Annotated in this window: 51 protein-coding genes and 2 pseudogenes (1 of these 53 running past the window's edge); 36 read left to right on the plus strand and 17 right to left on the minus strand. The window is 52.6% G+C overall.

The genetic code is table 11. The features are described from left to right. Positions 1-101: 101 nt before the first annotated feature. Together EHN13_RS24080 and EHN13_RS03940 are read right to left on the minus strand one after the other, a co-directional pair. A pseudogene (locus EHN13_RS24080) lies at positions 102-203 on the minus strand (integrase); the annotation flags it as partial. Further along, positions 201-562, minus strand: a pseudogene (locus EHN13_RS03940) (transposase); the annotation flags it as partial. The pseudogenes EHN13_RS03940 and EHN13_RS24080, both read right to left, overlap by 3 nt. A gap of 199 nt (positions 563-761) precedes the next feature. Between EHN13_RS03940 and EHN13_RS03945 the strand changes: the two are divergent. The 17 genes from EHN13_RS03945 to EHN13_RS04025 all read left to right on the plus strand — a co-directional run bounded on the left by EHN13_RS03945 (position 762) and on the right by EHN13_RS04025 (position 23,316). Beyond that, positions 762-1,292: a Csu type fimbrial protein gene (locus EHN13_RS03945; protein ID WP_048211446.1), complete on the plus strand. Its 531-nt coding sequence runs from the start codon at positions 762-764 to the stop codon at positions 1,290-1,292. A 14-nt stretch (positions 1,293-1,306) separates the two neighbouring features. Next, positions 1,307-2,029 carry a fimbrial biogenesis chaperone gene (locus tag EHN13_RS03950; RefSeq protein WP_048211445.1) on the plus strand — a complete coding sequence of 241 codons (723 nt, stop codon included), beginning with the start codon at positions 1,307-1,309 and terminating at the stop codon, positions 2,027-2,029. Positions 2,030-2,084: 55 nt separating this feature from the next. After that, a complete protein-coding gene (locus EHN13_RS03955; protein ID WP_124020927.1) occupies positions 2,085-4,370 on the plus strand; it encodes a fimbria/pilus outer membrane usher protein in 2,286 nt (761 codons plus the stop codon). 13 nt (positions 4,371-4,383) lie between these two features. After that, positions 4,384-5,352 carry a Csu type fimbrial protein gene (locus EHN13_RS03960; RefSeq protein ID WP_124020928.1) on the plus strand — a complete coding sequence of 323 codons (969 nt, stop codon included), beginning with the start codon at positions 4,384-4,386 and terminating at the stop codon, positions 5,350-5,352. Between the two features lie 322 nt (positions 5,353-5,674). After that, the gene (locus EHN13_RS03965) at positions 5,675-6,949 is read left to right on the plus strand and encodes a Glu/Leu/Phe/Val family dehydrogenase (RefSeq protein ID WP_005122303.1); all 1,275 of its coding nucleotides are present in this window, start codon (positions 5,675-5,677) and stop codon (positions 6,947-6,949) included. A 395-nt stretch (positions 6,950-7,344) separates the two neighbouring features. Next, on the plus strand, positions 7,345-9,204 hold the full coding sequence (locus EHN13_RS03970) for an STY4199 family HEPN domain-containing protein (protein ID WP_124020929.1): 1,860 nt from the start codon (positions 7,345-7,347) through the stop codon (positions 9,202-9,204). Positions 9,205-9,242: 38 nt separating this feature from the next. Then, positions 9,243-11,354, plus strand: coding sequence for a hypothetical protein (locus tag EHN13_RS03975; RefSeq protein ID WP_124020930.1), 2,112 nt, complete (start codon positions 9,243-9,245; stop codon positions 11,352-11,354). 276 nt (positions 11,355-11,630) lie between these two features. Next, the gene (dhaK, locus tag EHN13_RS03980; RefSeq protein ID WP_048211439.1) at positions 11,631-12,701 is read left to right on the plus strand and encodes a dihydroxyacetone kinase subunit DhaK; all 1,071 of its coding nucleotides are present in this window, start codon (positions 11,631-11,633) and stop codon (positions 12,699-12,701) included. Positions 12,702-12,712: 11 nt separating this feature from the next. Next, a complete protein-coding gene (gene dhaL, locus EHN13_RS03985) occupies positions 12,713-13,345 on the plus strand; it encodes a dihydroxyacetone kinase subunit DhaL (RefSeq protein WP_005122292.1) in 633 nt (210 codons plus the stop codon). A 10-nt stretch (positions 13,346-13,355) separates the two neighbouring features. Beyond that, positions 13,356-14,786: a dihydroxyacetone kinase phosphoryl donor subunit DhaM gene (gene dhaM, locus EHN13_RS03990; protein WP_124020931.1), complete on the plus strand. Its 1,431-nt coding sequence runs from the start codon at positions 13,356-13,358 to the stop codon at positions 14,784-14,786. A gap of 172 nt (positions 14,787-14,958) precedes the next feature. Then, positions 14,959-16,671: an alpha,alpha-trehalase gene (locus EHN13_RS03995; RefSeq protein WP_124020932.1), complete on the plus strand. Its 1,713-nt coding sequence runs from the start codon at positions 14,959-14,961 to the stop codon at positions 16,669-16,671. Positions 16,672-16,879: 208 nt separating this feature from the next. Beyond that, entirely contained in the window at positions 16,880-17,902 is a 1,023-nt protein-coding gene (locus tag EHN13_RS04000; RefSeq protein WP_124020933.1) for an ABC transporter substrate-binding protein, read from the plus strand. A 5-nt stretch (positions 17,903-17,907) separates the two neighbouring features. Then, a complete protein-coding gene (locus EHN13_RS04005) occupies positions 17,908-18,888 on the plus strand; it encodes a FecCD family ABC transporter permease (protein ID WP_370529599.1) in 981 nt (326 codons plus the stop codon). Beyond that, on the plus strand, positions 18,885-19,646 hold the full coding sequence (locus tag EHN13_RS04010; RefSeq protein ID WP_124020934.1) for an ABC transporter ATP-binding protein: 762 nt from the start codon (positions 18,885-18,887) through the stop codon (positions 19,644-19,646). The genes EHN13_RS04005 and EHN13_RS04010 overlap by 4 nt, the downstream gene beginning before the upstream one ends. 9 nt (positions 19,647-19,655) lie before the next feature. Beyond that, positions 19,656-20,468, plus strand: a complete 813-nt coding sequence (locus EHN13_RS04015; RefSeq protein WP_124020935.1) for a class I SAM-dependent methyltransferase — start codon at positions 19,656-19,658, stop codon at positions 20,466-20,468. Continuing rightward, positions 20,465-21,322, plus strand: a complete 858-nt coding sequence (gene modD / locus EHN13_RS04020; RefSeq protein ID WP_124020936.1) for a ModD protein — start codon at positions 20,465-20,467, stop codon at positions 21,320-21,322. The genes EHN13_RS04015 and modD overlap by 4 nt, the downstream gene beginning before the upstream one ends. A gap of 23 nt (positions 21,323-21,345) precedes the next feature. Beyond that, positions 21,346-23,316 (plus strand): TonB-dependent receptor plug domain-containing protein, encoded by a 1,971-nt coding sequence (locus EHN13_RS04025; protein WP_061068046.1) that lies wholly within the window; start codon positions 21,346-21,348, stop codon positions 23,314-23,316. Positions 23,317-23,357: 41 nt separating this feature from the next. Here EHN13_RS04025 and EHN13_RS04030 read toward each other — a convergent pair whose 3' ends face one another. Then, positions 23,358-23,612: a GlsB/YeaQ/YmgE family stress response membrane protein gene (locus tag EHN13_RS04030; protein WP_048212573.1), complete on the minus strand. Its 255-nt coding sequence runs from the start codon at positions 23,610-23,612 to the stop codon at positions 23,358-23,360. 201 nt (positions 23,613-23,813) lie between these two features. On the opposite strand from EHN13_RS04030, the gene ycgR reads away from it, so the two are divergent. Further along, entirely contained in the window at positions 23,814-24,548 is a 735-nt protein-coding gene (gene ycgR, locus EHN13_RS04035; protein WP_048211430.1) for a flagellar brake protein YcgR, read from the plus strand. Between the two features lie 11 nt (positions 24,549-24,559). Here the strand turns inward: ycgR and emtA are convergent, their stop codons facing one another. Next, positions 24,560-25,171, minus strand: a complete 612-nt coding sequence (emtA, locus tag EHN13_RS04040) for a membrane-bound lytic murein transglycosylase EmtA (protein WP_048211429.1) — start codon at positions 25,169-25,171, stop codon at positions 24,560-24,562. A 98-nt stretch (positions 25,172-25,269) separates the two neighbouring features. On the opposite strand from emtA, the gene ldcA reads away from it, so the two are divergent. After that, positions 25,270-26,184: a muramoyltetrapeptide carboxypeptidase gene (gene ldcA / locus EHN13_RS04045; protein ID WP_124020937.1), complete on the plus strand. Its 915-nt coding sequence runs from the start codon at positions 25,270-25,272 to the stop codon at positions 26,182-26,184. Between the two features lie 97 nt (positions 26,185-26,281). After that, positions 26,282-28,015, plus strand: a complete 1,734-nt coding sequence (locus EHN13_RS04050) for a potassium/proton antiporter (RefSeq protein ID WP_040232328.1) — start codon at positions 26,282-26,284, stop codon at positions 28,013-28,015. A 105-nt stretch (positions 28,016-28,120) separates the two neighbouring features. Here the strand turns inward: EHN13_RS04050 and dadX are convergent, their stop codons facing one another. After that, a complete protein-coding gene (gene dadX / locus EHN13_RS04055; protein WP_061068048.1) occupies positions 28,121-29,191 on the minus strand; it encodes a catabolic alanine racemase DadX in 1,071 nt (356 codons plus the stop codon). Positions 29,192-29,203: 12 nt separating this feature from the next. Further along, positions 29,204-30,502, minus strand: a complete 1,299-nt coding sequence (locus EHN13_RS04060) for a D-amino acid dehydrogenase (RefSeq protein WP_124020938.1) — start codon at positions 30,500-30,502, stop codon at positions 29,204-29,206. Between the two features lie 322 nt (positions 30,503-30,824). On the opposite strand from EHN13_RS04060, the gene EHN13_RS04065 reads away from it, so the two are divergent. Next, on the plus strand, positions 30,825-32,357 hold the full coding sequence (locus EHN13_RS04065; RefSeq protein WP_124020939.1) for a SpoVR family protein: 1,533 nt from the start codon (positions 30,825-30,827) through the stop codon (positions 32,355-32,357). Positions 32,358-32,459: 102 nt separating this feature from the next. Here the strand turns inward: EHN13_RS04065 and fadR are convergent, their stop codons facing one another. Beyond that, on the minus strand, positions 32,460-33,179 hold the full coding sequence (fadR, locus tag EHN13_RS04070) for a fatty acid metabolism transcriptional regulator FadR (RefSeq protein ID WP_005122254.1): 720 nt from the start codon (positions 33,177-33,179) through the stop codon (positions 32,460-32,462). A gap of 237 nt (positions 33,180-33,416) precedes the next feature. On the opposite strand from fadR, the gene nhaB reads away from it, so the two are divergent. The 3 genes from nhaB (at position 33,417) to EHN13_RS04085 (ending at position 36,084) form a co-directional block, all read left to right on the plus strand. Then, on the plus strand, positions 33,417-34,961 hold the full coding sequence (nhaB, locus tag EHN13_RS04075; RefSeq protein WP_048211424.1) for a Na(+)/H(+) antiporter NhaB: 1,545 nt from the start codon (positions 33,417-33,419) through the stop codon (positions 34,959-34,961). 141 nt (positions 34,962-35,102) lie between these two features. Then, positions 35,103-35,633, plus strand: coding sequence for a disulfide bond formation protein DsbB (gene dsbB, locus EHN13_RS04080; RefSeq protein ID WP_005122248.1), 531 nt, complete (start codon positions 35,103-35,105; stop codon positions 35,631-35,633). A gap of 109 nt (positions 35,634-35,742) precedes the next feature. Beyond that, positions 35,743-36,084 carry a TehB family protein gene (locus EHN13_RS04085; protein ID WP_016153372.1) on the plus strand — a complete coding sequence of 114 codons (342 nt, stop codon included), beginning with the start codon at positions 35,743-35,745 and terminating at the stop codon, positions 36,082-36,084. Positions 36,085-36,113: 29 nt separating this feature from the next. Here EHN13_RS04085 and EHN13_RS04090 read toward each other — a convergent pair whose 3' ends face one another. The 3 genes from EHN13_RS04090 to EHN13_RS04100 form a co-directional block, all read right to left on the minus strand. Further along, on the minus strand, positions 36,114-36,560 hold the full coding sequence (locus tag EHN13_RS04090) for a YcgN family cysteine cluster protein (RefSeq protein WP_167469981.1): 447 nt from the start codon (positions 36,558-36,560) through the stop codon (positions 36,114-36,116). Positions 36,561-36,653: 93 nt separating this feature from the next. Continuing rightward, positions 36,654-37,313: a fumarylacetoacetate hydrolase family protein gene (locus tag EHN13_RS04095; RefSeq protein ID WP_048211422.1), complete on the minus strand. Its 660-nt coding sequence runs from the start codon at positions 37,311-37,313 to the stop codon at positions 36,654-36,656. A 69-nt stretch (positions 37,314-37,382) separates the two neighbouring features. Next, on the minus strand, positions 37,383-37,676 hold the full coding sequence (locus EHN13_RS04100; protein WP_048211421.1) for a YcgL domain-containing protein: 294 nt from the start codon (positions 37,674-37,676) through the stop codon (positions 37,383-37,385). A gap of 126 nt (positions 37,677-37,802) precedes the next feature. Between EHN13_RS04100 and minC the strand changes: the two genes are divergently transcribed. Genes minC through minE form a run of 3 tightly spaced genes read left to right on the plus strand, consistent with a single transcriptional unit; the run spans position 37,803 to position 39,616 of the window. Beyond that, entirely contained in the window at positions 37,803-38,510 is a 708-nt protein-coding gene (gene minC, locus EHN13_RS04105) for a septum site-determining protein MinC (RefSeq protein ID WP_048211420.1), read from the plus strand. Between the two features lie 23 nt (positions 38,511-38,533). Further along, on the plus strand, positions 38,534-39,346 hold the full coding sequence (minD, locus tag EHN13_RS04110) for a septum site-determining protein MinD (protein WP_003020956.1): 813 nt from the start codon (positions 38,534-38,536) through the stop codon (positions 39,344-39,346). A 3-nt stretch (positions 39,347-39,349) separates the two neighbouring features. Continuing rightward, entirely contained in the window at positions 39,350-39,616 is a 267-nt protein-coding gene (gene minE, locus EHN13_RS04115; RefSeq protein ID WP_001185666.1) for a cell division topological specificity factor MinE, read from the plus strand. Positions 39,617-39,701: 85 nt separating this feature from the next. On the opposite strand, the gene EHN13_RS04120 is transcribed toward minE, so the two are convergent. Next, on the minus strand, positions 39,702-40,619 hold the full coding sequence (locus EHN13_RS04120; protein ID WP_124020940.1) for a LysR family transcriptional regulator: 918 nt from the start codon (positions 40,617-40,619) through the stop codon (positions 39,702-39,704). 103 nt (positions 40,620-40,722) lie between these two features. On the opposite strand from EHN13_RS04120, the gene EHN13_RS04125 reads away from it, so the two are divergent. The 5 genes from EHN13_RS04125 to EHN13_RS04145 all read left to right on the plus strand — a co-directional run bounded on the left by EHN13_RS04125 (position 40,723) and on the right by EHN13_RS04145 (position 47,325). After that, positions 40,723-41,805 carry a tartrate dehydrogenase gene (locus EHN13_RS04125; RefSeq protein ID WP_048211418.1) on the plus strand — a complete coding sequence of 361 codons (1,083 nt, stop codon included), beginning with the start codon at positions 40,723-40,725 and terminating at the stop codon, positions 41,803-41,805. Between the two features lie 257 nt (positions 41,806-42,062). Then, on the plus strand, positions 42,063-43,664 hold the full coding sequence (locus EHN13_RS04130) for a BCCT family transporter (protein ID WP_048211417.1): 1,602 nt from the start codon (positions 42,063-42,065) through the stop codon (positions 43,662-43,664). Between the two features lie 44 nt (positions 43,665-43,708). Next, complete coding sequence (gene yeaW / locus EHN13_RS04135; protein WP_061068052.1) at positions 43,709-44,833, plus strand: carnitine monooxygenase, oxygenase subunit YeaW; 1,125 nt, start codon at positions 43,709-43,711, stop codon at positions 44,831-44,833. An 18-nt stretch (positions 44,834-44,851) separates the two neighbouring features. Further along, on the plus strand, positions 44,852-46,300 hold the full coding sequence (locus tag EHN13_RS04140) for an NAD-dependent succinate-semialdehyde dehydrogenase (RefSeq protein ID WP_124020941.1): 1,449 nt from the start codon (positions 44,852-44,854) through the stop codon (positions 46,298-46,300). A gap of 59 nt (positions 46,301-46,359) precedes the next feature. Beyond that, a complete protein-coding gene (locus EHN13_RS04145) occupies positions 46,360-47,325 on the plus strand; it encodes a PDR/VanB family oxidoreductase (protein ID WP_124020942.1) in 966 nt (321 codons plus the stop codon). 48 nt (positions 47,326-47,373) lie between these two features. Here the strand turns inward: EHN13_RS04145 and rnd are convergent, their stop codons facing one another. The 5 genes from rnd to EHN13_RS04170 form a co-directional block, all read right to left on the minus strand. Next, positions 47,374-48,489 (minus strand): ribonuclease D, encoded by a 1,116-nt coding sequence (rnd, locus tag EHN13_RS04150; RefSeq protein ID WP_061068055.1) that lies wholly within the window; start codon positions 48,487-48,489, stop codon positions 47,374-47,376. An 84-nt stretch (positions 48,490-48,573) separates the two neighbouring features. After that, positions 48,574-50,259 carry a long-chain-fatty-acid--CoA ligase FadD gene (gene fadD / locus EHN13_RS04155; RefSeq protein WP_005122193.1) on the minus strand — a complete coding sequence of 562 codons (1,686 nt, stop codon included), beginning with the start codon at positions 50,257-50,259 and terminating at the stop codon, positions 48,574-48,576. Between the two features lie 204 nt (positions 50,260-50,463). Beyond that, a complete protein-coding gene (locus EHN13_RS04160; protein WP_048211412.1) occupies positions 50,464-51,048 on the minus strand; it encodes a Slp family lipoprotein in 585 nt (194 codons plus the stop codon). Positions 51,049-51,142: 94 nt separating this feature from the next. Further along, complete coding sequence (gene tsaB / locus EHN13_RS04165; protein WP_048211411.1) at positions 51,143-51,838, minus strand: tRNA (adenosine(37)-N6)-threonylcarbamoyltransferase complex dimerization subunit type 1 TsaB; 696 nt, start codon at positions 51,836-51,838, stop codon at positions 51,143-51,145. A 58-nt stretch (positions 51,839-51,896) separates the two neighbouring features. Beyond that, the gene (locus tag EHN13_RS04170; RefSeq protein WP_115601890.1) at positions 51,897-53,807 is read right to left on the minus strand and encodes a DNA repair helicase YoaA; all 1,911 of its coding nucleotides are present in this window, start codon (positions 53,805-53,807) and stop codon (positions 51,897-51,899) included. Between the two features lie 141 nt (positions 53,808-53,948). Between EHN13_RS04170 and EHN13_RS04175 the strand changes: the two genes are divergently transcribed. Further along, entirely contained in the window at positions 53,949-54,293 is a 345-nt protein-coding gene (locus tag EHN13_RS04175) for a RidA family protein (protein WP_124020943.1), read from the plus strand. 6 nt (positions 54,294-54,299) lie between these two features. On the opposite strand, the gene EHN13_RS04180 is transcribed toward EHN13_RS04175, so the two are convergent. Then, positions 54,300-54,479 carry a YoaH family protein gene (locus EHN13_RS04180; protein WP_003020986.1) on the minus strand — a complete coding sequence of 60 codons (180 nt, stop codon included), beginning with the start codon at positions 54,477-54,479 and terminating at the stop codon, positions 54,300-54,302. 83 nt (positions 54,480-54,562) lie between these two features. Between EHN13_RS04180 and pabB the strand changes: the two genes are divergently transcribed. From pabB to sdaA, 3 genes are all read left to right on the plus strand, one after another. Continuing rightward, positions 54,563-55,924, plus strand: coding sequence for an aminodeoxychorismate synthase component 1 (pabB, locus tag EHN13_RS04185; protein WP_167469980.1), 1,362 nt, complete (start codon positions 54,563-54,565; stop codon positions 55,922-55,924). 3 nt (positions 55,925-55,927) lie between these two features. Continuing rightward, positions 55,928-56,506, plus strand: coding sequence for a CoA pyrophosphatase (locus EHN13_RS04190; protein ID WP_048211408.1), 579 nt, complete (start codon positions 55,928-55,930; stop codon positions 56,504-56,506). A gap of 183 nt (positions 56,507-56,689) precedes the next feature. Then, positions 56,690-57,671, plus strand: partial view of an L-serine ammonia-lyase gene (gene sdaA / locus EHN13_RS04195; RefSeq protein ID WP_048211407.1) — the 5' portion only. The gene runs 383 nt beyond the window's last position; only the first 982 of its 1,365 coding nucleotides appear in the window; the start codon lies at positions 56,690-56,692; its stop codon lies off the right edge, out of view.

Consider the following 57,671-nt stretch of genomic DNA (forward strand, 5'->3'; position numbering starts at 1 on the left):
GCAGCTGCGTGGATTTTTGTTTTCATAGCGACCGTGTCAGCACCTTAGAAACGCAGCTAAAATTGAGCACGCTGGTAAGTGCAATTGTAAGCACACCTGTTTTAGTTCCACGCATTTTTTGAAATTTCCGGTTTTTCAGCCATCAGCCGGTACTCTTCCGGCGTCAGGTTGTTCAGGGATTCATGAGGCCGCTCGTTGTTATAGCGTTCTGCCAGCTCAGTCAGCGCATGGATCACTGGTTCTTCACGTCCGGTATTGGGCTGATAAAAATACACCGTCCTGCTCAACGATAACGTCCTGCAGGCCTGGCGTAAACTCATGGCAAATTGTGCCGTCAGATAGCTGACGAGCTCACGCTTTATCGCTGGTTTTAAAGCTTTTTTTCGATGACGTCTTTTAACGTGAGATTTTCCAGACTCAGGTCGGCAAACATTTGTTTCAAACGTCGATTCTCATCCTCAAGGTCTTTGAATTTTTTAATATCGGCCGCTTCTATCCCGCCATACTTTGCCTTCCAGTTGTAATAGCTGGCCTCCGAAATAGCGACCCCACGGCATACTTTTGAGTAGCATAAAAAAGAAACGACATACTCACCCGTTGGTATTATTTTTTTGTCGACGACATCACCTTTTCTCTAAGTAAAATTCATGAGATCAACTGGCGTACGTCTAATACTTATTCTAGGGTTAACTCATGTCTTCTTGTGTCACATTATTGTTTTTTTAAAGCAAAAATGTGGTTATTTGAAAAAGGTGAAGGATATGGCTCTAGTCTTCGACAAACGCTTAATTCTTTTTTGCGGCGCCTTTTCCATTATTCCGGCGGCAAACGCAGCGTCTACAAGCGGGACATTTCAGGTACTGATGACGATACAAAAAGCGTGTACCGTCACTGCGGGGTCGGCTTCAAATATTACTCTCGGTCCCGTGAATACCACTGCGACAAATACCAGCGCAAGCAACACAATTTCAATTAATTGCTCAAAAACCACCCCCTACTTTATTGGCCTGGCACCTTCAGCGGCCAACGGCGGGACACCCACGGGGTCCGGAGCCATGTCCTCTGTCGCAAATGCAGCAAACAATACCGATAAAGTGCCTTACCAGCTGAACCAAACATCAGCAACAGGACCGGTCTGGGGGAATACGGCCACCGCCACCACGGTAGGAAATGGTGTTGCATCCCAGGGAACTGGGCTTCTACAGAGTTTTACCGTATATGCCACCGCGCCAAGCGCGAACTTCACACCTGACGACTATGCCGACACCGTAACGGTAAACGTTAACTACTAAATTCAGGAACACAGATGACAGTAAAACTGCCTGTACAGCAGTATGCCTGCGCATGCCTGTTAGGAGCGGCTATGAGCGTAAATTCGGCGACAGCCAGCGGATTGCAGGTTGCCCCAGTTACATTAACGCTGCAAGCGTCGCAAAATGCCGATGGGATCTGGCTAAGCAATGCCGGAGAAAACGTGCTGAATGCCCAGGTTCGGGTCTTTCGCTGGAGCCAAAGCGCTTATGGCGATAAGCTGTCTCCCTCTCAGGGGCTGGTTATCAGCCCGCCGATGCTGGCGTTAGCCCCTGGCGAACGCCAGTTGATTCGTGTTATTCGCACCGGCCCGCCATCGACACATACCGAAGATGCCTATCGGTTATCAATTGACGAATTACCGCCAGCAAAATTACAAAAAAATAAACTTCAGTTTGTGCTGCATTATTCCGTACCAGTGTTTATTCAACCAACGGCGCAGGCTGAAACCCAGGCCAAATTGCAATGGAAATTACAGCAACTTGACGGCAAAAAATTTCTTGAAGTCAGTAATCAGGGAAATGGTCATGCGCAATTATCAGCGGCAACCTTTATAAACCATAATGGTGCGAAAAAGGTCATTACGCCGGGACTATTAGGCTATGTTCTTCCGGGCTCAACAATGCGGTGGATATTATCCACGTCCGCCAGCGATACCCATTATGGCGGTAAAGTTGAAGTAACAGTTAATGGCCAAAAAACAGTACAAGATCTCTAAGAGATCCTTGCTTCTGGTGAAATGTTGCTTACTCAATGGAGCATTATTATCTGGAATGGTTTCAGCTCACGCGGTCAATAATAACCAGACAAACAGTGGAATTATTGGCGACACAACACCTCTTGCGGGCATCGATTTATATCTCGACGTGACCCTGAATGGAAACCCTGTCGGCTTGGTTCATTTTGGCTATGAGAATGAAAAACTCTATGCTGGCGCCAATACCCTACGACAGTTGGGTTTTCGCTTACCGCAAAATGCGGCTGCCACCGTCAGCCTGAACGATATTGCCCAACTGAGCATTGACTACAACGTCGAACAACAAACTCTGGCGCTCACTGTGCCGCTCAGTTCCCTTGATCTTGCCACCACGCAGGTGAACCCGACCGGCGAAGCGACACCAATAGCATCAAACTCACGTGGGGCGTTACTCAATTACGATGTCTATGCTCAGCAGGGAGATGAAACCAGCGCCAACACATTTAGCGAGTTGCGCGCGTTTAATGGCTTAGGGGTGTTAAGCACAACCCAACTGACTCAATATTCCACCGCGCCCAACGCAGATAATGCCTTCTACCGCATGGACACCCGCTGGCGCACGTCATTTCCGGAAAATATGTTGGCGATAAACGTTGGCGATACCCTGACAAGCTCGCTCACCTGGTCCCGACCGACCCGCATTGGCGGCATCCAGATAGGAACCGATTTTAGTTTACAGCCGTACATGCCAACCACCCCGCTTCCCTCCTATCTTGGTTCTGCCACGCTTCCTTCAAACGTTGAGTTGTACGTCAATGGGGTTAAGTACTACAACGGGGAGGTTCCGGCCGGAAGTTTTCAAATCAACACCATGCCTAATATCAGTGGCGCAGGGACCGGTCAGGTGATGATGACCGACGCGCTGGGCAGAACGACAGTACAAAATTTCTCGTTCTACAACGATCAGCAACTCCTGCGAGAAGGGCTAACAGCCTGGTCAGCGGAATTAGGCGCAGTAAGAGAGAATTACGGTTACGCCTCATTTGATTATGCCAGTGCCCCTGTGTTTAGCGGGACCTGGCGTCGGGGATTCAGTAACACCTTTACTGCAGGTACACACGCGGAAACCAGTGATGGGTTGATTAACGCAGGTTTTAGCAATGACTGGGTTCCCGGCCCACGCAGCGGCACAGTGTCCACCGCATTGGCAGCCAGTACGGACTCAGGGAAAAGTGGATTTTTGTACAGTGTTGGTTACCGTTGGTCAGGTGAACAGTTTAATTTCAGCACCAGCACAACGGCGACGTCGGGTGACTACCGTGATGTCGCGACCCATTATGGTGAGCCGCCACCCTCGCTGAGCAGCAATACGGTAATAGGTTATGCAATGGCGTCAGCCGGCAATGTCAGCCTGAGTTACCTGCAGTTTCGCTATCCGCACGATAGCGCGGTACGCTACGCCAACGCCAGTTGGTTCAAATCCGTCACCGAAAACATCTCACTCAATGCCGGATTTAACCAGAATATTGACGACACCCGCGATCGCAGCGTTTACCTGATGGTGACGGTCACCACCAGCGGTAATCTGAGCGCCAGCAGTACCGTACAACATACCAATAATGAAACCGGCTACCAGATCAATGCCAGCCAAACGCCACCGGGTGACGGCGGCTGGGGATGGAACGTCGCTGCCAGCCAGCAAGCCTCCCGGCAAAGCGGCCAGGGAGAAGTCGGGTATTTGGGCCGTTTCGGAAAAGCCTACACCGGATTTAGCCGCCTGCCCGACAACCACTACGGTTATGCTGGTGCGACCGGTTCCCTAGTTGCGATGGGGGGAGGTTTGTTCGCGGCTCGGGAAATCAACAATGGTTTTGCCGTCGTATCAACAGACGGCATTCCGGACGTGCCAGTCAAGCTGCAAAACAACCTTGTCGGTCGCAGCGACGATCAGGGTCTGCTGCTGGTCACGTCACTCAATAGCTATCAAAACAATCAAATCAGTATTGACCCCATGGATCTACCCGCCAATATGCGGATCGCCCGCGTTGAAGCCAATGCAACGCCGGCGGATCGCTCCGGAACCCTGGTCAGTTTTGGTATCACTCCCGTACGCGCCGCGCAGGTTACTCTCGTTAATGAACAGGGTAAGGCCATTTCTGAGGGCAGCATGGCATATATCACTAACGGCGCAGGCCAGTCATCCGTCGTCGGATTCGATGGAATGGCCTGGTTTGACAGCCTGGAACAGCACAACAGGTTACGCGTTGACACAGATACTGGTAGCTGTAACGCACAATTCGATTATCCCGCCAATGCAAAGGGGATTGTACAAATAGGCCCGCTGGAATGTCGGTCACAATAGCAGGAGTTCATTCATGAAATTAAGACAGTTGCTGTTTATCGCTGCACTCCTCGTCTGTCCAGGGATAAGTCATGCGGTCACCTGCTCCGTCAGTAACGTCCAACCAATTAGTTTTGGTGCAGTGGACCCGTTGTCATCATCAGGCGCAACGACCTCAATGACCTTTACCTGGACTTGTGCAAAAGAAGTGACCGACGTACTGGCGGGGATTAACCTCTGTTTTAATATTGGCGCATCGGGCGTCAGCGGTCAGGTGGCAACACGGAATATGTCGTTAAGCGGAACACCTTCCAGAACGTTGAGCTATCAGCTATATCAGGACGCCGGGCACAGTAAAATCTGGGGGAGTCAGTATCAGAGCGGAACCTCGGTTCCCATGGTACAACTTAACTTGCTCAATTTGCTCCCAGTGACCGGTTCACTGACAGTATCCGCCCAGCTCGTCACGCCGCAAACTTCAGCAGTCCCCGGAAGCTATCAGGACAGCTATACGGCAGCCACGGCGCTTATCACCCTCAACCCTGGATTAGTTATTCCGCCCACCACGTGCGGTGATACCGTTGCCGCCAGACTTCCCTTCAGCGTATCAGCCACTGTCAGCAAACAGTGCAATATCACATCGGCCACTAACATTAGTTTTACCCCGGTGAAGGCAACTCAGCGCAATGCGACAGCATCAAATACCATCGGGGTGGCATGCACCAATAACACCCCTTATACCATTGGACTGCAACCCTCCAACGGCAATACTGCAGGCAACGGTGTGATGAGCGGAACGGGGGCAAACAGCGATAAAGTGCCCTATCAGCTCAGCTCAACGCCAGGGCCTTCCGGCACAGTGTGGGGCAACACCCCGCTCAATACCGTTACAGGCACTGGCACCGGCTCCGCTACGCCATATTCGGTGTATGCCACCGTTCCCAGCGCGAACTACACCCCCGACAACTATGCGGACACCGTCACTATCTCAGTGACCTACTGACGCGCCGCTAAAATGCAATCAAGAAAACACAAATAATTATCATATTGTTTACTTTTAGAGGTGCATCATAAATCTGACAAATAGTCATTCTCATGCACGATGCATATTAAATGCCTGAATTGCTACTTGATCGCAAACATTCGCAAAATCAATAGATAATTATTCACTTAACGCTTAATTCACATATTTTTTATATGGCTATTAGAGGGCTGGAGGACAGGCCGTTTCTTGAAAAAAATGTTAAATTTAAGTTTATATGGTGAGATCCACTGTATACCACGGCCAAATTAAGAACATATTACTTTTATAACTAAGGTTTATCATGGATAAGTTATCTTACGCTTCAGATAGCAGCACATCTGCCTGGAATACCTACCTGCAACAAATCGAGCGTGTGGCCCCTTACCTGGGCGAACTATCCCATTGGGTGGATACCCTGCGCCACCCGAAACGCGCGCTAATTGTCGATATTCCGGTGCAGATGGATGACGGCACTATCCGCCATTTCGAAGGATATCGTGTACAGCACAACCTCTCTCGCGGCCCGGGAAAAGGCGGTGTGCGTTATCATCCTGATGTTGATCTTAATGAAGTGATGGCCCTTTCCGCCTGGATGACCATCAAATGTGCCGCACTGAACCTGCCGTACGGCGGTGCCAAAGGTGGCGTTCGCGTCGACCCATTCTCGCTGTCCGAAGGTGAACTGGAGCGTTTAACCCGCCGCTATACCAGCGAAATCGGCATTATCATTGGGCCGCAAAAAGATATTCCAGCGCCGGATGTCGGCACCAACGGCAAAGTGATGGCATGGATGATGGATACCTACTCCATGAACCACGGCACCACCGTAACCAGCGTGGTCACCGGTAAACCTATCCACCTTGGCGGTTCGTTGGGTCGTGATAAAGCAACGGGTCGTGGCGTGTTCGTCAGCGGTCTGGAAGTGGCTCGTCGTGCCAATATCGACGTTGAAGGCGCGCGCGTAGCGGTACAAGGCTTTGGTAATGTCGGCAGTGAAGCGGCTCGCCTGTTCGCCAGTGCTGGCGCACGCGTCGTTGCCATTCAGGATCACACTGCCACCCTGTTTAACACCACCGGGATCGACATGACCGCGTTGACCGCCTGGCAGTTGGAGCACAAACAGATTGCCGGTTTCCCGGGGGCGGAAACTATCGCCAGCGAAGCCTTCTGGAGCGTGGAGATGGATATCCTGATCCCTGCCGCGCTGGAAGGACAGATTACCCGTCAACGTGCAGAAATACTGACCTGCAAACTGGTGCTTGAGGGCGCTAACGGCCCAACTTACCCGGATGCCGATGATATGCTGGCAAGCCGCGGTATCATCGTGGTACCTGACGTCGTATGTAACGCAGGCGGCGTCACCGTCAGCTACTTCGAATGGGTTCAGGACATGGCCAGTTTCTTCTGGAGCGAAGAAGAGATCAACAATCGCATGGATAAAATCATGACCGATGCGATGGTTCATGTGTGGGAGAAAGCGGCGGAGAAATCCTGCTCATTGCGCACTGCTGCCTATATTGTGGCCTGCGAGCGTATCCTGCTGGCACGTAAGGACCGTGGTATTTATCCGGGATAATACGACGGCAGATACGTCAACGTTTTGAACGACGATAAACGCCAGTCGTGAGTTACGCCAATAATGCGGCATTATTTGTGGCATTATTGGCGTGTAGTCGCCTGATTCATCCGCCCCGCTTTCTGCGTTTTACTTACCCAATATCTGCGCGGTTTGTTAGCCAATAAACATTAAATCCCATCGCAGCAACCATAATTTGCGTTAAGAACCCATAGCAACGCATTATTGGCCGCAATGTCTACTACCAATATTACGCCCGCCATATATATTGACGAACTGATTAAAAATCCCGAATAATTGTCGAATTATGGCATTCTGGCTGCAGGGAAAGTTGCCTGACACAGTGCGATTAGATCGGGCCGGGAAAACTCAGCGAATAACCATGTGAGAATATAATGGTCGATCATTCATCTGCTTCTGAGCACAACGATTTTACTCGTTGCCTGTCTCTTTTCGACAGCGCATTTCCACAAATCTTATCCCTGCTGGGCATGCCAGCCCCCACGCAACTCTCGCCTGATACGTTTTATGATTCACTTGATAAAGCCCGAGAGAAATTGGGCAACTGGAACAGTGTAGCGGCCCGCTTTAACTATAACGAGCAGGAAATGGCGAGCTTTCTTGCGGCACTACGCACCTTGAACAAATGGCTCGGCAGAAATACAGATGGCCAGCCTGCCGACAGAAATCTGACCATTGCCGCGTTGCGTTTTTTGTGGCAGCTCGAATATTTGCGAGAAAAACAGCCTCAATTAACTTACTCAACGACGCTGAATAACGAAGACGAAGAAAAGCAGTTACGTAGTTTGCAGCAGGTACGGGCATTAGAGTTGACCATTCGTAGTTTAATTAATGAAGCGTACAATAACCAACAAGCCCTACTTGAGCACCTAAACAAATTATTTGGTCAGGAACGTGTAAAAAAATGGCTGAACGTTGCCGATCGTGATGACGTATTGAGCGGTACTCTTTTCAGTGAACTCGCCTCACTGTTTATTGATAAAGACGAATATCCCATCCACTATTCTCCACTTTATCAATATACCCCTTTGCTCAGCTTTGTTAACGATAAACGTAGAACACTGAATACCTTTCTTGACGATATTCGCGTAATTCGCAACCGTCTGGCGCATCATAAGCGGGTAACCTCCGTCCAAACAACATTGGTGAATTACTATTACCGAGAAATTACTGAGCCGGTACAGGAGGCCTTCGATGAAGGTCGGGTAAAAGTTAACCCTGATCGTTTTTTTGATGACAGCAATGCTGAGGTTGCGCGCTATTTCGAACGGACCGCCCAAAAAATTGACGATCTTGGCGGTGACGTTCAGGGAATAAAGGATGACCTGGCGGCTCAGGCTCAGGATATTGGAAAAATCAAAATGGAAACGGGCATCATTCGCAATCGAGTGGCCTGGGTGCTGGGCGGTATCGTCGTCATTATTGTTGGTTCGGTACTGACTTTCGGAACCTCAACCAAGACGCTGGTGAATACGGAGTCCATCCGTAGCGATCTCGGGGAAGTGGGTAAAACGGTTGCCGGTGCGAAAAAAGAAACCAGTAGCGATCCGCGTAAAGAACTGGCGAATATCGGCATTGCCTGGGATGAAAAAAATCTTCGCGCCGCTATCGACCGCGGTGATACCCAGGTTGTCAATTTGTTTCTTGCCGGAGGCATGCGCTGGAAACTGTATTATGCCGAAGCCGCATTACAGGAAGATCGCCAGGAAACGTTGAATGCCCTATTACAATCAGCATCATTGATGGATGAAAAAAACGGTTGTCTCAGAATGGCCGGTAAATTACGTCAGCAAACGAACCAGAATGGCACGCTGACCCCCATACAGATTCGTTATTTAAAAACATTCTGTTCTTCTGCCAAGGATATTCAGGGTATTAAAGCGGAACTGGACAGAGCGCTTAATTTTGAGAAAGCCCAGAAGAAAGCTTACGATGAAGAAATGGCCAAAAATGAACCTGCGGGTCGCTGTGAACGCCGTTTGATGGCCGATAATGCGCGTGACTTACTGGCTGATGCGGCGCAGTTTTCACTGCAAAGACCTACCACCTATTCACTCCACGATGTGTTATTGAAAGAACTGAATACGCGTCTGATGTTCGGCACACTCAACGAGGCAGAGTTAAAAAGCCTGGTTAAGAACTACTGCGTGAAACAAGAAAACCATGAACCCAATATTGCGATTGACGATAACTGGAGTCGCTCACAACGGGTCATTTATAACGTAGTCAAATAATGAGCGATACAACAACACATCCATCGAAAGAGAATTATATGTTCGCATTCAACAATGCATGGCCGCAGTTTACTTTCGAGTTCAATCCGTCGCAGCGTGATGCACCGGCAGGCGGCCTGCTGATCGGATTGGGCGACGGCAATGATACGGAAAGCCAAAAGGGTGTCGCGCTCAATAACAAAGGATACCGTGCAGGTCACTACAATTCGGTGAGTGAACTGGTGGCAAATGCCGACGATCGTCAATGGACTATATGGCGCAGTAAACTCTCAAGTGTCCAGGGAATACAACGAATCGTTATCGAAGATTTCTCTCTGGATACCTGTTTTACGCTGTTGCTGTTTTTGAACCATCTCGATGCCGCTGGTTCGCTGTCGCTATCAACACATCCGTGGCTGGAATACGTCACCGCATGGGAAAGCGGTATTTATCTGGACGGTGATGATACGACGCGTTCTGCCGCGTGCTTGTTATCCGCACTCGCGCATAGCAGCCTGTGCGAGCAATCCATGGATGATACTCCCGTTGTTCGCCACCACATATTGGCCTGCCTGCGCCTGTTGAGCGATATGATAATAGCCAACCCAGACCCCACCGCAGGCATTATGCCCATGCACACGCAATGTTATGCAAGTGCGGTCGCAAGTCTGGCGTATGAGCAACAGATTTACCAACACGTTATCAAGCGTTCGGTGACCTGCCAACTCCTGCTGGACCTCGGCACAGGCCGGCGGCAAACGGTGGTTGATGCACTGTTTATCACCGAAACGCTCCCTTCCGGGATGCTGAAAATTCTCGCGCGCTGCGACAAAGAACGCAGTTGGACGCACAATGGATTTGGGCTGCTGGCCATTTATCGCCCGCGAGAAGTGGGCACGGGCAATGATATCGTTATTTCGCTCAACCCCATTCAGGGGACGCGCCTTGATGCCCTGTGGTCCGCTCTGGAACAGCGTGAAGATGCGGCCTGGCAAGGGTTACGGCCGCACGATACTCCGCGTTTTCTCGAAAGCTATCGCCTGGCCAGAAGCGATAAACTAATCCCAGGAGCACCAAACCAACCCTGGTACGACGATCAAGGCAGAATGACGCTAATTGCGGCACCGAAGCAGCTTGCGCCCGGAGAGCCAGGCTCGAAACTGACCTGGCAACAAGACGTTTTACCCGCAATCTGGGAAAATTATTTTACCCGTTACCTGGATAACGCCATTGTGCCAATAGCTTTACCCGAACTTGATTGCCGCACAAAGGGTAAATGCATTCGTGTCTATCAGCATCGCATCCCGGAGGGCGGTGATATTACGATAGTCCCGCTGATGCGTATGATCGATACCCCCACTTTCCATGCCTGGCTGGCAACACAGAGCGATAGCACGCGCGTCGTCCGGAGCCCTGCGGATCTCCCCCCCGCCAGCGAGTACAGCAGCCAGTGGTACAGCAATATTCTGGTCGTCGCTCACCGTCATGGCGTCACATTCTTCTGTCGCGAAGAAGAGGATAAACATCTGGCAATACTGATTAAAGCGGCCAGTTCAGTAGCGGATGTCAGCCATGAGTATGAAAATTTTCTGGCGAACTCTGCCCAACAGATTGAACAGTGGCTCAAGGATCTGCTCGAATCGCAGCAAATTCACAACCGAAAGGGAAAAATTCGTCGTTTATCTGACTGGTCCGAAATGATGCTGGAAACCAAGGCCCAGGCGCTAAAAGCCATGAATAAAGGTGCTTTGGTCGGCAACGATGCCCTGCATAACCAGCTGAGTGACGATCTCTCGCGGCAGTGGGGATTATCTGAACAGCGCCAGGAGCTCATGGCGCAGATAGAGCAATTGGATCAGCTCATGCGCCAGGCGATTAGTCAGCGTCAGGAAAAACGTCAACGTATTTACGGCGCACTGTTTTCCGCTTTAGCACTCGGCGCGGCGGCTAACCATATTTGGGAACCGATTAAAGAGATAAAAACAACAAACCTTTATGAATGGCAACTCATGCTATTCAAAGAGCAGCCAGCCCCGGCAATGGACAAATTGCAGGCGATTGCCGCAGATGCCGCACGATACGAAGTCTATACCCTGGCTATTCTGCTAATTTTTGGTTTTATTGGTTTTATCCTGTTCTGGTTTTTCGATTTTAATGGCAAAGAAGAGTAAGGAATAACGTTTTATTCACAATACCGTCAGCATAAACCTTGCCGCATCTCTCACTTCCGCTGTTTTATGCACCAATACGTTTCAATACGGAACATTACCAGATGCTAATGTTCCGTATTGAAACGCCAATCACATCAATTTTCTTTTGACTACCCGTGTGCAAAATTACCTTATCGGCAGCGAGAGGTCGCCGTGGCGCTGTACAAACCGATACCCTACATCAGATGTCTGCCTGATATGTGCAGCCATCTCAGGACTGTCTGCGGAGCATAAACAATGAAAAAATTGATCAACCGTGTTGAAGACGTACTGAACGAACAACTCGCCGGGCTGGCAAAAGCCTACCCTTCTCTGGCACTGCATCAGGACCCGGTGTATGTCACTCGCGCAGATGCGCCAGTGATGGGCAAAGTGGCGCTGCTTTCCGGTGGTGGTAGCGGCCATGAGCCAATGCACTGCGGCTACATTGGCCAGGGTATGCTCTCCGGTGCCTGTCCGGGTGAAATTTTCACCTCGCCAACGCCGGATAAAATGTTTGAATGCGCCATGCAAATTGATGGCGGCGAAGGCGTACTGCTGATAATCAAAAATTACACCGGCGACATTCTTAACTTCGAAACGGCAACCGAGCTATTGCATGAAAGCGGCGTCAAAGTCACCACGATGGTTGTGGATGATGACGTGGCGGTGAAAGACAGTCTGTACACCGCCGGTCGTCGCGGTGTGGCAAATACTGTATTGATTGAAAAACTGGTCGGTGCGGCCGCTGAACGCGGTGACTCACTGGATGCCTGCGCGGCATTGGGGCGCCAGTTGAACAATCAGGGTCATTCCATCGGGATTGCCATTGGTGCCTGTACCGTTCCGGCGGCCGGTCAACCGTCATTCACCCTGCAGGACAACGAAATGGAGTTTGGCGTCGGTATCCACGGCGAACCCGGCATTGACCGCCGTCCATTCTCCTCGCTTGATCAAACTGTGGATGAAATGTTTGACACCCTGCTGGAAAACGGCAACTACAGTCGTACGCTGCGTCACTGGGATCACCTTCAGGGCGCATGGCAGGAAGGGAAAGAAAGCAAACGCGCGCTACAGAGCGGCGATCGCGTGATTGCGCTGGTCAATAATCTCGGTGCGACACCGCTGTCTGAGCTCTTCGGCGTGTATAACCGCCTTGAAAGCCGTTGCCAGGATGCCGGTATTGTCATCGAACGTAACCTGATTGGCTCTTACTGCACCTCTCTGGACATGACCGGTTTCTCAATCACCCTGCTACAAGTGGATGACGAAACGCTGAGCTTATGGGATGCACCGGTTCACACCCCTGCACTCAACTGGGGTAAATAAGGAGATTCATGATGTCCCTCACCAGAACACAAATTGTTAACTGGCTCTATCGCTGCGGCGAAATATTCACCACCGAAAGCGATTTTCTTACCGGCCTTGACCGGGAAATCGGCGATGCCGACCACGGTCTGAATATGCACCGCGGCTTCAGTAAAGTGGTCGAAAAGCTCCCGTCCATTGCGGATAAAGATATCGGTTTTATTTTGAAAAATACCGGGATGGTACTGCTCTCAAGCGTCGGTGGTGCCAGTGGCCCGCTGTTCGGCACCTTTTTCATCCGCGCCGCGCAGGTCACTCAGGCCCATCAAAGTCTGACGGTTGACGAGTTGTATCAGATGATGCGTGATGGCGCAGAAGGTGTCATTAGTCGTGGTAAAGCCGAACCGGGTGACAAAACCATGTGCGACGTTTGGGTGCCTGTCGTCGAATCTTTACGCCAGTCCAGCGAGCAAAAGCTGAGCGTACAGGCCGCTCTGGAGGCGGCAAGCGCCCAGGCAGAAGCCGCGGCGCAAAGTACCATCACGATGCAGGCGCGCAAAGGCCGCGCCAGCTACCTTGGTGAGCGTAGCATTGGGCATCAGGACCCCGGCGCAACGTCCGTTATGTTTATGATGCAAATGTTGGCTCAGGCGTCCAGAGAGTAAGGATAAAACGATGGTAAACCTGGTTATTGTGTCTCACAGCGCCCAACTGGGCGAAGGCGTCGGTGCGTTAGCCCGACAGATGTTAATGGTTGATGGTTGTAAACTCGCTATTGCCGCAGGCATTGACGATCCTGAGAACCCCATTGGCACCGACCCCATCAAAGTGATGGAGGCCATTGAGTCAGTGGCAGACACTGATCACGTGCTGGTGATGATGGATATTGGCAGCGCGTTACTGAGTGCGGAAACAGCGTTGGATCTGCTCGATCCGGCAATCGCCGCCAAGGTGCGTCTGTGCGCTGCCCCGCTGGTTGAAGGTACGCTGGCGGCAACCGTCAGTGCTGCGGCGGGCGCTGATATCGATCGGGTCATCAATGATGCCATGAATGCCCTTGACGCCAAGCGTGAGCAACTGGGTTTACCTTCGTCGTCTGTTGCGAAGACAGCACCCGCTGAATTGTCACCCGACGCCGATGCTCGTTCGGTTGCCGTGACCGTAAGAAACCCCAACGGTATACATGTTCGCCCGGCATCGCGGCTGGTCTCCACATTGTCTGGCTTTAATGCCGACATGTGGCTGGAAAAAAACGGCAAATGCGTCGTCCCTGACAGCCTGAATCAGATAGCACTGCTGCAGGTGCGCTGTAATGACACGCTGCGTCTGATTGCTAAAGGTGAACAGGCAGACGCGGCGCTGGCTGCGTTTACACAGCTGGCGGCTGAGAATTTTGGCGAGTCCGTCGAAGAAGCACGCGCTGAAAGCATCGCAGTACCGGTGCCAGCGCTGGTAACGGGTACGGCATTTTGCTATACGCCGTTCTCACCGCAAGTCACCCATCGCCCCACCGCGGATGTGCAGGACGAGCAGCAGCGGCTAAAAGCGGCCATTCAACGCACACTCGACGACCTGAGTGATTTAACCGCGCTGGCAGAGGAGAAGTATTCCGCTGATATCGCCGCCATTTTCTCTGGTCATCACACGCTGCTCGACGATCCTGAGCTTTTCGATATGGCCTGTGATTTGATGCGCGAAGAACAGTGTAGCGCAGCATATGCCTGGCATAACGTACTGCGCGATCTGAGTCAGCAGTATCTGCAACTCGACGATCCTTATTTACAGGCGCGATACATTGATATTGAGGATTTGCTGTCCCGTACGCTGCAACATTTAACCGGCGAAAGTGCCCATATCCCCGCGTTTATTCGACCTACCATTCTGGTCGCCGATGTCATCTATCCGTCTACCGTGCTGCAACTCGACCCGCTCACGATCAAAGGGATCTGCCTGCGAGCCGGTAGCGAAGCCTCCCACTCGGCGATTATCGCCCGCGAGATGGGTTTGTGCTGGGTATGCCAACAAGGCGCAACCCTCGATGCTATCAAGATGGGTGACGCTCTGACTCTGGACGGTATAGCAAATCGGGTGATCCTCGCTGGCTGATACCCACAGCCCACCCTTTATCTGTAAAAGGTGGGCTATTTCACTCCCCCCGACAGGAAATGTCTGTTTAATCGCAAAATGGGGGGCCGATCACGCGCAACGGTCGATCCTGAACTAAGGTTTTCTCATGGTAGATGCCGCAACTTCGGCACGCCGCTAAGGAGATTAACCGATGATAACACCCGCAATTCGCCATCCTGGCCTGCTCTCAGTGGCGATAAAACTGACGCTCGCAAGCACCTTTTTTGCTCTGGCCTCTTTTACTGCGCACGCTGAGGATTCACCTGCCGCTACGCCTTCTCCCCCTGACATTCTGCTTGGCCCGCTGTTCAATGATGTACAGACAGCAAAGCTATTTCCCGATCAGAAAACCTTTGCCGACGCAGTGCCCAATAGCGATCCGCTAATGATCCTTGCCGATTATCGGATGCAGAAAAATCAGTCCGGCTTTGATTTACGCCATTTTGTGGAAGTGAATTTTACGTTGCCAAAAGAGGGTGAGAAATACGTGCCCCCGGCCGGGCAATCACTCCGCGAGCATATTGACGGACTGTGGCCGGTACTCACTCGCTCAACAACCGATGTCGAAAAATGGGACTCTCTGCTGCCGCTACCAGAACCCTATGTCGTGCCGGGCGGGCGTTTTCGTGAAATTTATTACTGGGATAGCTATTTTACCATGCTGGGGCTTGCCGAGAGCAATCGCTGGGACAAGATCTCTGATATGGTAGCCAACTTCGCGTATGAGATTGATTCGTGGGGGCACATTCCTAACGGCAACCGAAGCTACTACCTGAGCCGTTCACAGCCACCGTTCTTTGCCTTTATGGTTGAACTGCTGGCGCAGCATGACGGTAACGACGCGCTGAAAAAATACCTTCCACAGATGCAAAGAGAGTACAGCTACTGGATGGAAGGAGGCGAAACACTTCAGCCCGGTCAACAGCATAAACGTGTGGTCAAACTGGCTGATGGCACCCTTTTAAACCGCTACTGGGATGACCGGGATACGCCAAGACCTGAATCCTGGGTTGAGGATATTGCCACCGCGAAAAGCAATCCGAACCGCCCTGCCACTGAAATTTATCGCGACCTGCGCTCAGCCGCCGCATCCGGCTGGGACTTTAGTTCACGCTGGATGGATAACTCCAACCAGCTAAGTACCCTGCGCACCACCAGCATTGTGCCTGTCGATCTCAATGCCTTGTTATACAAGATGGAGAAAATGATCGCTCTCGCCAGCAAAGCCGCAGGTGACGATGCCAAAGCAGCGCAGTACGAGGGCTTTGCCAATGCCCGCCAAAAAGGCATTGAAACCTGGTTGTGGAATGACAAAGAAGGCTGGTATGCCGACTATGATCTGAAGAGCCACAAAGTCCGTAATCAGTTAACTGCCGCCGCGCTGTTCCCTTTATTTGTGAATGCGGCGGCAAAAGATCGCGCCGGCAAGGTGGCCGCAGCAACTCAGGCGCATCTGTTGCAACCTGGCGGCCTTGCAACCACGTCGGTGAAAAGCGGCCAGCAGTGGGATGCTCCCAACGGCTGGGCGCCGTTACAGTGGGTCGCCGCCTCGGGATTACAGAACTATGGCCAAAATGATGTCGCTATGGATGTCACCTGGCGATTCCTCACCAATGTGCAGCACACATACGATCGTGAGAAAAAATTGGTTGAGAAGTATGACGTGAGCAGCACAGGAACCGGCGGCGGCGGTGGCGAATACCCGCTACAGGATGGTTTCGGCTGGACCAACGGCGTAACGTTAAAAATGCTCGATCTGATATGCGCTAAAGATAAACCCTGCGACAGCGTACCGGCAACGCGCCCCGCCCCCGCCAGTAACACGCCTTCCGAGGCCAAAAAGCAGACTCAACCGACGTCCTAATCTTCTTCTGGTGTCTTCAGTTTCCTCTAAATCCGCGCCATGTCGCGGATTTTTTGGTGCCATGTATCTCCATTTCAGGTGTATCCATTGCATCTAGCCCTTATGGGGTAGCCCCTGTTTTCATCCGTGTGAAATTGATTCTGAACATGTTTTTATTCGCTGTATATGTAAATATATATCGATTTTATCACTGTTCAGGACCAACATAATGCCACTGACAAGAAGGATGTTTGCCCAGCTCGTGGCATCTGCGCTGCTGTTACGCCATTTTCCGGCCCTTGCCCAAACACCGCTTACCGTTGCTGTCGGTTCACCGCCGTCACCCGAGGCAATCCAGCGCGTCGTCAGCGCCGGAGCACCTGCTGATATGCTATTGCTGGCTGTCGCACCGGAAAAACTGGTGGGATTTTCATCATTTGATTTTTCTCACCAGGCCGCAGTGCCATTCCATCATGACATTTTGGCGTTACCGAAATTGGGAAGACTGGCAGGACGCGCCAGCACCCTGTCACTGGAGGCCTTGTTAGCGCTGAAACCCGATCTGGTGGTTGACTGCGGCAATGCTGATGAAACCTGGCTTTCTCAAGCCCGGCAGGTCAACGCGCAAACGCGCGTTCCGTGGCTGCTTATTAACGGCGAGCTCCGACAAACCCCGGCACAACTGCAAGCCGCAGGGGCTGCGCTGGGTACCGCAACACGGGCCTCGGCACAGGCCGCACTTGCCCGTCGATTTATTGATGACGCAGATGCGTTTTCGCACTCCCCCGCAGCAAAACTGCGCTTTTATGCCGCACGCGGTGCCAGAGGACTGGAAACCGGTTTACAGGGTTCACTGCATACCGAAGCACCAGAGTTACTGGGATTACACAATGTCGCGCAAATCCCGGGACGACATGGATTGACCCAGGTATCCATGGAAAATCTGTTGAGCTGGCAGCCCGATATTATTCTGGTTCAGGATGCAGTCACCGCACAGTACCTGCGAGAAGATCCCGTCTGGCAAGGGGTTAAAGCCGTTGCTGAGCAACGAATTCTGTTTCTCAGCGGACTGCCGTTTGGCTGGCTGGACGCCCCGCCGGGCATCAACCGGTTGCTGGGATTACGTCGCCTGCACGCCTGGCTTGACCCCAAAATTGAAACCCACTTTAAGACCGATATGCAGCGCTACGCAGAATTGTTCTGGCACACCTCATTAAGCGATGCACAGTTTCAAAAGCTGGTGACACCCTGATGAGAATGACTACGCTGAGTGCTCTGATGATCGCAGCCATTGCCGTGTGTGTCATCGTCGCAACGGTTTCAGGTGCATATCGCCTGGATGCCCAGCAGGTGATGAACCTCATTGCTGACCATCCAGGCGTGCCGCCCCAGGACAAAATCGTCTTCTGGCAGATTCGATTGCCACGCATTCTGGCTGCATTGCTGCTGGGCGCGGCACTGGCGGGCGCAGGGACCACTTATCAGGGTATGTTCCGTAACCCACTGGTGTCGCCGGATATTCTCGGCGTGGCAGCCGGGGCGGGTTTAGGGGCCTGTACCGCCATCCTGCTCGGTTTACCGATCCTGTTTATTCAACTGTATGCGTTTGTCGGCGGCCTGTTCGTGGTGGCGGGCGTGTGGCTCATCACCCAGCGGGTAAAACGCCACGATCCGGTACTCACCCTTGTACTGGTCGGCATTGCGCTGGGTACGGTGTGCGGCGCAGGGATTTCGCTCATCAAAACGCTGGCTGACCCGTATACCCAGCTACCGTCGATTACCTTCTGGCTACTCGGTGGTCTGTCGACCATCACCGCCCATGACCTGTGGTTGTCCGCACCGCTGATCGTGGCCGGTTTGGTGCCGCTGTTGCTGCTACGCTGGCGTATGAATTTACTCACCCTCTCGGATGATGAAGCCCGTTCTCTGGGCATCAACGTTTCCCGGCTACGGCTCTGGCTGATTATCTGCGCCACGCTTATCACCGCCTGTACTGTGGCGATTGCCGGAATTATTGGCTGGATTGGGCTGGTGGTGCCACACATTGGCAGACTGCTTTGTGGGAACAACCACCAACGGCTACTGCCTGTTTCAATGGGGATCGGCGCTATTTTACTGCTGCTGACAGATACCCTTGCCCGCACTCTGAGCAGCACGGAAATCCCGCTGGGGATCCTGACCGCGTTTATTGGTGCCCCCTTCTTCCTGTTACTTCTGCTCCGGGGAGGCCGACAATGACGCTGCTGAGCGTACAACATGCATCTCTCGGCTACCATTCCCGGCACCCAGTATTACGCGATGTCTCGTTTAGCGTCGCGCCAGGGTCAATTTGTTGCCTGATTGGCGCCAATGGCAGTGGGAAAACCACGCTGATGCGTACCATTCTTGGCGTTCTTCAACCGCTTGCTGGCCAGATTACGCTTGATGGTATCGCGGTGAATCATCTCAGCGACCGGGAACGCGCCGCCGCCATCGCCTGGGTTCCTCAGGCACATGACGGTGCGTTTGCCTTCACGACGCTGGACATGGTGATGATGGGACTGGCCCCGCAAATGGCGGCATTTGCCGTTCCCGGAGGCAAAGAACGCGACATCGCCCTTGAACAACTGGACGTGCTGGCAATCCCGCATCTCGCGCCCCGGCGCTGGAACACCCTGAGCGGTGGCGAACGTCAACTGGTGTTGATTGCCCGTGCGCTGGCACAGCGTCCACGTCTTTTACTGCTGGATGAACCTGCTTCCAGCCTCGATTTTGGTCACCAGATCCGACTGCTCGACACCCTGGTCACGCTGAAAAATTCGGGCATGGCGCTGCTGATGTCGACCCACCATCCGTTGCATGCACGGGCCATTGCCGACAGCGTGGTACGCGTCGAGCCAGATGGTCTGGTGTCACAGGGGGGGCCTGAACACCAACTGGCTGCTGAACGTCTGGCCACGCTGTATCGGGTCACGCCCTCACAAATAGCCCATCACCTCTTTGGCTCACACGATTAAGGAATCACGATGCTCATTGACGACATTGATTTTGCTGACCTGTACCGCAAACAGTTACTTCAGGCGAAGCGAACCGAGAAAAAACCAGAACACTGGGACAAGCGCGCGGAAAAAATGGCAGAAAATTGCGCCTCATTAACCGACAACTACCTGCTCCAGTTATTGAGCAAGATTGACCTGAAAGGTGTTGAATCACTGTTTGATATGGGTTGCGGCCCCGGAACGGTTGCGCTGGCGCTGGCCAAAAAAATACCGATCGTTTACGGCGTAGACTACAGCCAGGGAATGCTGAGCGTTGCCGCTCGCCGTGCCGGGCAGATGGGCGCGCGCCACGTACAGTGGGTGCAGCGCGCATGGGAAGCGCACTGGGACGACTTGCCCCAGTGTGATATTGCCGTCGCCTCACGTTCAACGCTGGTTGCCGATATGCGTCAGGCTATGACCAAACTGAATAATCAGGCACGGCTGCGGGTTTACACCACCCATCTCGTCAGTTCCTCATTTGTATCGCCCACGATTCAGCGCGCGCTGGGGCGCGAGGTGATTGAGCTTCCCAACTATATCTATGCACTGAATGTTTTGTATCAGATGGGCATTCACGCACATGTTGATTTTATCCGTGGACCAAACTGTCAGCAGGACAACAGCACCTGGACACGTTTTCTGGAGAACGTGCGCTGGAGCATGGGAGAACTGAGCACCGACGAAATTGAGCGTCTGGAGCACTGGTACCATCAGCAGGACCCCGGCACCATCGCTCCCGCCAGTCGCGACTGGGCGCTTATCTGGTGGGACAGCGTACCGCGGGAGGCGCTGCAATGATCTACTTCTCACAGGCGCAAGTCGATGCGCTGCTGCTGGAGGATATTCAGGGCGGCGATTTAACAACCCGCGCGTTGGGTATCGGCGCACAGCCAGGAAGTATGGGTTTTTATCACCGCCAGGGCGGGTGCGTAAGCGGAACGACTGTTGCCAGACAAATGCTGACATCACTGGGTTTGACCGTTACCGACCTTGTGCCCGATGGCGAACGGGCGCGTACCGGACAGTTACTTCTGCGCGCGCACGGTAACGCGGCGGCACTACACCAGGGCTGGAAAGCGGTACAGAACGTGCTGGAGTGGAGTTGCGGTGTCTCACACTATCTCGACGATATGCTAAGCATCCTGCGTCAGCGCTATCCTGATGGCCAGATTGCCTGCACCCGCAAAACTATCCCTGGCACCCGTATGCTGGCTACCCAGGCGATCCTTGCTGCCGGAGGCATTATCCACCGGGGCGGGAGCGCCGAAACCGTGCTGCTTTTTGCGAATCATCGCCGCTTTCTTGCCGATCCGAACAACTGGGCTGCGGCAATCGCGCAACTACGCGCCCATGCGCCAGAAAAAAAGATTGTGGTCGAAGCAGATACCCCCGATGAGGCATTGGCCGCGCTACATGCGGCCCCTGATGTGCTGCAACTCGATAAGTTTACCCCTGAGCAGGCAGCAGGCATCGCTCGCCTGGCACCGTCTCTGGCCCCCTATTGCACGCTGGCGCTGACTGGCGGCATTACCCTCGCCTCACTGGCGAGTTATCTCGACTGTGGCATCAGACTCTTTATCACCTCCGCACCTTACTACGCCCCACCGGCGGATATCAAAGTTAGCCTGAGCCCGGACGCCCACGGCGTATAACATTTATAAATGGACTATAAATAATGAATTTTAACAAAAGTTGTCTTTACACAGCCCTGTCGTTTGCTTTCGCGCAAGGTGCTTTTGCTGGGCAGGAAAGCGAAACCATGACCGTCTGGTCTAGTCCGGCCTCCGCCGCAACCACTACGGTTCTCGGCCAGGAAACGATGCAGCAGTTGGATAAACAAAACGTGGCGCAGGCGCTAAGCGTCGTTCCCGGCGTCGTGCTGCAAAAATCCGGTAACCGTAACGAGCAGCAAGTGAAGGTCCGCGGTTTTGACAGTCGTCAGGTCCCGGTCTTTTTCGACGGTGTTCCGGTGTACATCCCCTACGATGGCAACCTTGATTTAGGTCGTTTTCTGACATCCGATATCGCTTCTGTCGAGGTCTCTAAAGGCTACTCATCCTTGCTACAGGGGCCGAACCAGATGGGTGGCGCTATCAACATCACGACCAAGAAGCCCACCAAACCGATTGAGGGCTCTCTGGGCTATCGTCAGGGCTGGAGCCGTAGCAAAGACAATGCCCATGATATGCACGCGTCGTTCGGTGCCAGCAACGATCTCGGATATATCCAGCTCAGTGGTAGCCAGCTAAAACAGGATTTCCTCGGATTACCTCATGGTGTTGATAACCCGGTAGCGGGCAGCAATGGCAAGATGATTAACTCATCAGCCGATGATAAACGCGGCATCGTGAAACTGGGGTTCACGCCACGCGGTGATGATGAGTATGTTCTGACCTACATTAATCAGGACGGCGAAAAAGATAACCCGCCATATGCCGGGACCAGCAGCCAGAAATCACGTTACTGGCAATGGCCGCAATATGATAAAGAAAGTTATTACTATCAGGGCACCACGCATTTGGGCGATCGCTTTACATTGAAAAGCCGCCTGTATCGCGACACCTTTGAAAATACACTGATGATGTACAATTCCCTTGCCGATCTGAAAAATAAGAAAGGCAGCTACAGCCATTATTCTGACTATAGCGACGGCGCAGGTTTGCAGCTTTCCGCTGATATGCGGGAGAACGACCTGCTCTCTTTCGCCGTGAACTGGAAAGACGATGTTCATCGCGAAAAAGGGGCTCCAAATGCCGCTTATGACCGCTACGAAGATCGCACCTGGTCTGTTGCCAGTGAATATCAGTGGGCGGCTGCGGATAATGTCGATGTGGTGGCGGGTATCAGCTACGACTGGCGTGACAGCGTAGAGGGGATGAAGCACGAGAAAAACGGCAGCGTTACCCATTATGATGACAACGATCAGTCCGCCTTTAACTGGCAGGTAATGACCAAATATCACTTTGAAAATTCTGACACATTAGCGCTGTCCTACTCTGACAGAACGCGCTTCCCCACACTGAAAGAGCGCTACACCACGTCAAAACCGGCTTATAACCAGATAGCGCTGGTCAACCCGCAGCTAAAACCGGAACGCGCCCGTAGCGTCGATCTCACGTGGAACGGTTCGTTCACCCAAAACTGGGGATTCGAAGCCAGCGTGTATTACAACCGCATTACCGATGCGATTCTGTCGCACAATATTGATGCCGACACGATTCAGAACCAAAACAGTGGTCGGGTGGATTACACCGGCCTGGATGCCGGCGTCAAAGGTAAGGTCTTTGACATGCTGGATGTGGGGCTAAGCTACGGTCTTATCCATGCTGACGTTAAACGCAGCGACATCGGTAAAATTACCGATCTGCCGACGCAAACTCTCACCGCCTGGATGACGCTGAAACCGTGGGACCCACTCAGCATTACGCTATCCGAAGAAGCCCGCTCTTCAAGCTATAGCAATTCTGATGGCTCACAAAAAGCGACCGGATTCGCCATTACCCACCTCCGGGCAGATTACACCATCGGACATGGCTTTAGCGTTAACGCTTCGGTCAACAACCTGTTTGATACACAGTACGTCTACAGCGAAGGGTTTATCGAAGAAGGGCGTAATTACTGGGCGGGGATTGAATACCAGTTCTGACTAAACTACGCAGAGAAACGGCCCCCGCAGGGGCCGTTCGATTAATCTCGTCGTACCAGTCGGAAAACACCCAGTACCACAATCGCGCCGACCACGGCCACCAGGAAGCTGTGGAGATTAAACCCACTGACATCGCCGCCGATACCGAACATCGTTGCCAGCCACCCACCGACCACAGCACCGACAATACCGAGAATGCAGGTCAGAATAAATCCGCCGCCATCACGCCCCGGCATAATCAGCTTGGCGATAACCCCCGCAATCAGACCAAAAATAATCCAGGCAATAATTCCCATTTTCAGGCCCTCTTTCCAGTGAACGCATACGCAAGACATTCTTGCGCCAGCACGTTAAGTATAGGCAAGCCATCGCTACCTGCTGTTTGCACTCAGACTTAATTCATTGGCTTGGGTAAAAAATTTCATCCATTTGTATTAAGTTCCGTCTCGCAATGCCGATAACCCAACGATAAGCCAGGTATCCAGGAGTCATTAGGTGTGAGTAACTACAATGAGCAGTTCCTGAAGCAAAACCCGCTCGCCGTATTAGGGGTACTCCGGGACTTAAATTCACAGCAGGTTCCACTGCGTATCTCCTGGTCAGGAGGTCAGTTCATCAGCAAAATTCTTGCTGTCGGCCCGGACGAATTGATCATGGATTTTGGCAGTCAGGAATATGAAAACCAGGCCGTGCAACGCGCCAGCCAGATCTCAATTATCGCTGAAACGCAGGGTGCCAAGGTGGAGTTTACCCTCCCGCAATTGACAAAAGGCGAGTATCAGCGATTGCCAGCCTTTGTCTCATCGTTGCCACCTTCGCTGTGGTTCGTCCAGCGTCGGGAATACTTCCGCATCGGCGCGCCGTTACACCCGCCCTATCACTGCAAGGCGAAGATGCCGGACAACAGTCTCCTGCATTTTCGCTTATTCGATTTATCTCTTGGCGGCATGGGCGCGCTATTAGAAGGGACAGCACCGGAGGGGCTGGTCGAAGGCATGCGCTTCTCGCAGGTTGAACTGAATATGGAACAATGGGGCGTGTACCACGTTGATGCCCAGCTCATCTCGATTACCGAGCGAAAAGTGATCGACGGAAAAAATGAGACCATCACCACTCCCCGCCTGAGCTTTCGTTTTCTCAACGTCGGCCCGGCGGTGGAGCGGAATTTACAGCGGATTATTTTTTCACTTGAGCGTGAGGCTCGGGAAAAATCGAATAAAGTGCGCGAGTAATATTACACGCGTTACATCGCATCCAGCGCTCGCTGAAGCTTCCAGATATAACGTGGAGCCTGCGGCGCTGGATGGTTATCGACAACATGCTCGAAAAACTCATCCGCACTCAGATCGTTGATTTTGCTGATGGCTTTTTTCCTGTCAGAGGAGAACGTCCGCAGCAGCGCCCCGGCACCGTTCGCGTATGACACCACCAGCGCATATTGCATCACCTGTGGGTCTTCGATCCCGGCCAGCGGACCGGTCTCCAGAATGCTCAGGTATGCGGCCCCCATGGAGATATTGCGCTCTGGATTTTTCAGCTCACTGGTCGACGGCTCACCGCTCCATCCCATACGACGATAAACATCCCGCCCGGAGGTAGAGGCTTTAAGCTGCATCAGACCGATGGCATTAGATTTACTGACTGCATTGGGGTTACCCCCTGATTCAATAGCGATAATCGCCGTAATCAATTGTGGGCTAACGCCCCAGGCAGCACCGGCTTTTTCACTGATCGGCATCCATTGCATTGCGCGTTTAACCGGAACTTCTGCATTCCATGGCGGATTTTTGTAATCCTGTTTTGAACTACAGCCCGCGAGTAATACAACCAAAAAAGCAAACCATCTCAATTTCACGTCATCTATCCTTATAGCCGGAACCTGTCGCTGAGGTGACAACGACATACCTACGCGGCATGATATACATTTGGTTTTAGTTGTAGCAAGGAAATGCCATGTCCCGGTTTCACTTAATTGCCCCGTCGGGCTACTGTATTAACCAGCAGGCAGCATTACGTGGGCTTGCGCGTCTTACTGAGGCCGGTCATCAGGTCGATAACAGTGCCGTCATTACCCGCCGCTGTCAGCGTTTTGCCGGTACCGAAGCCGAGCGTCTGGCGGATGTGAACTCACTCGTTGAGCTAAAAATGCCTGATACTATTGTGATGGCGGTGCGCGGCGGCTACGGTGCGAGCCGTTTGCTGGCAGATATTGACTGGCAGGCGCTGGCCGTTCGTCAGCAACAAAACCCGTTGCTGCTGTGTGGACACAGCGATTTCACGGCCATTCAGTGTGGTCTGCTGGCTCAGAGTAATGTGATTAGCTTCAGCGGCCCGATGCTGGCGGCTAACTTCGGTGCCGAGGAAATGAACGCCTTTACCGAGCACCATTTTTGGCAGGCTTTGCGCAATGCCGAATTTACCCTCGACTGGCAAGGGCATGGCCCGGATTGCGCTACTGAAGGCACGCTGTGGGGAGGCAATCTGGCAATGCTCATTTCGCTGATGGGAACGCCGTGGATGCCCGCCATTGAGAACGGTATTCTGGTGCTGGAAGACATCAACGAGCACCCGTTTCGCATCGAGCGCATGCTGCTGCAACTTTATCATGCTGGGATCCTCGCCCGCCAGAACGCCATCATTCTCGGCAGTTTTAGCGGCAGTGCGCCTAATGATTATGATGCCGGTTACAGTCTTGATTCAGTTTGTGATTTTCTGCGCGCCAGATTATCCGTTCCACTGTTAGGCGGCCTCGATTTTGGCCACGAACAACGCACCGTCACCTTACCTTTAGGGGCCAAAGCCGTGCTGAAAAATGATAAAAACGGCAGTCAACTCACAATCTCCGGTCATCCGGTGCTTAAATCGTAAAAAAAGCCTGCCTCAGGGCTAAGTAAAACGCTGTTTCTGTCGTTATTATGTTAGGGTTTATTAATACGAAACAGCGTAATTCAGGAGTAACCGAACGTTGGATGCCGCAGCAATCATTAGCCTTTTTATTTTGGGTTCCGTTCTCGTCACCTGCAGTATCTTGCTTAGTTCATTCTCATCACGTCTTGGTATCCCGATTCTGGTGATTTTCCTCGCTATTGGCATGTTAGCGGGCGTGGACGGCGTGGGCGGTATTCCTTTTGATAACTACCCTTTTGCCTACATGGTGAGTAACCTGGCGCTGGCGGTTATTCTGCTCGACGGTGGGATGCGCACCCAGGCCAGCTCATTTCGTGTAGCGCTGGGCCCGGCGTTATCGCTGGCGACCGTGGGTGTGCTGATTACCTCTGGCCTCACCGGCATGATGGCGGCATGGCTGTTTCATCTGGATCTCATTGAAGGGCTGCTGATTGGTGCGATTGTCGGCTCAACTGATGCTGCAGCGGTCTTCTCCCTGCTCGGCGGTAAAGGACTCAACGAACGTGTGGGCTCGACGCTGGAAATTGAGTCAGGTAGCAATGACCCAATGGCCGTATTTCTGACCATTACGCTTATCGAAATGATCCAGAACCACGAGACCGGTTTAAGCTGGATGTTTGCGGTACATATTATCCAGCAGTTTGGCTTAGGTATCGCTATCGGTCTCGGCGGTGGATATCTGCTCCAGCAGATGATTAACCGTATTTCACTGCCTGCCGGGCTTTATCCACTGCTGGCCCTGAGCGGTGGGATCCTGATTTTTGCCCTGACTACCGCGCTGGAAGGTAGTGGTATTCTGGCGGTTTATCTGTGTGGTTTCCTGCTGGGTAATCGCCCGATCCGCAACCGGTTTGGTATTCTGCAAAACTTCGACGGTCTGGCCTGGCTGGCGCAAATCGCCATGTTCCTGGTGCTTGGACTGCTGGTTACGCCATCCGACCTGCTGCCTATCGCGATTCCGGCGCTGATTTTGTCCGCCTGGATGATTTTCTTCGCGCGTCCGTTGTCAGTGTTCGCCGGATTGCTGCCATTTCGTGGTTTCAATCTGCGTGAGCGCATTTTCATTAGTTGGGTGGGTTTGCGCGGCGCGGTGCCGATCATCCTCGCCGTCTTCCCAATGATGGCGGGCCTGGAAAACGCGCGCCTGTTCTTTAACGTCGCGTTCTTTGTGGTACTGATCTCGCTGCTGTTCCAGGGAACGTCGCTGTCGTGGGCCGCCAAAAAAGCCAAAGTGGTGGTCCCGCCCGTTGGCTGGCCGGTTTCTCGTATAGGTCTGGATATTCATCCGGATAATCCCTGGGAGCAGTTTGTTTATCAGCTCAGTGCGGATAAGTGGTGTGTCGGGGCTGCGCTGCGCGACCTGCATATGCCGGAAGAAACGCGAATTGCCGCCCTGTTTCGTGACAACGTGCTGTTTCACCCCTCCGGCAGCACGCGTCTGCGCGAAGGCGACGTATTGTGTGTTATTGGCCGCGAACGCGACCTGCCCGCCTTAGGTAAGCTGTTCAGCCAGTCGCCGCCAGTGTCGTTAGACCAGCGTTTCTTTGGTGATTTTATTCTTGAAGCCAGCGCGAAATATGCCGATGTGGCACTGATTTATGGCCTGGAAGATGGCACCGGGTATCGCGATAAGCAGCAAACGCTGGGTGAAATTGTCCAGCAACTATTGGGTGCTGCGCCGGTCGTCGGTGACCAGGTGGAATTTGCCGGTATGATCTGGACGGTAGCCGAGAAAGAAGATAATGCCGTGCTGAAAGTGGGTGTCCGTGTGGCTGAAGATGAGGATGAGTAACGCGGATGTTTTTTGCCGGGTGGAGGCTACGCCTTACCCGGCCTGTGAAAAGCACTGACTCCGTAGGCCTGATAAGCGCCGCGCCATCAGGCAATTCCATAAAAGTTACACCGTCACAACCGGTACGCGCAGCGCCAAAGAACACATTAATTCATAACCCACCGTGCCCGCCGCTGTCGCCACATCGTCGATTTTAATCTCTTTACCCCACAGCTCCACTGGCGTCCCGATCCCCGCCTGCGGGCACGGCGTCAGGTCTACCGCCAGCATATCCATGGATACCGTGCCGACCGTCCCGGTACGTACGCCATCCACCAGCACAGGCGTGCCGCTTGGCGCATGGCGCGGATAACCATCGGCATAGCCTGTCGCCACAATGCCAATGCGCTGCTCGCCGCTGGCGGTGTAGCGTCCACCGTAGCCCACCCGATCTCCGGCTTTCAGCGTCTGTATGCCGATTATCTCGCTGCTCAGGGTCATTACTGGTTTCAGGCCGGTATTGGCGATGTCCCGCCATTGCCCCGACGGTGATGCGCCATACAAAATAATACCCGGGCGAACCCAGTCATAATGCGCTTGTGGGTGCCACAGCGTCGCAGCCGAATTCGACAGCGAACGTCGACACTCCAGCCCTTCCGTTGCCTGCGCAATACGCGCCATCGCGTCCTTAATGCCATCCGGATGTTCAGCATCCGCAAAATGCGACATCAGCGTCATCTCACCTACGTTAGGCATTGCCCGTAACTGTTGCCAGACGGTGGCAACGCGCTCTGGTAAGAAACCCAGCCGGTTCATGCCGCTATTCACCTTGAGGTAAATATCCAGCGGCGCGTTCAGGCGGGCATTTTGCAACGCTTTGAGCTGCCAGTTACTGTGGACACAAGTGGTCAGACGATATGTGTCATACACCGTCAGGTCTTCGGCATGGAAAAAACCCTCCAGCATTAAAATCGGTCCTTTCCATCCCCGCTCCCGCAGGGTGATCGCCTCCTCGAGATTGAGCATCGCGAAACCATCGGTCGTTCCCAGTGCATTCCAGACACGTTCTATACCGTGTCCGTAGGCATTAGCTTTTACGACCGACCAGACGCGGGAGTCCGGCGCAGCCTGACGCGTAATGGTCAGGTTTTGTTTCAACGCCTGCAGGTCAATGCTGGCCAGTATCGGGCGGGTCATCTCGCGTCCTTATTAGTTATGTACGCCATGTAAATGCCGCGGGCGAGACGGAGTAAATCCCGGACTGTAACGCGCCACGCTCAGATCGTCATAAGGTATGGCAGGCGTGCGACCAGAGAGGATATCGCTCAGCAACTGACCGGATCCACACGCCATCGTCCAGCCCAATGTGCCATGACCCGTATTGAGCAGCAGATTCTTAAAGCGGGTACGCCCCACCACTGGCGTTCCGTCTGGCGTCATCGGACGCAGCCCGGTCCAGAAGGTGGCCTGTTCCACATGCCCACCGCGCGGAAAGAGATCGCGCACCACCATCTCCAGCGTTTCACGGCGTGGTTGTAGTAGCTCAGTATTAAAACCAACAATCTCTGCCATACCGCCAACACGAATACGCTCATCAAAACGGGTAATGGCGATTTTGTAGGTTTCATCAAGAATAGTGGAAACCGGCGCACCATCATCTTCTGCCACCGGAATGGTTAATGAGTAGCCCTTGAGCGGATACACCGGAATATCAACGATCCCTTTGAGCATCGCCGTGGAGTACGAGCCAAAGGCCATAACATAGGCATCGGCTTTGACTATCTCTTCTCCGCACTGAACGCCATAAATCTGCTCGCCATCGCTCAGCAGCTTATCGACCGGAGTGTTAAAACGGAATTTTACTCCCGCCTGCTCGGCCATTTGCGCCAGACGCTGGGTAAACAGCTGACAGTCACCGGTTTCGTCATTCGGTAACCGTAACCCGCCTGTCAGTTTGTGCGCGACCTCTCCCAGCGCAGGTTCGACTTCCGCCAGGCGACTTGCTTCCAGCAGTTGATAGGGTACGCCCGCATCTTCGAGCACGGCGATGTCGCGGGTGGCGTTCTCATACTGTTGAGCGGTACGGAACAGTTGCAGGGTTCCGCCCTGACGTCCTTCGTACTCGATACCGGTAGAGGCACGTAACGCTTTCAGGCAATCACGGCTGTATTCCGCCAGGCGCACCATCCGCCCCTTGTTTTCCATGTAGTGGCTGGTATCGCAGTTGCGCAGCATTTGCCACATCCATTTCAACTGGAACTGCGTCCCGTCGAGGCGAACTGCCAACGGCGCGTGGCGCTGAAACATCCATTTAATCGCTTTTAGCGGTACGCCTGGGGCCGCCCACGGCGCGGCATAACCAGGGGAGATTTGCCCGGCGTTCGCCGCACTGGTTTCCAGTGCCGGCCCCGGCTCACGATCGATGACGGTGACATCGTGTCCAGCCTGACTTAAATACCAGGCGCTGGTCACGCCAACAACGCCACTTCCCAGTATGACAACTCGCATAGCCACTCCGTTAACAGTAAAAGAACAATCTTCTAATTACATCTTGATAACTCAGTTGAAAATATTATTCAACATATGGCTTTTTTATGGTGATGTATCTCACACATAGCAGTGATTGCAGGGAAGTCTCAGCTTTGGCATCTCCTGCTGTGCGTTATTTTTATCCAGCATAAAATTTTGTCACCTGGCCGTTTTTCGACGCTTCGCTGACGTGAAATCGCAAAGAAAAAATTTCTCCTGCAGCACGTTTTTTAACACCATGATCTATGCTTGAACTGAGGTACTCCAGACAGAGAGTGCCGCCAACAATGAGGGTGCGCGAATGGCTACGATTGATTCCATGAACAAGGACAGCACACGGTTAAGCGATGGACCCGACTGGACGTTTGATCTGCTGGATGTCTATCTGGCAGAGATAGACCGCGTGGCGAAACTCTACAGGCTGGATACCTACCCGCACCAAATCGAGGTGATCACCTCCGAGCAAATGATGGACGCCTATTCCAGCGTTGGGATGCCGATCAACTATCCGCACTGGTCGTTTGGTAAAAAGTTTATTGAAACCGAACGCTTGTACAAGCATGGTCAGCAAGGGCTGGCCTATGAGATTGTTATTAACTCCAACCCGTGTATCGCGTACCTGATGGAAGAGAACACCATCACCATGCAGGCACTGGTCATGGCGCATGCCTGCTATGGACATAACTCTTTCTTCAAGAATAACTACCTGTTCCGCAGTTGGACGGACGCCAGTTCCATCGTCGATTACCTGATCTTCGCGCGAAACTACATTACCCAGTGTGAAGAGCGTTACGGCGTGGATGAAGTCGAAAAGCTTCTCGACTCCTGCCATGCGTTGATGAACTACGGCGTTGACCGTTACAAACGCCCGCAAAAAATCTCCCTACAGGAAGAGAAGGCCCGGCAGAAAAGTCGTGAAGAGTATCTGCAAAGTCAGGTGAATATGTTGTGGCGCACGCTGCCGAAGAAAGAGGAAGAGAAGACGATCTCTACCGCGCGTCGTTATCCTTCTGAGCCGCAGGAAAACCTGCTGTATTTTATGGAGAAAAATGCCCCACTGCTTGAATCCTGGCAGCGAGAGGTCCTGCGTATTGTGCGTAAGGTGAGCCAGTATTTTTATCCGCAGAAACAAACTCAGGTGATGAACGAGGGATGGGCAACCTTCTGGCACTACACCATCCTCAATCACCTTTATGATGAAGGCAAAGTCACCGAGCGCTTTATGCTGGAGTTTCTGCATAGCCATACCAACGTGGTATTCCAGCCACCGTATAACAGTCCATGGTATAGCGGGATAAACCCGTATGCGCTTGGCTTTGCTATGTTCCAGGATATCAAACGTATTTGTCAGTCGCCCACCGAGGAGGACAAATACTGGTTCCCAAATATTGCGGGTTCCGACTGGCTGGAAACGCTGCATTTCGCGATGCGTGATTTTAAAGATGAGAGCTTTATCAGCCAGTTCCTGTCACCAAAAGTGATGCGCGATTTCCGCCTGTTCACGGTGCTGGATGATGACCGCCATAATTACCTGGAAATTTCAGCGATTCACAATGAAGAGGGGTATCGCGAGATCCGTAACAGGCTGTCATCGCAATATAACCTGAGCAATCTGGAGCCGAATATTCAAATCTGGAATGTCGATCTGCGCGGCGACCGTTCGCTGACCTTGCGTTATATCCCACATAACCGCGCGCCGTTGGATAAAGGACGCAAAGAGGTGCTTAAGCATGTGCACAGGCTATGGGGTTTTGATGTGATGCTGGAGCAGCAGAATGAAGATGGCAGCATTGAGCTGCTGGAGCGTTGCCCGCCAAGGATGAACGGCCTGTAACGCTTATTGCCGGAGGCGGTGTAAATACCTTATCCGGCCTACGACGTAGACGCATTGTAGGCCGGATAAGACGCTTTGGCGTCACCATCCGGCATTGCGCGATTAGCGTCCCTGAATAGCTAAATCGCCCGGTAAATTCTTCTGCATACGGTGCCAAATCTCACCACTGTCGTGACCATAGCGGCGCACAGTTTCATAGACCAAATCATGAGCGCCCTGCTCACACAGCTCTGACAGCTTACGGTAGAAGTTCAACGCCAGGCCGCGCGCTTCCGGGTTGGCAAAGTAATGACGGCCAATACGCGTATAAAGTCCTTTCATACCGTTGAGGATCAAACCGTAAATCGGATTGCCCGATGCAAATGCCAGACCACGGAAAATGTTGTAGTCCAGATCGGCAAACGCGTCAGCATGGTCAGCAACCTGATTCGCCGTGGCCAAAACGTCCTGGGCTTTATCAGGATGTTGGCGGAATGCGGTGCGAATAAAGATCGTCGAGATGTTAGTACGCACAGACAGCAGATTATCAATCAACTGCGGAACACTTTCGTGATCGAGACGCGCCAGCGTTTCCAGGATATTCAGTCCGGAGGTTTCCCAAAAGTTATTCACTTTCGTCGGTTTGCCGTGTTGAATGGTCAACCAGCCGTCCCGCGCCAGACGCTGCAAAACTTCGCGTAACGTGGTACGTGTTACTCCAATGAGTTCGGAGAGTTCACGTTCAGCGGGCAAAATAGTGCCAGGTGGGAAGCGGTTATTCCAGATACTCTCAATGATGTACTCTTCCGCGAACCCAGCAGGGCTTTGCGCCTTAATGACCATAGTGATAATTCCATTACACAGCAAAACATAGTTACACACATCATACCAGACGGGTTTCTTAGCTGATAGCTGACGCAACGAAGAAAAAGTGGATCAAGGCTTCATTTTCCAGATAACGCTGATACGCAGTCGGTACGATAAGCCACGTGAAGAGCTTGCCTGCGTTCACTCGTGCCGCTAAGCTTTGCGGTCAAACATAAAAACATGATTTCATTTTTACAGGTAAGGGAAACTGCCATGGAGCTATCATGGGGCCGCGCTATGTGGCGCAACTTTTTAGGCCAGTCGCCGGACTGGTATAAACTTGCACTGCTCGTCTTCTTAATCATTAACCCGCTTATTTTTTTCATCAATCCCTTTATCGCGGGTTGGTTGCTGGTGGCCGAATTCATTTTTACGCTGGCAATGGCGCTTAAGTGTTATCCACTGTTGCCGGGCGGGCTGTTAGCCATCGAAGCTGTCGTCATCGGCATGACCAGCGCCACTCATGTTCGTGAAGAAGTTGCCGCCAACCTTGAAGTGCTCTTGCTGCTGATGTTTATGGTGGCGGGCATCTACTTTATGAAGCAACTGCTGCTGTTTATTTTTACCCGACTGCTGCTCAGTATTCGCTCCAAGATGCTGCTGTCGCTGGCCTTTTGTGTTGCCGCTGCCTTCCTTTCGGCGTTCCTCGACGCATTGACTGTGGTCGCGGTCGTGATCAGCGTGGCGGTCGGTTTTTACGGTATCTACCATCGCGTCGCCTCTTCCCGCCCGGGAGATAACAATTTGCTGGATGACAGCCATATCGACCAGCACAATAAAGTCGTACTGGAGCAGTTCCGCGGTTTTCTGCGCAGCCTGATGATGCACGCGGGAGTCGGCACAGCCTTAGGCGGTGTGATGACCATGGTTGGCGAACCGCAGAACCTGATTATCGCCAAAGCAGCTGGCTGGCATTTTGGTGATTTTTTCCTGCGCATGTCGCCGGTCACCGTCCCGGTGTTGATTTGCGGTCTGCTCACCTGCCTGCTGGTTGAAAAGTTACGTTGGTTTGGCTACGGTGAAACATTGCCGGAAGCTGTCCGTGGCGTTCTGCAACAGTTTGACGATGAAAGCCGGCAACAACGTACCCGCCAGGATAAAATCAAGCTGATTATTCAGGCAGTCATCGGCGTATGGCTGGTCGTCGCCCTCGCGCTGCATCTGGCAGAAGTTGGATTAATTGGCCTGTCGGTGATTATTCTGGCGACTTCGTTAACTGGCGTTACTGACGAACACGCTATTGGTAAAGCCTTCACCGAGTCGCTGCCGTTCACCGCACTGCTGACCGTGTTCTTCTCTATCGTTGCGGTGATTATCGATCAACAGCTCTTCTCGCCGATTATTCATTTTGTTTTGCAGTCTTCTGAGCATGCACAGCTGACCCTGTTCTATCTTTTCAACGGCCTGCTGTCGTCAATTTCAGACAACGTCTTTGTTGGCACAATTTACATCAACGAAGCGAAAGCGGCGCTGGAGCACGGGACGATTAGCCTGAATCAATATGAACTGTTAGCGGTGGCGATCAATACCGGGACCAACCTGCCTTCCGTGGCCACGCCAAACGGCCAGGCAGCATTCCTGTTCCTGCTGACCTCCGCGCTGGCACCGTTGATTCGCCTTTCTTATGGTCGCATGGTGTGGATGGCTCTGCCGTATACTCTCGTCCTGACGCTCGTCGGTCTGCTTTGCGTAGAGTTCACGCTGGTTCCAGTGACCGAGTGGATGACGCAAACAGGCTGGTTAGCTACACTTTCATAACAATAAACCGGGTAAATCACTGCCCGGTTTGACTTTTTGCATGATAATTATCCGATTACACAATATTTCAATTGCCGCTAGTGGCGCATAAATTGAATTGGTTTAAACTGCGGTCTCTACGCATGTTGCAGGGAAATTATTATGTTGCGATTTTTAAACCAGTGCTCCCGTGGGCGTGGAGCGTGGTTATTGCTGGCGCTAACCGCCCTGGCGTTGGAACTTGTTGCCTTGTGGTTCCAGCATGTCATGCTGCTAAAACCCTGCGTGTTGTGTATTTACGAACGTAGCGCATTATTTGGCGTGATGGGTGCTGGTCTGGTGGGCGCAATTGCCCCAAAAACGCCACTGCGTTATGTGGCAATGCTTATCTGGATTTACAGCGCCTGGCGCGGGCTTCAGTTAGCGTATGAACACACGATGATTCAGCTTCACCCGTCACCGTTCATGACCTGTGATTTTGCCGCGCGCTTCCCGAGTTGGTTACCGCTGGATAAATGGCTGCCGCAGGTATTTATGGCATCCGGTGACTGCGCTGAGCGTCAGTGGTCATTTTTAACCCTGGAGATGCCGCAGTGGCTGTTGGGGATTTTTGCCGCGTATCTGGTCGTTGCAGTGTTGGTGCTGATTGCTCAGCCCTTTAAACCGAAAAAACGTGACCTCTTCGGTCGCTAACAGAACGCTCCTTCGGGAGCGTTTTTTTTGCCATAATGTCATTGCTTGCTGGCATCTATAAGATGTATATTAAATACATCTTATAGATGCCATACAAAGGAGATGTCTTATGTCCCATTTACGCATCCCGGCAAACTGGAAAGTTAAACGCTCTACTCCCTTCTTTACGAAAGACAATGTCCCGGCCGCCCTGCTTTCTCACCACAACACAGCAGCCGGCGTTTTTGGACAACTCTGCGTGATGGAAGGCACTGTAACGTATTACGGCTTTGCCAATGAAGACGCAAAAGAACCTGAAGTAAAAGTGGTCATTAATGCCGGACAGTTCGCGACCAGCCCACCGCAGTACTGGCATCGTGTTGAATTAAGCGACGATGCGCAGTTCAACATTAATTTCTGGGTTGAAGATGACAACCATAGTGATGAGATGTATCAGGCGAAAAAGTCTTAATCCTTAACGCCTGTTAATCGATGGGCGGCTTAGTCCGCCCATGAAGGTTTGTTCAATATATGGTCCTGCCAGTCACGCACTTCTGATTCTTTCACCGCGATATGGCGTACTGAAATACGCTCACTGTGCATTGCCGCCTTTGACCCCGTCAGCAGCGGATGCCACTCCGGCAGCCCTTTACCTTCCGCGAGCAGACGATAGGCGCAGGTCATCGGCAACCATTCAAAAGTCGGCAGATTATCGCGCGTCAGCTTGATGCAGTCAGGCTCGTACTCGAATCGACGTTCGTAATTACGGCACTGACAGGTTTTGATATTGAGTTGCTTACACGCGACGTTGGTAAAGTAGATTTCGTCGGTGTCTTCATCCATCAGCTTATGCAGGCAGCATTGGCCGCACCCATCACATAATGACTCCCACTCGGCATCGGTCATTTCATCAAGGGTTTTACTTTGCCAGAAAGGTATGTCGCTCATCAGGGTATCCGCTATTTCACTAAAGCTGCACCTTATAACCAGTCTGGCACGTTGATGCAAGTTTTGCCGCCCGAAATAGGCGGCAAGCACAGGTTACAGCACCCGGGTGGTTAGCGTCTGACCATGGAAACTGATAGCCAGCTCATCACCGCTGTGTAACGGCCCAACGCCAGCTGGCGTCCCAGTCAATACCACATCACCGGCTTTAAGCGTGAAGAATCGGCTCATGTAAGCAATCAATGGGACAATATGATGGATCATATCCGCCGTAGTGCCCTGCTGGCGGACTTCGCCATTCACCGTTAATCCGAGCTGAGTATCCTGCGGATCACCGTTAAATTCCGCTACCGGAATAAACCCCGACAGCGGGCAAGAGTTGTCAAAACCCTTCGCTTTTTCCCACGGCTGGCCCGCTTTTTTCATTTTGCCCTGAATATCACGCAGGGTCAGGTCCAGCGCCACACCATAGCCAGCGATGGCTTTGCGCACATGCTCTTCTGTCGCCTGGCGCAGGGTTGCACCGATCAGCACGGCCAGTTCAACTTCGTGATGGACGGAACCCATATCCGCCGGAATGACCAGCGGTTGGCGCAAATCACACAGCGCAGTTTCAGGCTTAATAAACAACACTGGCTCTTCCGGCGTTGCTCCCCCCATCTCTTTAATGTGGTTTGCATAATTGCTACCGACGCAAACCACTTTGCTCACCGGATAATCCAGCAGAGCACCATGCCAGTTGTGATGTTGATACATTACTTTCCCCTAACGTAGTCATAGATTTCAGGTACTGCATCGATGGGACATGCTGCTGCCGGATGCAGTTTAACGTTTAGCGTCTGATGTATTTTCTTTTACCGCAGATAAATGCTGTTTGAGTAAATCTTCAGGCGGCGGTGGTATTTGTAAATAATAGCCCTGCTCGGTTAGTGCCTGTTTTACTTTTTCAAGATCGGCATTAACCAGTTTTTTACGACCATCAAGCGGTAAAATCATTGCCAGCTTTGGCTGGCCAAACCCTTTCATCAGTTCTTCAGGAACACGCGAGAAATCGTCTTTTTTTTCGACATATAAATAGGTCTGGTCACGTTTGCTGCTTCGGTAGATCACACAAAACATATCTTTTACTCTGAATTCACGGAATGGTGGCTTGCCTCAATATAATACTGACTATAACATGCCTTATAGTCTTCGGAATATCACCCCGCACCGGGGATGATAAATAGCAAATTGAGTAAGGCCAGGATGTCAAACACGCCAATCGAGCTTAAAGGCAGTAGCTTCACCTTATCAGTGGTTCACTTACATGAAGCAGAACCCGAGGTTATTCGTCAGGCGTTGGAAGACAAAATCGCGCAGGCACCTGCTTTTTTAAAACATGCTCCCGTCGTAGTTAACGTGAGTGGTCTTGAAAGTCCGGTAAACTGGTCAGCGCTGCAGAAAGTTGTCGCGTCTACCGGATTGCGCATTATCGGCGTTAGCGGATGTAAAGATGCCAGACTCAAAGCTGAAATCGACGAAATGGGTCTTCCTTTACTGACAGAAGGTAAAGAAAAAGCCATTCGTTCCGCACCTGTTGAAACTCCGGCACCTGCCGTACCGCCACAAAACGTTACTCCCATCACAAAAACACGATTAATAAATGTACCGGTTCGTTCCGGTCAGCGTATTTATGCTCCACAATGTGATCTGATTGTTACAAGTCACGTCAGTGCGGGCGCAGAGCTTATCGCTGATGGCAATATTCACGTTTATGGCATGATGAGAGGCCGTGCGCTGGCGGGCGCAAGCGGCGATCGGGAAGCGCAAATTTTCTGTACCCACCTGACGGCAGAACTGGTGTCTATCGCAGGTGTTTATTGGCTGAGTGATAAAATCCCAGCAGAATTTTATGGCAAAGCGGCACGTCTGCAATTGGCAGAGAACGCTTTGACAGTTCAACCGTTGAATTGATCCCTTTTTAACAAGGAATTTCTATGGCACGCATTATTGTTGTTACTTCGGGTAAAGGGGGCGTTGGCAAAACCACCTCCAGCGCGGCCATCGCTACAGGTTTGGCCCAGAAGGGAAAGAAAACTGTCGTTATTGATTTTGATATCGGCCTGCGTAACCTTGATTTGATTATGGGTTGTGAACGCCGCGTCGTTTATGACTTCGTCAACGTTATTCAGGGCGATGCGTCGTTAAATCAGGCGTTGATCAAAGATAAACGTACCGAAAATCTCTTTATTCTTCCGGCCTCACAGACTCGTGATAAAGACGCGCTGACGCGTGAAGGCGTCGCGAAAGTTCTGGACGACCTGAAAACGATGGAATTTGACTTCATCGTCTGCGACTCCCCGGCAGGTATTGAGACCGGCGCGCTGATGGCCCTGTATTTTGCCGACGAAGCCATTATTACCACCAACCCGGAAGTGTCTTCTGTACGTGACTCTGACCGTATTCTGGGTATTCTGGCGTCGAAATCTCGTCGCGCTGAAAATGGCGAAGATCCGATTAAAGAGCATCTGCTGCTTACGCGCTATAACCCTGGCCGCGTAAATAAAGGTGACATGCTCAGCATGGAAGACGTACTGGAAATTCTGCGAATCAAGCTGGTTGGTGTGATTCCTGAAGATCAGTCAGTCCTGCGCGCGTCTAACCAGGGTGAGCCGGTTATTCTCGACATCAATGCTGATGCCGGTAAAGCCTATGCTGATACCGTAGACCGTCTGTTGGGAGAAGAACGTCCTTTCCGCTTCATTGAAGAAGAGAAGAAAGGTTTCCTCAAACGCCTGTTCGGAGGATAAGTTATGGCATTACTGGATTTTTTTCTCTCGCGGAAAAAGAGCACAGCGAACATCGCTAAAGAGCGACTGCAGATTATTGTTGCGGAACGTCGTCGTAGTGACGCAGAGCCACATTATTTACCGCAACTGAGGAAAGATATTCTCGAGGTTATCTGCAAGTATGTACAAATTGATCCTGAAATGGTCACCGTACAGCTTGAACAAAAAGACGGCGATATTTCTATCCTCGAACTTAACGTGACTTTGCCTGAAGCTGAAGAGTCTAAATAGCATCTTTTGTTAATGAGTCACGGTTGAAAAAAGGCAGATTATTCTGCCTTTTTTATTTTTGATCGTAGTCCAGGCTGCGCCCTATTTATTCCAAACAGAACTTCGGGTAGTTCTCAGCAAAATAGCGACGTAAATACTCCACGGTAATACGGATTTTTGCCGATGTCGCCAGACGTGACACATAAACAGCCCAAATATTTGCTGGTTGATAATAGTCAGGCAATATATGAACCAGATGCCCACTGGCGATGTTATCGCAGACATCCCACCATGAACGTAGCGCAATCCCCTGACCATCGACACACCATTGGTGAACAACTTCGCCATGATTGGAGGAGAGCGGCCCCGTCACCTTGATCGAGTGCACGCCCTCTTTATTACGCATTTGCCAGATGCCAAATGGATGATCGCGCTCTTTAATCACCAGGCAGGGCAACGTGGACAGATCGTTCAATTGCTTCGGTGTACCGTGCTGCGCCACAAACTCAGGTGATGCACACAATATTCGATAATTGGTCGCCAGCTTACGTGCGATCAAATTGGGTGCAATATCATCCCCGATGCGGATATCAAGATCGACACCTTCATTAACCAGATCGACTAACCGATCCTCAACGTCAAACCGCAACTCCAGCTGCGGATACTCTTTTGCCAGCGCTGACAACGCTGGAGCCACTACACGGCGACCAAAACCAAAGCTGCTGATAATACGTAACATCCCCTGCGGGATCTGCCGGACATCAGACAGCTCATCCATCATCTGATCCACATCCTGCAGGATCCGCTGAGCCCATTCGTAGATCCGCTCCCCCTCTTCCGTGATGGTTACGCGTCGTGTAGTCCGGTGCAGCAGCACTACATTCAGCGTCTGCTCCAGCAGGGCAACTCGCTTACTGATAAAAGCCGGTGAAACGCCTAACTCCTCGGCAACGGCGGCAAAACCCGCACGGCGGGCAACCAGCATAAAGACGCGTAAATCATTTAACAGCGGCAGATTATTCATGATCTGTGTTTTATGTTTCACCAGTTGGAGGGATTAACTATTAATCAGTCAATTATAGGATAAGGGGAAAGTCAATTTTGATGGCGTACAAGTGAGAGCTGCTATGAAGAAAACCTGTCGTATTGCCGCTATCCCCGGAGATGGCATTGGTAAAGAAGTCCTGCCTGAAGGCATTCATGTGTTACAAGCGGCCGCTGAGCGCTGGGGGTTGTCGCTCAGCTTTGAGCAAATGGAATGGGCCAGCTGCGAGTACTATATGCATCACGGCAAGATGATGCCCGATGACTGGCATGAACAGTTGAAATCCTTCGATGCTATCTACTTTGGTGCGGTCGGCTGGCCGGACACTGTACCGGATCACATCTCACTATGGGGCTCGTTGCTCAAGTTTCGTCGGGAGTTCGATCAATACGTCAACCTGCGTCCGGTACGCCTGTTTCCTGGTGTTCCTTGCCCACTGGCGGGTAAGAAACCTGGCGACATTGATTTCTACGTTGTACGTGAAAACACCGAAGGCGAGTATTCATCACTGGGTGGGCGCGTAAGCGAGGGTACCGAACATGAAGTGGTCATTCAGGAGTCGGTCTTCACCCGTCGCGGCGTGGATCGTATATTGCGTTACGCTTTCGAGCTGGCGCAAAACCGCCCACGTAAAACCCTGACCTCGGCGACCAAATCCAATGGCCTGGCTATCAGCATGCCTTACTGGGATGAGCGCGTTGAAGCTATGGCGGCTCACTATCCCGAGATCCGTTGGGATAAACAGCATATCGACATTCTGTGCGCCCGCTTTGTGATGCAGCCAGAGCGTTTTGACGTGGTGGTCGCCTCTAACCTGTTTGGCGACATCCTGTCCGATTTGGGACCTGCCTGCACTGGCACGATTGGCATTGCACCTTCGGCAAACTTAAATCCGGAACGAACCTTCCCATCGTTGTTCGAACCGGTCCACGGTTCGGCCCCGGATATCTACGGCAAGAATATTGCTAACCCAATTGCCACCATCTGGGCTGGTGCGATGATGCTGGATTTCCTTGGCAACGGCGATGCGAATTATCAGGCGGCCCACGATGGCATTCTGGCTGCGATTGAACAGGTTATTGCCAGCGGACCGAAAACGCCGGATATGAAAGGCAATGCCACCACTCAACAGGTAGCTGACGCTATCTGCCGGGCACTGCGTTAGAGGTCAAACCACGAAATATGAGCCGCGTCACTGACGCGGTTTTTTTATGTGTTCTGTACGTCAAATAACCTGCGTGAATTCACCTTTTATTATTTCCGTTCCGTGTTTTATTGCTTCACGCATCAGGCAATTGTTTAATTCATGTAAAGAACAAATAATAAAATTGTTAAATACGAAGCGACAAAATCTTACCCTACAGCATGATAACAACGACAGGCTAATGCCAAACGCGGGCGACTATGCCCAGGAGATCATCCATGTTGAGCAACGTAAAGAAAAAAGATGTGCCACTGATAGCCATCAGCCTGGTGGCTATTCTTTTTATCGCCGCCACACTCAGTTTCTTCCCTCAGCAGTCTGCACAAGTTGCAAATACCATTTTTAACGGCGTGACCCGAATGCTGGGTTCCGCCGTGCAGATCCTGGTCCTCATGGCCATGGGGCTGGTTGTCTGGCTGGCCACCAGCAAATACGGCAATATTCGCCTCGGTGAAGGTAAAGCGGAATACAGTACCCTTTCCTGGCTGTTTATGTTTATTTGCGCTGGATTAGGCTCCTCCACGCTCTACTGGGGGGTTGCTGAATGGGCTTATTACTACCAAACGCCGGGGCTGAACATCGCCCCACACTCACAAAAGGCCCTGGAATTCAGTCTGCCTTACTCCTTTTTCCATTGGGGGATCAGCGCATGGGCGACCTACACGCTGGCCTCGTTAACCATGGCCTACCATTTCCATGTGCGTAAAAATAAAGGCTTGAGCCTGTCCGGGATAATTGCTGCTATCACCGGCGTTCATCCACAGGGCGTATGGGGAAGACTGGTCGATTTGATGTTCCTGATCGCCACCGTCGGCGCGTTAACCATCTCCCTGGTCGTTACCGCTGCAACCTTCACTCGTGGTTTATCAGCACTCACCGGTTTACCGGATAACTTCACGGTGCAAGCCTTTGTGATCCTGTTCTCTGGCGGCATTTTCTGCCTGAGCTCCTGGATTGGCATCAACAATGGTCTGCAACGTCTGAGCAAAATGGTCGGCTGGGGGGCATTTTTACTGCCGTTGGTGGTACTGATTGTCGGCCCAACCGAATTCATCACCAATAACATCATCAACGCTATTGGCCTGACGACACAAAACTTTTTGCAGATGAGTCTGTTTACCGATCCACTCGGTAACGGTGAGTTTACCCGCAACTGGACGGTGTTCTACTGGCTGTGGTGGATCTCCTACACCCCGGGCGTCGCTATGTTTGTCACGCGCGTATCCCGCGGTCGCAAAATTAAAGAGGTTATCTGGGCATTAATCCTCGGTAGCACCGTTGGCTGCTGGTTCTTCTTCGGGGTGATGGAGAGCTACTCTATCCATCAGTTTGTCAATGGCGTGATTGATATCCCGCAGATCATGGCAACGCAGGGCGGAGAAACGGCTGTGCAGCAGGTACTGATGTCACTGCCTGCCGGGAAGCTGTTCCTGGTCGCGTATCTGGCCATCATGATTATTTTCCTTGCCTCGCATATGGATGCTGTGGCCTACACCATGGCAGCCACCAGCACACGTAATCTACAGGAAGGGGATGATCCTGAACGTGGCTTACGTTTGTTCTGGTGTGTGGTCATCACATTAATTCCATTATCAATTTTATTCACCGGTGCGTCTCTGGAAACAATGAAGACCACGGTGGTACTGACCGCCCTTCCCTTCCTCGCCATCCTGTTGGTAAAGGTCGGCGGTTTTCTTCGCTGGGTACGGCAGGATTATGCCCATGTTCCTGCTCACCAAATTGAAAGTCATCTTCCCGAAGCACCGGGCGACGCGCCTGTCACGCCACCGGCTGGGACACTACTCAAAGGCGGCAATTAAGCGCCAGTCAAAAATCTTCTTACTCACAAATTAAAGGTAATCCAATGAGCAATCTGAGCCCTGAGTTTATTCTGCCGCAAAATTTTTGTGCCAATCCGCAGGACGCCTGGACTATCCCGGCACGGTTCTATACCGACCAGCAGGCTTTTGAACACGAACAAGAGAACGTGTTTGCCAAAAGCTGGATTTGTGTTGCCCACAGCAGCGAACTGGCAAAGCCAAATGACTATGTCACGCGTGAAGTGATTGGTGAGAACATCGTGCTGGTGCGTGGCCGCGATAATGTACTGCGCGCATTCTACAACGTCTGCCCGCATCGTGGTCATCAACTGCTGAGCGGCGAAGGGAAAGCCAAGAACGTGATTACCTGCCCCTACCACGCGTGGGCATTCAAACTTGATGGCAATCTGGCTCATGCCCGTAACTGTGAAAACGTCGCCAACTTTGACAGTGAGAAGGCTCATCTGACACCAGTGCGACTCGAAGAATATGCCGGTTTTGTATTCATCAATATGGACCCGAACGCCGGTAGCGTTGAAGATCAGCTTCCGGGACTGGCAGCCAAAGTCGTCGAGGCCTGCCCTGACGTGCACGATCTGAAACTCGCCGCGCGTTTCACTACCCGCACGCCGGCCAACTGGAAAAATATCGTTGATAACTATCTGGAGTGCTACCACTGCGGTCCGGCCCACCCTGGTTTTTCCGACTCAGTACAGGTTGACCGTTACTGGCATACCATGCACGGCAACTGGACGCTGCAATACGGTTTTGCCAAACCCTCTGAACAATCGTTTAAGTTCGAAGAAGGTGTTGATGCTGCGTTCCACGGCTTCTGGTTGTGGCCGTGCACCATGCTTAACGTCACGCCAATCAAAGGCATGATGACCGTTATTTATGAATTCCCGGTGGATGCAGAAACCACACTGCAAAACTACGACATCTATTTCACTAATGAAGAGCTGACCGAAGAGCAAAAAGCGCTGATCGAATGGTATCGCAATGTCTTCCGCCCTGAGGATTTACGCCTGGTTGAGAGCGTACAAAAAGGTCTGAAATCACGTGGCTATCGTGGACAGGGACGCATTATGGCGGATACCAGCGGTAGCGGAATCTCCGAACATGGCATTGCCCATTTCCATAACCTGGTCGCTCAGGTGTTTCAGGATTAATCAGTGAAGGAGTTAGTCATGACCGTTTTTCAGACTTCACTTTTTCGCCAGCAGGCGTTTATCGCCGGACTGTGGTGTGATGCCGATGACAGTAACACGTTGTCGGTCAGCAACCCGGCAACAGGGGCCGTTCTGGGACAAATTCCCAACATGGGAATGTCAGAGGCGCAACGCGCCATTGATGCCGCCTCTCAGGCGCTTCCTGCCTGGCGGGCAATGACCGCAGCCCAACGTTCCACGTTGCTTAAAGCCTGGCATCATTTAATTCTCGACAACAAAACGGCGCTGGCGCAAATCATGACCGCCGAGCAGGGCAAACCGCTGGCTGAGGCGGAAGGAGAGATTGTCTATGCCGCGTCGTTTATTGAGTGGTTTGCCGAGCAGGCTAAACGTACTAATGGCGAGATTATCCCCTCGCCTGCGACGGATAAACGGTTGATGGTTATCCGTCAGGGTATCGGTGTCTGCGCGGCAATAACACCATGGAACTTCCCTGCGGCAATGATCACCCGCAAAGCCGGTCCCGCGCTGGCTGCAGGTTGTACGATGGTAGTAAAACCGGCCAACGAAACACCGTTTACCGCTCTGGCGCTGGCAGAACTTGCACGTCAGGCCGGTATTCCGGCGGGTGTTATCAATGTCGTGACCGGAAAGTCCCGCGAAATTGGTGCATTGTTCACCGCAGACGATCGCGTACGCAAACTGTCGTTTACCGGCTCTACCGAGGTAGGGCGCGTACTGATGCGCCAGTGTTCCGATTCTATCAAAAAGGTTTCACTGGAGCTGGGCGGCAACGCGCCGTTTATCGTATTTGAGGACGCGGATCTCGACAAAGCCGTTGAAGGCGCGCTGGTGGCTAAATTCCGCAATGCCGGACAGACCTGTGTTTGCGTGAACCGTTTTTACATTCATCAGGCTGTTTATGACGCGTTTTGCGAGAAATTCGTGGCCCGGGTCGCCGCTATGAAAGTCGGCAACGGTGAGCAACCCGGCGTACAAACCGGTCCGCTGATCAATAGCGCCGCCGTCGACAAAGTGCAGTCGCTTCTTGATGACGCGCTGACGCGGGGCGCCACGCTATTAACCGGGGGTCAACGCCATGCTCTGGGAGGAAACTATTTTACGCCCACCGTCATCGGCAACGTGCAGCCGGGCACGCAGTTGCTCCAGGAAGAGATATTCGGACCGGTCGCCGCGCTGGTGAAGTTTGAAGATGAACAGGATGCGATCCGCCAGGCAAATGACACCATTTATGGACTGGCATCCTACTTCTACAGCAATGATGCCGCACGCATCTGGCGTGTTTCAGAGCAACTGGAGTATGGCATGGTCGGTATTAATACCGGACTGATCTCGAATGAAGTCGCCCCTTTCGGTGGTGTGAAGCAATCAGGGCTGGGGCGAGAAGGTTCTGAACACGGTATCGAAGATTACCTGGAGATGAAATATCTCTGCCAGGGGCTGTAACGACAGATTCCGGCGCGCCGGGTAACCCGCGCCGGACAGAATTTTTAGGGAGTGCCGCAATGTCTGAATATCAAATGCGAGAAGTTCAGGTCAGTCAGATTGAAACGATTACCGCGCATGTAAAGCGCTTCACCTTAACGGCTGCCTCAGGCGATCCGTTGCCTGCGTTCCAGGGCGGCAGCCATATCATCGTGCAGATGCGCGATGGCGAAAATCTCTATAGCAACGCGTACTCGCTGATGAGCTCGCCGTTGGATACCCGCACCTGGCAAATTGCTGTGCGCCTGGAGGAGAATTCCAAAGGCGGCTCACGATACCTGCATCAGCAGGTCAAACCCGGCGATACGCTGACGATTTCCACGCCCAATAATCTTTTCGCCCTCGAACCGCAGGCGCAAAAGCATTTGTTAATTGCTGGCGGCATCGGTATTACGCCCTTCCTGTCGCAGATCCCGGAACTCGAAAGCGCCCAGGCACAGTGGCAGCTACATTACTGTTCACCCAGCCCTGAAAACTGCGCGTTTCATGATGAACTGAAACAGCACCGCCAGGCCGATCGCATTCATCTGCACCTTTCGAGTGAAGGCACACGCCTCGACCTGGCACATCTGCTTGCCGATGTAGAACCCGGCACCCATATTTATACCTGCGGCCCGGCCGCGCTTAACGATGCCGTAAGAAGCGAGGCCGCCCGCCACGGTCTGGATAACAATACGCTACATTTCGAGCAATTTGCGGTAGAAGATAAGAGCGGTGATGCTTTCACCCTCGTGCTGGCACGTTCCGGACGTGAGTTTGTCGTTCCGCAAGAGATGACGATTCTGCAGGTTATCGAAAATAACAAAGCTGCCAGAGTCGAGTGTCTGTGCCGTGAAGGCGTGTGCGGTACCTGTGAGACGACGATTCTTGAAGGGGAAGCGGATCACCGCGATCAATACTTTAGCGACGACGAAAAAGCCAGCCAGCAGAGCATGCTTATTTGCTGTTCACGTGCCAAAGGCAAACGCCTGGTGCTTGATTTGTAGAATTTAACCGACCGGATAAGCGATGGACTCCCCGGTCGGCCTGAACGCTTACTGTGGATAGTCCAGCAGCAGCGTCTTGAGGCGGTCGGCCATCAGTTCGCCACGCCAACCGGAAATCAGCTCCGGCAGGGACGCCTGCGGCTTTAATTTCCAGTGCCAGTTGAGCAGTTGGTTGATTTGACGACGCGAAGCAAGGAGTTCCACGCTAAGATTCTGCTCCGCACTCACATCGGCCACCAGGGCTTTAATGGCTTTGAATGCCTTGCGATAACCCGGCATATCCATCAGATTCAGCAACGGTTGCGGCAGCGACTCTTCCGGTAAGGCCTGTGCCTTTTCTACCAGGGAGATCAGCGTCTTGCCGTGGAAGCGAATTTCGCTCCCGGAAAGTCCCAGACTATCCAGCTCGCCCAGACTGCCCGGCATATAACGGGCCACCGCCCACAGATGCTCTTCACGCACCACGAAGTTTACCGCCAGATCGCGCTCGCGCGCTTTACGCAGTCGCCAGTCGGCAAGCAGTTGCAGACAGGCGAGCTGACGGGTACGCAACTGCCAGGCATTGGTAATTTCTCGCCACGCATCTTCGGGTGCCAGAATTTCCTGACGACGCTGTTGCATCAAACGACATTCGTCCAGCGCGGCGGGCAACCAGCCGGACGCATCGGTTTCTGCCATGAGTTTTGTGGTGATCGGTAATAAATACCAGACATCTGCCGCCGCATACTCGCACTGCCGCTCAGTCAGCGGTCTGGCCAGCCAGTCGGTACGTGATTCACTTTTATCCAGCACCACCCCGGTGAACTCTTCCACCATCGCAGCAAAGCCCCACGACAGTGGACGCCCACAAAAGGCGGCCAGAATCTGTGTATCGATCAGTGGTTGCGGGAGCTCACCAAACGTGTTGAGAAACACTTCGAGGTCTTCACTTCCGGCATGCAGGAATTTGGTGATCGCAGTGTCACGCAGGATATCGCGCAGCGGCGACCAGTCGGTGATCCCCTGCGGGTCAATCAGAGCAACGTGTTTGCCATCAAACAGCTGGATCAGTCCCAACTGCGGGTAGTAGGTACGCGTGCGAACAAATTCGGTATCCAGGGCTATCGCCGGAAATTCACGAACGGCTTCGCACAGCGTGGCCAACGCGTCGTCCGTGGTGATCATTTGATAATTCAAATCGTGCTCTCTTAGGTTTTCGCCAAAAAAAACGCCGGATTATCCGGCGCTTTCTGCTGGCTGTCTTAACGCTCAGCCTTTATTGTCCACTTTGCCGCGCGCTTCGTCACGTAATTCTCGTCGCAAAATTTTACCGACGTTAGATTTCGGCAACTCATCACGGAATTCCACCAGCTTCGGTACTTTATAGCCCGTCAGGTGACGACGGCAGAAAGTAACCAGCGCTTCATCGGTTAACGAGGCGTCTTTCTTCACCACAAAAATTTTCACCGCTTCACCGCTGCTGCCTGATGGAACGCCAACGGCAGCCACTTCCTGCACACCTGGATGTTGCATCACCACGTCTTCAATTTCGTTCGGATAGACGTTAAAGCCGGAGACCAGGATCATATCTTTCTTACGATCAACAATACGCAGGAAGCCTTCATCATCCATCACCGCAATATCGCCGGTGTGCAGCCAGCCGTCTTTGACGATTTCGTCTGTGGCGTCTGGTCGCTGCCAGTACCCCAGCATCACCTGCGGACCTTTCACGCACAGTTCGCCCGGTTCTCCCGGTGGCACTTCGTTGTCGTCATCATCCACCAGTTTGACCTCGGTAGACGGAACCGGTAACCCGATACTGCCGCTATGGTAGTCGATATCGTGAGGGTTGACGCTCACCAGCGGAGCGCACTCCGTCAGGCCATAGCCTTCCAGCAGATACTGCCCCGTCAGCTTCACCCAACGTTCCGCTACCGCCTGTTGAACCGGCATCCCGCCGCCTGCAGAAAGGTGCAGTGACGAGAAGTCCAGTTGCTGGAACTCTTTGTTATTCAGCAGCGCGTTAAACAGCGTGTTGACGCCGGTCATCGCGGTGAAGGGATATTTCGCCAGCTCTTTTACCAGTCCGGGAATATCGCGCGGGTTGGTAATCAGCAGATTTTGACCGCCCAGCTCAATAAACAGCAGGCAGTTCATCGTCAGCGCAAAAATGTGATACAGCGGTAGAGCTGTTACCACCAACTCTTTGCCCGGATGCAGCAACGGACCATAGGTGGCATTAACCTGCTCCAGGTTAGCCAGCATGTTACGGTGCGTGAGCATTGCGCCTTTCGCCACACCGGTGGTACCACCGGTATACTGCAGGAAAGCCAAATCTTCTGACACGACTTCCGGCTTCACATACTGCATGCGGTAGCCGTTTTGCAGCGCACTGCGAAACGAGATGGCATCCGGCAGGTGATATTTCGGCACCAGACGCTTGATATATTTCACGACGAAGTTAACCAGCGTCCCTTTCGCGGTCGACAACTGATCGCCCATACGCGTGAGGATCACGTGTTGAACTGAGGTCTTATCGACCACTTTCTCCAGCGTGTGGGCAAAGTTAGAGACGATGACGATCGCCGATGCACCGCTATCGTTGAGCTGATGTTCCAGCTCGCGAGGCGTGTACAGCGGGTTCACGTTCACAACTATCATGCCAGCACGTAAAATCCCAAACAGTGCAACGGGATATTGCAACAGGTTGGGCATCATCAGTGCCACGCGATCGCCCTTTTTCAGTCCAAGTCCTTGTTGCAAATAAGCCGCGAATGCCCGACTGCGCTCTTCGAGTTTGCGGAAGGTCATCACCTCCCCCATGTTCATAAACGCGGGTTGATCGGCATACCGTCTTACTGAGTGTTCAAAGAGTTCCACCAGGGATTGATAACGGTCAGGATTGATCTCCGCGGGAACACCAGCGGGATAACGGTTAAGCCAAACCTTTTTCAATACATCACCTCTAAAATGCGTATTCGTCGTCATCACAACCCCAGGCAATAAACAAACTGTTAACATAATATTAACTCAGCGTACCAGTTTGTTTATTACACAACGACAAGGTTGCGAAGCACGTCACTATTTATTTTTCTTATATCCACGTTAATGCAGAAACAGCGGACGAGCCGCTGTTTCTTTTATCATTAAAACAAAGAGTTACTCTGTTACTATCGTCTGAACCTGCGCGGGACCGGGATTGTACCATCCCCATCCGCCGTAGCCACCGTAAGGCCAGCCACGCGCACCGTAGAACCAGGGGTCAATCGGCTGCGGAGGCATCACAATTTGCTGAGTAATATGCCAGCGTTTATAACCGGTTACCTGCATCAGCATGAACTTATACGGTGTACTACCAATTTTTCCGTCCACAGTTCCGCTAATGGGTCCGACGACGGTGACCAGTTGACCACGAAAATCTACCGGGTCGAGGAAACCGTTAACATCGGCATAAATTCGCCCGCGTGACGCTTCGCCCAGAATCGGTCGTGCCCCGCTATCGAGCGGCATAGTGGCGATCTCCAGTCGGGATTTCCCTTGCTGGTTTTGAATATCCACCACCTTACCGCCAAAACGTGCTTCTTGTCCGACGTACAACTGCGGCGCATTCATCACCCGCACCAGATCCTGCTGCGGTGTCGGGCTCGAACCTTTAATCGCATCCGGGATGGTGACACAGCCGCTTAGCGATAACGCCAATACGCCTGCCAGTACACCTTTCAATAACTGCTTTTGCACCACCATATTGCGACTCCCTTTTCTTAGCCTCTGCCCGGACATGTTCGCGATGCTGTGTATTGACATCAGTGCGAATTTACCAGGGATGTACTACTAAGATTCATTCTTTACCGGGAAGTTTCTTCCACGCCACGGTGTTACGTAAATAAACCGGTTCAGCATGTTCAACCGCCACGGTCTTACCGGCAGCCAGCATTTGCGTGGCGACAGGCAGCATATCTTCTGCCGCAGGAAGCAATACGTCGCCATCGTTCAGCATCAGACCACTATCTTTGCCGAGTTCAGGCCAGGCTGGCCAGCCCGTGCCAACGGTTACCCAGTCGCCAGAAAGCTGCAGCAGGCGATCGTGTACCTGCTCCGGCGTTAACACCGCTTCTGTCTCTTCGCCGTGCCAGATGCCATCTTCATCACGCTGGTATTCAGCCCAGTACACTTCACCCATACGCGCATCAATCGCGGCCAGTACGCGGGTAGCGCCCGATTTACGCCAGGCCCCCTGTGCCATTGTCGCGAGAGTGGAGACGCCGATCATCGGTAAATTCGCGCCTAACGCCAGCCCCTGGGCAATGCCAATCCCAATACGGACACCGGTGAAACTACCGGGACCGCGCCCAAATGCCAGGGCGTCAATGTCGGTTAACGTGAGATCGCCAGCGGCCAGGATTTCCTCGACCATCGGTAAAATTCGTTGGGTATGTTCTCGTGGGCAAAGCTCGAAGTGAGCCTTGATAGTACCGTCATTCCACAGGGCAACAGAGCACGCCTCTGTGGCGGTATCGATAGCCAGAATTCGCATGGGTGTTTGTGATCAGATCAATAAATTTGGCGCGCATCTTACCACACTCCGTAACAAATTACTCAGCCGATGGTATAGCAAGAAAGCGAACAGCACGCGCAATATCACGCGTGCGTGGCGCAGGCGGAAGGCTTGCCAGGAAGGTCGCGCCATAAGGCCGCATCACCAGACGGTTATCACAAATCACCAGCACACCGCGATCGTCGGCATCACGAATCAGACGCCCTACCCCCTGCTTCAGGGTGATAACCGCATCCGGCAACTGGACGTCTTCAAACGGATCGCCGCCGCGCAGTCGACAATCCTCCATTCGGGCTTTTAACAGCGGGTCGTCCGGCGAGGTAAACGGCAGTTTGTCGATTATCACCAGCGACAGCGTATCACCGCGCACGTCCACACCTTCCCAGAAGCTGCTGGTGGCAACCAGTAGCGCATTACCTGCGCTGACAAACTGCTGTAACAGTTGCCCTTTACTGGTTTCGCCCTGCAGCAGAACGGGAAGCGTCATGGTGGCGCGGAATTGTTCCGCCAGATCGCGCATCATCGCGTGCGAAGTGCACAGCATAAAGCAGCGACCGTTGTTCGCTTCGATAATGGGACGCAGCATGGAAGCCAACTGCCGCGCAGCCCCCGGCTGGTTGGTTTGCGGGAGATTACGCGGCACGCACAGCAGCGCCTGACGGGTGTAATCAAATGGACTCGGCAGTAGCATCGACTCGGCATCGTCAATACCCAGCCGCGCGGTGAAATGATGGAGGTCATCGTTTACCGACAGCGTCGCGGAGGTAAAAATCCAGCAGCCCGGTTTTTGCTCCATCACTTCTTTGAATTTGTCGGCCACGGTAAGCGGCGTCAATGCGAGCGTAAAATGGCGGGAGGTGCATTCATACCAGTAGCTGAAGCCTGGCTGGTTGATCTCTTTCAGACGCTTCAGGCGAGCACGGTAAAGCGTGGCACGTTCAAACGCAGCATCCAGCAAGGCAGAACGGCCGAGAGACAGCTTCGCCACGTCATAACAGAGCTCAAGTGTGTCATCGAGCAGCAAAAACGCGCGCTGCACGCGCTGGTCAGCCAGCAGTTCACGCAGATTTCCACGATAGCCGGGCTCGCCGAGCTGTAGGCGAAAGTCCTGCGCGCTTTGCGCCAGCCGGTCCGCGCATTTTTGTAACTGCTGGGTGTCTTTCAGCTCGGTGCGATAGGCAATGGTGATGTCTTTTGCCAGATCCAGCAGTTGGCGACTGGAAAGCGATTGACCAAAGTACTGGCTGGCGATATCCGGTAGCTGATGGGCTTCATCGAAGATCATCACGTCTGCCTCGGGGATTAATTCACCAAATCCACTCTCTTTCACCACCATATCAGCGAGAAACAGATGATGGTTCACCACGACGACATCCGCTTCCATCGCCTTCTTGCGCGCTTTAACGACAAAGCACTCTTTATACAGCGGGCAGTCGCTGCCAAGGCAATTATCGTTTGTGCTGGTTACCAGCGGCCAGGCCTGAGAGTCTTCCGCCACGCTGACGCAGGTGCTGATGTCGCCATCAAGCGTTTGATTTGACCATGAGCGCAGCAGTATGACATCGCTTAACGTTTGTACCGGTAGATCGCCCCCCGCCAGCGCCTGCTGTTCGAGGCGTTCCAGACACAGGTAGTTGGAGCGCCCTTTTAGCAACGCCAGCTTACCGGTGAATTTCAGTGCTTTGGCAACGGTGGGAAGATCGCGACTGTAGAGCTGATCCTGCAACGCTTTCGATCCCGTCGACACAATCACTTTCTTTCCAGCGCGAAGCGCCGGGGCGAGGTAAGCGTATGTTTTACCTGTGCCAGTGCCGGCTTCTACAACAAGCGGTTGTGATTTTTCAATGGCATGACTGACAGCAATCGCCATCTGTCGCTGTGGTTCACGCGGTTTAAAACCCGGTATCGCTTTAGCCAATTGACCGTCTGCTGCAAAATCGTCCGTCACACTGCCCCCTGTTCATTTGAACAGGGATTATGTCAGGCCAGCGGGTCTTTCGCCAGTTGAAGAGGTGACGCGGGCGCAACATTATGGCAGTCTTGGCGCAATCTGAAGCCCATGAAGAAAAATGCAAATAAGGAATGATTTATGACGATTGTGCGCATTGATGCTGAAGCTCGTTGGTCTGACGTGGTTATCCATAACAACACGTTGTACTACACCGGCGTGCCGGAGAATCTGGATGCAGACGCTTTTGAGCAAACGGCAAATACGCTGGCGCAAATTGATGCGGTGCTGGAAAAACAGGGTAGCGACAAGTCACGAATCCTTGATGCCACCCTTTTTCTGGCGGACAAAAGTGATTTTGCCGCCATGAACAAAGCCTGGGATGCGTGGGTCGTTGCCGGTCACGCGCCGGTACGTTGTACCGTTCAGGCCGGATTGATGAACCCGAAATACAAAGTCGAGATCAAGATTATCGCTGAGGTTTAAGCGGCGCTACTCGTCTTCATCTTCAAAACGCGCCACGATCCGTTCACCGGTATGGCTGGCGCGTAGCTCTTCAGCAACCAGAGCAATCGCCTGTCCGCTGCTCATCCCCTGCGACATCAGTTCCTGAATCCGCTCTACTGCTTTTTGCTGCTGCTCATGACTGAGTGAAGGTAAACCTGCAAACATTGTTAACTCCTGCTAAATTGTCTGCGCTAATTATTTCATGCTACCGGGCAGTTAGCCAGTAGAGTAGCAACGAGTCAGGACTGATGAAGACGTTATCTCCCGCAGTAATCACATTACCCTGGTGTCAGGACGCCGCTGAACGCTATTTTTCGACCTTAAGCCATCTGCCCTGGGCGATGCTGTTGCATTCAGGTCATGCCGATCATCCGCATAACCGTTTTGATATTCTGGTCGCCGACCCTGTAGCGACCCTGGTTACGCGTGCACAGGAGACTATGGTCAAGGACAGGCAAGGCATTTTGCGCACGCTTGATGACCCGATGAAAGTATTATATTCAACGCTAACCGCTCAGGCTATTCAGCCTGATTATCATCCCGACCTCCCGTTCCAGGGCGGCGCACTGGGTTTGTTTGGCTACGATCTGGGCCGCCGCTTTGAATCGCTGCCAAATATTGCCGAACGCGATATCGCCTTGCCGGATATGGGCGTCGGTATCTATGACTGGGCGTTGATTGTCGATCACCAGCTACAGACTGTATCACTGCTTAGCCATAGCGATGTGCATGCCCGTCTGGCGTGGCTCGAAAATCAACTGCCGCCGGTACGCGAGCCATTTACATTAACGTCGGCATGGCACTCGAATATGAGCCGTGAGCAATACGGCGAAAAATTTCGTCAGGTGCAGCACTATTTGCACAGCGGCGACTGCTATCAGGTCAACCTGGCCCAACGTTTTCAGGCGCAATATCAGGGAGATGAATGGCAAGCGTTTGTGCAGCTCAATCGCGCTAACCGCGCGCCATTCAGTGCGTTTATACGCCTGGAAGACGGCGCAATCCTCAGTCTGTCACCGGAACGCTTTATTCAACTGGAAGATCAGCATATCCAGACACGCCCCATCAAAGGTACGCTACCCAGACTGGACGATCCTGATGCCGATCGCCAGCAAGCCGACAAGCTGGCAAATTCGCCAAAGGATCGGGCGGAAAACCTGATGATCGTCGATTTGATGCGTAACGATATCGGCCGCGTCGCCGTGCCCGGCTCGGTACAGGTTCCGGAACTGTTTGTGGTTGAACCCTTCCCGGCCGTACATCATCTGGTCAGTACCATTACCGCGCGTTTACCAGAGTCATTGCATGCCACCGACCTGCTGCGTGCCGCCTTCCCTGGTGGCTCCATCACCGGCGCGCCAAAAGTGCGGGCGATGGAAATTATCGACGAACTGGAGCCGCAAAGACGCAACGCCTGGTGCGGCAGCATTGGTTATCTGAGCTTTTGCGGCAATATGGATACCAGCATCACCATTCGCACACTGACAGCCACAAACGGACAAATTTATTGCTCCGCTGGCGGTGGCATTGTTGCAGACAGTCAGGAAGACGCGGAGTATCAGGAAACGTTTGATAAAGTGAATCGTATTTTGCACCAACTGGAGAACTGACACGTGGAATACAGCAGCCTGACGCTTGATGATTTTTTATCGCGCTTCCAACTCCTGCGCCCGCAGGTCAATCATGCCGCGTTAAACCAGCGCCAGGCCGCCGTACTGATCCCTGTCGTACGCCGTGCGCAGCCGGGATTGCTGTTAACCCAGCGATCCGTTCATCTGCGCAAGCACGCCGGACAGGTCGCCTTTCCCGGCGGTGCGGTGGACAGCAGCGATGCTTCATTGATTGCCGCCGCCCTTCGCGAAGCGCAGGAAGAAGTGGCGATCCCACCTTCTTGCGTTGAGGTGATTGGCGTGCTGCCACCGGTCGACAGCGTTACCGGATTTCAGGTCACGCCAGTGGTAGGTATTATCCCGCCAAATTTACCGTATCGCGCCAGTGAGGATGAAGTGTCTGCAGTGTTCGAAATGCCGCTGGCGCAGGCCCTGCATTTAGGTCGCTATCATCCTTTGGATATCTACCGTCGCGGTGATTCACATCGTGTATGGCTTTCCTGGTATGAGCACTATTTCGTCTGGGGAATGACCGCCGGAATAATTCGTGAGCTGGCGCTGCAAATTGGCGTCAAGCCCTGACTATACTTATCTTTACGCACGCCATAGACAACTTGAAACTCAGGTCACAACATTAGTAAAACCGCGGTTATCTATTAGTTTAATTCATGTGAATAGTTAAGCCGATCGCCGCGTTCCCTCTTACACTATGCGCAGTTATAACATCGTTACTGGAAAGCCCAGTCGCCCTGTAGGAGTATTATCGTGATTAGTCTATTCGACATGTTTAAGGTGGGGATTGGTCCCTCATCTTCCCATACCGTAGGGCCTATGAAGGCGGGTAAACAGTTCGTCGATGACCTGGTCGAAAAAGGATTACTGGACAGCGTTACTCGTGTCGCCGTCGACGTGTATGGTTCACTGTCGCTCACGGGTAAAGGTCACCACACCGATATCGCCATTATTATGGGTCTGGCGGGCAATGAGCCTGCTACCGTGGATATTGACAGCATCCCCGGATTTATCCGCGACGTAGAAACGCGTGGCCGCCTGCTGCTTGCGCAGGGGCAGCACGAAGTGGATTTCCCGCAGAATGACGGCATGCGTTTTCACAACGGCAACCTGCCGCTGCATGAAAACGGGATGCAGATCCATGCGTACAATGGCGAAACCGTCATTTACAGCAAAACGTACTATTCCATTGGCGGTGGGTTCATCGTTGATGAAGAACATTTTGGTCAGGATGCAACGAATGAGGTCAGCGTACCTTATCCGTTCAAATCCGCCACTGAAATGCTGGAATACTGCAACAGCACCGGTTTGTCTCTCTCAGGCATGGTGATGCAGAACGAACTTGCGCTGCACAGCAAGAAAGAGATTGAAGAGTACTTTGGCAACGTCTGGCAGACCATGCAGGCTTGTATCGATCGTGGGATGAACACCGAAGGCGTGCTGCCGGGTCCGCTGCGCGTTCCTCGCCGTGCCTCCGCCCTGCGTCGTATGCTGGTTTCCAGCGACAAGCTCTCCAACGATCCGATGAACGTGATCGACTGGGTGAACATGTTTGCGCTGGCGGTTAACGAAGAAAACGCCGCGGGTGGTCGCGTTGTAACCGCGCCAACCAACGGTGCCTGCGGGATCGTGCCTGCAGTACTGGCCTATTACGATCATTTCATCGAGTCCGTCAGCCCGGATATCTACACCCGTTATTTCCTGGCGGCGGGGGCAATTGGTGCGTTGTACAAGA

Source organism: Citrobacter youngae, from assembly GCF_003818115.1.
Classification (GTDB): Bacteria; Pseudomonadota; Gammaproteobacteria; order Enterobacterales; family Enterobacteriaceae; genus Citrobacter; species Citrobacter youngae.

What these genes read in the sequence shown, in the direction of transcription:
- EHN13_RS03945 (WP_048211446.1), top strand. Translation starts at nt 762, where the DNA reads ATGGCTCTAGTCTTCGACAAACGCTTAATTCTTTTTTGCGGCGCCTTT.
- EHN13_RS03950 (WP_048211445.1), top strand. Translation starts at nt 1,307, where the DNA reads ATGACAGTAAAACTGCCTGTACAGCAGTATGCCTGCGCATGCCTGTTA.
- EHN13_RS03955 (WP_124020927.1), top strand. Translation starts at nt 2,085, where the DNA reads ATGGTTTCAGCTCACGCGGTCAATAATAACCAGACAAACAGTGGAATT.
- EHN13_RS03960 (WP_124020928.1), top strand. Translation starts at nt 4,384, where the DNA reads ATGAAATTAAGACAGTTGCTGTTTATCGCTGCACTCCTCGTCTGTCCA.
- EHN13_RS03965 (WP_005122303.1), top strand. Translation starts at nt 5,675, where the DNA reads ATGGATAAGTTATCTTACGCTTCAGATAGCAGCACATCTGCCTGGAAT.
- EHN13_RS03970 (WP_124020929.1), top strand. Translation starts at nt 7,345, where the DNA reads ATGGTCGATCATTCATCTGCTTCTGAGCACAACGATTTTACTCGTTGC.
- EHN13_RS03975 (WP_124020930.1), top strand. Translation starts at nt 9,243, where the DNA reads ATGTTCGCATTCAACAATGCATGGCCGCAGTTTACTTTCGAGTTCAAT.
- dhaK (WP_048211439.1), top strand. Translation starts at nt 11,631, where the DNA reads ATGAAAAAATTGATCAACCGTGTTGAAGACGTACTGAACGAACAACTC.
- dhaL (WP_005122292.1), top strand. Translation starts at nt 12,713, where the DNA reads ATGTCCCTCACCAGAACACAAATTGTTAACTGGCTCTATCGCTGCGGC.
- dhaM (WP_124020931.1), top strand. Translation starts at nt 13,356, where the DNA reads ATGGTAAACCTGGTTATTGTGTCTCACAGCGCCCAACTGGGCGAAGGC.
- EHN13_RS03995 (WP_124020932.1), top strand. Translation starts at nt 14,959, where the DNA reads ATGATAACACCCGCAATTCGCCATCCTGGCCTGCTCTCAGTGGCGATA.
- EHN13_RS04000 (WP_124020933.1), top strand. Translation starts at nt 16,880, where the DNA reads ATGCCACTGACAAGAAGGATGTTTGCCCAGCTCGTGGCATCTGCGCTG.
- EHN13_RS04005 (WP_370529599.1), top strand. Translation starts at nt 17,908, where the DNA reads ATGACTACGCTGAGTGCTCTGATGATCGCAGCCATTGCCGTGTGTGTC.
- EHN13_RS04010 (WP_124020934.1), top strand. Translation starts at nt 18,885, where the DNA reads ATGACGCTGCTGAGCGTACAACATGCATCTCTCGGCTACCATTCCCGG.
- EHN13_RS04015 (WP_124020935.1), top strand. Translation starts at nt 19,656, where the DNA reads ATGCTCATTGACGACATTGATTTTGCTGACCTGTACCGCAAACAGTTA.
- modD (WP_124020936.1), top strand. Translation starts at nt 20,465, where the DNA reads ATGATCTACTTCTCACAGGCGCAAGTCGATGCGCTGCTGCTGGAGGAT.
- EHN13_RS04025 (WP_061068046.1), top strand. Translation starts at nt 21,346, where the DNA reads ATGAATTTTAACAAAAGTTGTCTTTACACAGCCCTGTCGTTTGCTTTC.
- EHN13_RS04030 (WP_048212573.1), bottom strand. Translation starts at nt 23,612, where the DNA reads ATGGGAATTATTGCCTGGATTATTTTTGGTCTGATTGCGGGGGTTATC.
- ldcA (WP_124020937.1), top strand. Translation starts at nt 25,270, where the DNA reads ATGTCCCGGTTTCACTTAATTGCCCCGTCGGGCTACTGTATTAACCAG.
- dadX (WP_061068048.1), bottom strand. Translation starts at nt 29,191, where the DNA reads ATGACCCGCCCGATACTGGCCAGCATTGACCTGCAGGCGTTGAAACAA.
- EHN13_RS04060 (WP_124020938.1), bottom strand. Translation starts at nt 30,502, where the DNA reads ATGCGAGTTGTCATACTGGGAAGTGGCGTTGTTGGCGTGACCAGCGCC.
- EHN13_RS04065 (WP_124020939.1), top strand. Translation starts at nt 30,825, where the DNA reads ATGGCTACGATTGATTCCATGAACAAGGACAGCACACGGTTAAGCGAT.
- fadR (WP_005122254.1), bottom strand. Translation starts at nt 33,179, where the DNA reads ATGGTCATTAAGGCGCAAAGCCCTGCTGGGTTCGCGGAAGAGTACATC.
- nhaB (WP_048211424.1), top strand. Translation starts at nt 33,417, where the DNA reads ATGGAGCTATCATGGGGCCGCGCTATGTGGCGCAACTTTTTAGGCCAG.
- dsbB (WP_005122248.1), top strand. Translation starts at nt 35,103, where the DNA reads ATGTTGCGATTTTTAAACCAGTGCTCCCGTGGGCGTGGAGCGTGGTTA.
- EHN13_RS04085 (WP_016153372.1), top strand. Translation starts at nt 35,743, where the DNA reads ATGTCCCATTTACGCATCCCGGCAAACTGGAAAGTTAAACGCTCTACT.
- EHN13_RS04090 (WP_167469981.1), bottom strand. Translation starts at nt 36,560, where the DNA reads ATGAGCGACATACCTTTCTGGCAAAGTAAAACCCTTGATGAAATGACC.
- EHN13_RS04095 (WP_048211422.1), bottom strand. Translation starts at nt 37,313, where the DNA reads ATGTATCAACATCACAACTGGCATGGTGCTCTGCTGGATTATCCGGTG.
- EHN13_RS04100 (WP_048211421.1), bottom strand. Translation starts at nt 37,676, where the DNA reads ATGTTTTGTGTGATCTACCGAAGCAGCAAACGTGACCAGACCTATTTA.
- minC (WP_048211420.1), top strand. Translation starts at nt 37,803, where the DNA reads ATGTCAAACACGCCAATCGAGCTTAAAGGCAGTAGCTTCACCTTATCA.
- minD (WP_003020956.1), top strand. Translation starts at nt 38,534, where the DNA reads ATGGCACGCATTATTGTTGTTACTTCGGGTAAAGGGGGCGTTGGCAAA.
- minE (WP_001185666.1), top strand. Translation starts at nt 39,350, where the DNA reads ATGGCATTACTGGATTTTTTTCTCTCGCGGAAAAAGAGCACAGCGAAC.
- EHN13_RS04120 (WP_124020940.1), bottom strand. Translation starts at nt 40,619, where the DNA reads ATGAATAATCTGCCGCTGTTAAATGATTTACGCGTCTTTATGCTGGTT.
- EHN13_RS04125 (WP_048211418.1), top strand. Translation starts at nt 40,723, where the DNA reads ATGAAGAAAACCTGTCGTATTGCCGCTATCCCCGGAGATGGCATTGGT.
- EHN13_RS04130 (WP_048211417.1), top strand. Translation starts at nt 42,063, where the DNA reads ATGTTGAGCAACGTAAAGAAAAAAGATGTGCCACTGATAGCCATCAGC.
- yeaW (WP_061068052.1), top strand. Translation starts at nt 43,709, where the DNA reads ATGAGCAATCTGAGCCCTGAGTTTATTCTGCCGCAAAATTTTTGTGCC.
- EHN13_RS04140 (WP_124020941.1), top strand. Translation starts at nt 44,852, where the DNA reads ATGACCGTTTTTCAGACTTCACTTTTTCGCCAGCAGGCGTTTATCGCC.
- EHN13_RS04145 (WP_124020942.1), top strand. Translation starts at nt 46,360, where the DNA reads ATGTCTGAATATCAAATGCGAGAAGTTCAGGTCAGTCAGATTGAAACG.
- rnd (WP_061068055.1), bottom strand. Translation starts at nt 48,489, where the DNA reads ATGATCACCACGGACGACGCGTTGGCCACGCTGTGCGAAGCCGTTCGT.
- EHN13_RS04160 (WP_048211412.1), bottom strand. Translation starts at nt 51,048, where the DNA reads ATGGTGGTGCAAAAGCAGTTATTGAAAGGTGTACTGGCAGGCGTATTG.
- tsaB (WP_048211411.1), bottom strand. Translation starts at nt 51,838, where the DNA reads ATGCGAATTCTGGCTATCGATACCGCCACAGAGGCGTGCTCTGTTGCC.
- EHN13_RS04175 (WP_124020943.1), top strand. Translation starts at nt 53,949, where the DNA reads ATGACGATTGTGCGCATTGATGCTGAAGCTCGTTGGTCTGACGTGGTT.
- EHN13_RS04180 (WP_003020986.1), bottom strand. Translation starts at nt 54,479, where the DNA reads ATGTTTGCAGGTTTACCTTCACTCAGTCATGAGCAGCAGCAAAAAGCA.
- pabB (WP_167469980.1), top strand. Translation starts at nt 54,563, where the DNA reads ATGAAGACGTTATCTCCCGCAGTAATCACATTACCCTGGTGTCAGGAC.